The organism is Myceligenerans halotolerans (assembly GCF_054782975.1).
Genome location: NZ_BAAGRL010000026.1, coordinates 57,329 through 103,530 on the forward strand (window position 1 = coordinate 57,329; position 46,202 = coordinate 103,530).

Annotated in this window: 42 protein-coding genes (1 of these 42 cut by a window edge); 27 read left to right on the plus strand and 15 right to left on the minus strand. The window is 70.1% G+C overall.

The features are described from left to right. The 5 genes from ACYVK5_RS17690 to ACYVK5_RS17710 all read left to right on the plus strand — a co-directional run. A protein-coding gene (locus ACYVK5_RS17690) for a hypothetical protein (RefSeq protein WP_460707273.1) crosses the window boundary here: on the plus strand, positions 1-95 show its 3' portion. It extends 280 nt beyond the left edge of the window; the window shows 95 of its 375 coding nt (coding positions 281-375); the start codon falls outside the window, past its left edge; the stop codon is at positions 93-95. A 42-nt stretch (positions 96-137) separates the two neighbouring features. Beyond that, positions 138-839 (plus strand): RNA 2',3'-cyclic phosphodiesterase, encoded by a 702-nt coding sequence (gene thpR, locus ACYVK5_RS17695; protein ID WP_460707274.1) that lies wholly within the window; start codon positions 138-140, stop codon positions 837-839. Positions 840-1,139: 300 nt separating this feature from the next. Continuing rightward, the gene (gene pheS / locus ACYVK5_RS17700; protein WP_460707275.1) at positions 1,140-2,249 is read left to right on the plus strand and encodes a phenylalanine--tRNA ligase subunit alpha; all 1,110 of its coding nucleotides are present in this window, start codon (positions 1,140-1,142) and stop codon (positions 2,247-2,249) included. A 1-nt stretch (position 2,250) separates the two neighbouring features. After that, positions 2,251-4,863 (plus strand): phenylalanine--tRNA ligase subunit beta, encoded by a 2,613-nt coding sequence (gene pheT, locus ACYVK5_RS17705; RefSeq protein ID WP_460707276.1) that lies wholly within the window; start codon positions 2,251-2,253, stop codon positions 4,861-4,863. Continuing rightward, complete coding sequence (locus ACYVK5_RS17710) at positions 4,856-5,722, plus strand: SDR family NAD(P)-dependent oxidoreductase (protein ID WP_460707277.1); 867 nt, start codon at positions 4,856-4,858, stop codon at positions 5,720-5,722. Before pheT ends, ACYVK5_RS17710 begins: the two co-directional genes overlap by 8 nt. 17 nt (positions 5,723-5,739) lie before the next feature. On the opposite strand, the gene ACYVK5_RS17715 is transcribed toward ACYVK5_RS17710, so the two are convergent. From ACYVK5_RS17715 to ACYVK5_RS17745, 7 genes are all read right to left on the minus strand, one after another. Next, positions 5,740-6,174 carry an SRPBCC family protein gene (locus tag ACYVK5_RS17715; RefSeq protein WP_460707278.1) on the minus strand — a complete coding sequence of 145 codons (435 nt, stop codon included), beginning with the start codon at positions 6,172-6,174 and terminating at the stop codon, positions 5,740-5,742. Next, on the minus strand, positions 6,174-6,959 hold the full coding sequence (locus tag ACYVK5_RS17720) for an LLM class F420-dependent oxidoreductase (protein ID WP_460707279.1): 786 nt from the start codon (positions 6,957-6,959) through the stop codon (positions 6,174-6,176). Before ACYVK5_RS17720 ends, ACYVK5_RS17715 begins: the two co-directional genes overlap by 1 nt. Positions 6,960-7,090: 131 nt before the next feature. Further along, positions 7,091-7,891 carry a methyltransferase domain-containing protein gene (locus ACYVK5_RS17725; protein ID WP_460707280.1) on the minus strand — a complete coding sequence of 267 codons (801 nt, stop codon included), beginning with the start codon at positions 7,889-7,891 and terminating at the stop codon, positions 7,091-7,093. Between the two features lie 35 nt (positions 7,892-7,926). Then, positions 7,927-8,577 (minus strand): response regulator, encoded by a 651-nt coding sequence (locus ACYVK5_RS17730; RefSeq protein WP_460707281.1) that lies wholly within the window; start codon positions 8,575-8,577, stop codon positions 7,927-7,929. Further along, positions 8,574-9,794 carry a sensor histidine kinase gene (locus ACYVK5_RS17735; protein ID WP_460707282.1) on the minus strand — a complete coding sequence of 407 codons (1,221 nt, stop codon included), beginning with the start codon at positions 9,792-9,794 and terminating at the stop codon, positions 8,574-8,576. The genes ACYVK5_RS17730 and ACYVK5_RS17735 overlap by 4 nt, the downstream gene beginning before the upstream one ends. Before the next feature lie 14 nt (positions 9,795-9,808). Continuing rightward, positions 9,809-10,495, minus strand: a complete 687-nt coding sequence (locus ACYVK5_RS17740) for a DUF2306 domain-containing protein (RefSeq protein ID WP_460707283.1) — start codon at positions 10,493-10,495, stop codon at positions 9,809-9,811. 133 nt (positions 10,496-10,628) lie between these two features. Beyond that, complete coding sequence (locus ACYVK5_RS17745) at positions 10,629-11,612, minus strand: quinone oxidoreductase family protein (protein WP_460707284.1); 984 nt, start codon at positions 11,610-11,612, stop codon at positions 10,629-10,631. A gap of 116 nt (positions 11,613-11,728) precedes the next feature. Between ACYVK5_RS17745 and ACYVK5_RS17750 the strand changes: the two genes are divergently transcribed. Beyond that, positions 11,729-12,223, plus strand: a complete 495-nt coding sequence (locus ACYVK5_RS17750) for a GNAT family N-acetyltransferase (protein ID WP_460707285.1) — start codon at positions 11,729-11,731, stop codon at positions 12,221-12,223. Positions 12,224-12,246: 23 nt separating this feature from the next. On the opposite strand, the gene ACYVK5_RS17755 is transcribed toward ACYVK5_RS17750, so the two are convergent. Further along, positions 12,247-13,179 carry a cation diffusion facilitator family transporter gene (locus ACYVK5_RS17755; protein ID WP_460707286.1) on the minus strand — a complete coding sequence of 311 codons (933 nt, stop codon included), beginning with the start codon at positions 13,177-13,179 and terminating at the stop codon, positions 12,247-12,249. A gap of 100 nt (positions 13,180-13,279) precedes the next feature. Between ACYVK5_RS17755 and argC the strand changes: the two genes are divergently transcribed. The 13 genes from argC to ACYVK5_RS17820 all read left to right on the plus strand — a co-directional run bounded on the left by argC (position 13,280) and on the right by ACYVK5_RS17820 (position 27,149). Continuing rightward, the gene (gene argC, locus ACYVK5_RS17760) at positions 13,280-14,362 is read left to right on the plus strand and encodes an N-acetyl-gamma-glutamyl-phosphate reductase (RefSeq protein ID WP_460707287.1); all 1,083 of its coding nucleotides are present in this window, start codon (positions 13,280-13,282) and stop codon (positions 14,360-14,362) included. Positions 14,363-14,474: 112 nt separating this feature from the next. Beyond that, positions 14,475-15,656, plus strand: a complete 1,182-nt coding sequence (gene argJ, locus ACYVK5_RS17765; protein WP_460707288.1) for a bifunctional glutamate N-acetyltransferase/amino-acid acetyltransferase ArgJ — start codon at positions 14,475-14,477, stop codon at positions 15,654-15,656. Beyond that, the gene (argB, locus tag ACYVK5_RS17770) at positions 15,653-16,609 is read left to right on the plus strand and encodes an acetylglutamate kinase (RefSeq protein WP_460707289.1); all 957 of its coding nucleotides are present in this window, start codon (positions 15,653-15,655) and stop codon (positions 16,607-16,609) included. Before argJ ends, argB begins: the two co-directional genes overlap by 4 nt. Positions 16,610-16,665: 56 nt before the next feature. Next, positions 16,666-18,009 (plus strand): acetylornithine transaminase, encoded by a 1,344-nt coding sequence (locus ACYVK5_RS17775; protein WP_460707318.1) that lies wholly within the window; start codon positions 16,666-16,668, stop codon positions 18,007-18,009. Continuing rightward, positions 18,006-18,956, plus strand: coding sequence for an ornithine carbamoyltransferase (argF, locus tag ACYVK5_RS17780; RefSeq protein ID WP_460707290.1), 951 nt, complete (start codon positions 18,006-18,008; stop codon positions 18,954-18,956). The genes ACYVK5_RS17775 and argF overlap by 4 nt, the downstream gene beginning before the upstream one ends. Beyond that, the gene (locus ACYVK5_RS17785) at positions 18,953-19,528 is read left to right on the plus strand and encodes an arginine repressor (RefSeq protein WP_460707291.1); all 576 of its coding nucleotides are present in this window, start codon (positions 18,953-18,955) and stop codon (positions 19,526-19,528) included. The genes argF and ACYVK5_RS17785 overlap by 4 nt, the downstream gene beginning before the upstream one ends. Positions 19,529-19,589: 61 nt before the next feature. Then, positions 19,590-20,807 (plus strand): argininosuccinate synthase, encoded by a 1,218-nt coding sequence (locus ACYVK5_RS17790; RefSeq protein WP_460707292.1) that lies wholly within the window; start codon positions 19,590-19,592, stop codon positions 20,805-20,807. Beyond that, the gene (gene argH, locus ACYVK5_RS17795) at positions 20,804-22,390 is read left to right on the plus strand and encodes an argininosuccinate lyase (RefSeq protein ID WP_460707293.1); all 1,587 of its coding nucleotides are present in this window, start codon (positions 20,804-20,806) and stop codon (positions 22,388-22,390) included. The genes ACYVK5_RS17790 and argH overlap by 4 nt, the downstream gene beginning before the upstream one ends. Beyond that, positions 22,387-22,947: a uridine kinase family protein gene (locus ACYVK5_RS17800; RefSeq protein WP_460707294.1), complete on the plus strand. Its 561-nt coding sequence runs from the start codon at positions 22,387-22,389 to the stop codon at positions 22,945-22,947. The genes argH and ACYVK5_RS17800 overlap by 4 nt, the downstream gene beginning before the upstream one ends. A gap of 202 nt (positions 22,948-23,149) precedes the next feature. Beyond that, complete coding sequence (locus ACYVK5_RS17805; protein WP_460707295.1) at positions 23,150-23,536, plus strand: PadR family transcriptional regulator; 387 nt, start codon at positions 23,150-23,152, stop codon at positions 23,534-23,536. Further along, positions 23,533-24,933 carry a permease prefix domain 1-containing protein gene (locus ACYVK5_RS17810; protein WP_460707296.1) on the plus strand — a complete coding sequence of 467 codons (1,401 nt, stop codon included), beginning with the start codon at positions 23,533-23,535 and terminating at the stop codon, positions 24,931-24,933. Before ACYVK5_RS17805 ends, ACYVK5_RS17810 begins: the two co-directional genes overlap by 4 nt. A 111-nt stretch (positions 24,934-25,044) precedes the next feature. After that, entirely contained in the window at positions 25,045-26,406 is a 1,362-nt protein-coding gene (locus tag ACYVK5_RS17815; protein WP_460707297.1) for a hypothetical protein, read from the plus strand. 11 nt (positions 26,407-26,417) lie between these two features. Next, a complete protein-coding gene (locus ACYVK5_RS17820; protein ID WP_460707298.1) occupies positions 26,418-27,149 on the plus strand; it encodes a DNA-3-methyladenine glycosylase in 732 nt (243 codons plus the stop codon). 121 nt (positions 27,150-27,270) lie between these two features. On the opposite strand, the gene ACYVK5_RS17825 is transcribed toward ACYVK5_RS17820, so the two are convergent. Beyond that, entirely contained in the window at positions 27,271-28,206 is a 936-nt protein-coding gene (locus ACYVK5_RS17825; protein WP_460707299.1) for a LysR family transcriptional regulator ArgP, read from the minus strand. 92 nt (positions 28,207-28,298) lie between these two features. Between ACYVK5_RS17825 and ACYVK5_RS17830 the strand changes: the two genes are divergently transcribed. Further along, positions 28,299-29,081 carry a LysE/ArgO family amino acid transporter gene (locus ACYVK5_RS17830; RefSeq protein ID WP_460707300.1) on the plus strand — a complete coding sequence of 261 codons (783 nt, stop codon included), beginning with the start codon at positions 28,299-28,301 and terminating at the stop codon, positions 29,079-29,081. Between the two features lie 7 nt (positions 29,082-29,088). Here ACYVK5_RS17830 and ACYVK5_RS17835 read toward each other — a convergent pair whose 3' ends face one another. Continuing rightward, complete coding sequence (locus tag ACYVK5_RS17835; protein ID WP_460707301.1) at positions 29,089-30,480, minus strand: MFS transporter; 1,392 nt, start codon at positions 30,478-30,480, stop codon at positions 29,089-29,091. Between the two features lie 652 nt (positions 30,481-31,132). Between ACYVK5_RS17835 and ACYVK5_RS17840 the strand changes: the two genes are divergently transcribed. The 3 genes from ACYVK5_RS17840 to ACYVK5_RS17850 are packed head-to-tail and all read left to right on the plus strand — an operon-like array spanning position 31,133 to position 32,777. Beyond that, entirely contained in the window at positions 31,133-31,504 is a 372-nt protein-coding gene (locus tag ACYVK5_RS17840) for a TIR domain-containing protein (protein WP_460707302.1), read from the plus strand. An 11-nt stretch (positions 31,505-31,515) separates the two neighbouring features. Continuing rightward, positions 31,516-32,496 carry a caspase family protein gene (locus tag ACYVK5_RS17845; RefSeq protein ID WP_460707303.1) on the plus strand — a complete coding sequence of 327 codons (981 nt, stop codon included), beginning with the start codon at positions 31,516-31,518 and terminating at the stop codon, positions 32,494-32,496. After that, positions 32,496-32,777, plus strand: coding sequence for a hypothetical protein (locus ACYVK5_RS17850; protein ID WP_460707304.1), 282 nt, complete (start codon positions 32,496-32,498; stop codon positions 32,775-32,777). Before ACYVK5_RS17845 ends, ACYVK5_RS17850 begins: the two co-directional genes overlap by 1 nt. A 276-nt stretch (positions 32,778-33,053) precedes the next feature. On the opposite strand, the gene ACYVK5_RS17855 is transcribed toward ACYVK5_RS17850, so the two are convergent. After that, positions 33,054-35,015, minus strand: coding sequence for a hypothetical protein (locus tag ACYVK5_RS17855; protein ID WP_460707305.1), 1,962 nt, complete (start codon positions 35,013-35,015; stop codon positions 33,054-33,056). 252 nt (positions 35,016-35,267) lie between these two features. On the opposite strand from ACYVK5_RS17855, the gene ACYVK5_RS17860 reads away from it, so the two are divergent. Then, complete coding sequence (locus ACYVK5_RS17860; RefSeq protein WP_460707306.1) at positions 35,268-35,897, plus strand: DUF6338 family protein; 630 nt, start codon at positions 35,268-35,270, stop codon at positions 35,895-35,897. A 290-nt stretch (positions 35,898-36,187) separates the two neighbouring features. Here the strand turns inward: ACYVK5_RS17860 and ACYVK5_RS17865 are convergent, their stop codons facing one another. After that, positions 36,188-39,241, minus strand: coding sequence for a YncE family protein (locus ACYVK5_RS17865; protein WP_460707307.1), 3,054 nt, complete (start codon positions 39,239-39,241; stop codon positions 36,188-36,190). A gap of 264 nt (positions 39,242-39,505) precedes the next feature. On the opposite strand from ACYVK5_RS17865, the gene tyrS reads away from it, so the two are divergent. Beyond that, a complete protein-coding gene (tyrS, locus tag ACYVK5_RS17870) occupies positions 39,506-40,765 on the plus strand; it encodes a tyrosine--tRNA ligase (RefSeq protein ID WP_460707308.1) in 1,260 nt (419 codons plus the stop codon). A gap of 254 nt (positions 40,766-41,019) precedes the next feature. Here the strand turns inward: tyrS and ACYVK5_RS17875 are convergent, their stop codons facing one another. The 3 genes from ACYVK5_RS17875 to ACYVK5_RS17885 form a co-directional block, all read right to left on the minus strand. After that, positions 41,020-41,427, minus strand: a complete 408-nt coding sequence (locus ACYVK5_RS17875; protein ID WP_460707309.1) for a PIN domain-containing protein — start codon at positions 41,425-41,427, stop codon at positions 41,020-41,022. Continuing rightward, positions 41,424-41,684, minus strand: coding sequence for a type II toxin-antitoxin system Phd/YefM family antitoxin (locus ACYVK5_RS17880; RefSeq protein WP_460707310.1), 261 nt, complete (start codon positions 41,682-41,684; stop codon positions 41,424-41,426). The genes ACYVK5_RS17875 and ACYVK5_RS17880 overlap by 4 nt, the downstream gene beginning before the upstream one ends. 82 nt (positions 41,685-41,766) lie before the next feature. Then, entirely contained in the window at positions 41,767-43,200 is a 1,434-nt protein-coding gene (locus ACYVK5_RS17885) for an ATP-binding protein (protein WP_460707311.1), read from the minus strand. Positions 43,201-43,491: 291 nt separating this feature from the next. Between ACYVK5_RS17885 and ACYVK5_RS17890 the strand changes: the two genes are divergently transcribed. Beyond that, positions 43,492-43,755, plus strand: a complete 264-nt coding sequence (locus ACYVK5_RS17890) for a hypothetical protein (RefSeq protein ID WP_460707312.1) — start codon at positions 43,492-43,494, stop codon at positions 43,753-43,755. A gap of 75 nt (positions 43,756-43,830) precedes the next feature. Continuing rightward, positions 43,831-45,654, plus strand: coding sequence for a glutamine--fructose-6-phosphate transaminase (isomerizing) (gene glmS, locus ACYVK5_RS17895; protein ID WP_460707313.1), 1,824 nt, complete (start codon positions 43,831-43,833; stop codon positions 45,652-45,654). Positions 45,655-46,202 lie beyond the last annotated feature (548 nt).

Below are 46,202 nucleotides of genomic sequence, written 5' to 3' on the forward strand. Positions count from 1 at the left end.
TGGGCCGGATCGTCCTGGGCGGCCAGATCGCCGCGGTCGCGATCGCCGCCGCGGTCTGCTGGGCCGTGTCACGGCGCAGGTCTCGCGAGCGGTGAAACCGTTACCGCTTCCGGTCCGCGCCCGCCTAGGATCGATGGGTGCGCTTGTTCACGGCGGTCTTCCCGCCCGAGAGTGTCCTTGACCATCTCGATCTCGCCATCCATGGCGTGACCAGCACCGGCGCGTCTCTACGGTGGGTGCCGCGCGAGAACCGGCACATCACGCTGTCGTTCTACGCGGACGTGCCGGAGGGCGCCGTGGACGACGTCGCGGAGGAACTCGCCGTCGTGGCCGGCAAGCACGGACCCCTCGACCTCCGCCTGCGCGGCGCCGGATCGTTCGGCAGCCGGGTGCTGTGGATCGGGGTCGACGGCGACGTGGGCCCGCTGCGGGTCCTCGCGGCCGACTGCCTCACCGCGTCCCCGCGCGAGGTGCCCGACGAGGTCAAGCCGCATCGCCCGCACCTGACGATCGCGCGGGCGCGGGCCGGGCAGGTGCGGCCGCCGCGAGGCCGCGACCGCTGGGGCAAACGACGGGGTGCGTACGACGCCGGCCGTGGCGGCGGGCGGGGGAGCGCCGGCCGGGCGGGCGCCGGTCGGGTCACCGTGCCTCGTGACGTCGTGCGGGATCCTTTTGCCGATGCCCGGTCGGAACTGGAGCCCGCCGCGCACGCCCTGTCGGTGTACGGAGGACCGTCGTGGCCGGTCGAGTCGTTCGCGCTCGTGGAGTCGCGGCCCGGTGAGGGCGCGCAGGGCGGGCCCCGGTACACGATCCTGGAGACGTTCGAGCTGCGGGGCTGACATCGTCGCGGCATCGCGGGCGCCCACCGTCAGTAATAGTGTGCCAAGCGCGGAGCGCCGGACCGCGGCGTGACGAGGGCGGGCGGATTGTGCCAGGATGAGCGGCATGCAGGCGCGTGATCACCGATTTACCAGGCCCGTCACGGGCCCGGTGGTGCGCGCGTGCTGATCGTCGCGCGATTTCTCCCTGTGGATGGAGCGACCGGGGCCCTGGCGGGCATCTAGACTGCACATGCCGCGTGCGGCGCCGCCCGATCCGGGTCGGTGCCCCCGGCTCCCGACCCCGCCAGGAAGGCAAGCATGTCCACGCCCGACGTTCAGGCCGCTGTCGATCCGCTCGACGAGGCGGCGCTCGACGCCGCCGTCGAGGAGGCCCTCGCCGAGATCGCGAAGGCCGCCGATCTCGACGAGCTCAAGACCGTCCGTACCACCCACACCGGAGACCGCAGCACCCTCGCGCTCGCGAACCGCGCGATCGGTGCGTTGCCCGGACCCGACAAGGCGCGGGCCGGCAAGCTGATCGGCCCGCGCCGCGGCCGCGTCAACAAGGCCATCGCCGCACGCCAGGCCGAACTCCAGGCCGAGCGGGACGAGCGCGTGCTCGTGGAGGAGGCCGTCGACGTCACCCTCCCGACCGCCCGCACCGCGACCGGTGCCCGCCATCCGATCGAGCTGATCCAGGAGCGCATCGCCGACTTCTTCACCGGCCTGGGCTGGGAGATCGCCGACGGCCCCGAGCTCGAGTCCGAGTGGTTCAACTTCGACGCGCTGAACTTCGGTCCGGACCACCCCGCGCGCCAGATGCAGGACACGTTCTACGTCGGCGGGACCGAGACGGCCGGTGCCGCGTCCGGTCGGGGCGGTGCGGCGGACGCCGGGACGTCGTCGAACCTCGTGCTGCGTACCCACACCTCGCCGGTGCAGGCCCACAGCCTGCTCGAGCGCGGCGTGCCGCTGTACGTCGCCTGTCCCGGCAAGGTCTTCCGCACCGACGCGCTCGACCAGACGCACACGCCCGTGTTCCACCAGGTCGAGGGGATCGCGGTGGACAGGGGCCTGACGATGGCCCATCTCGTGGGCACGCTCGACGCCTTCGCGCGGGCGATGTTCGGCCCCGAGGCCAGGACGCGGCTGCGCCCGAGCTTCTTCCCGTTCACCGAGCCCAGCGCCGAGATGGACCTGTGGTTCCCGCAGAAGAAGGGCGGCGCGGGCTGGATCGAGTGGGGCGGCTGCGGCATGGTCAACCCCAACGTGCTCCGGTCGACGGGCATCGATCCGGAGGAGTACTCCGGGTTCGCCTTCGGCATGGGCATCGAGCGGACGCTCATGCTGCGCCACGGCATCGCTGACATGCACGACATCGTGGAGGGCGACGTCCGCTTCTCCACCCAGTTCGGGACGGAGATCTGACGTGCCCCGCATCGTGAAGGACTGGCTCGCCGACCACGTGGAGCTGCCGGCCGGCCTGACGGCCGAGCGGCTCGCCGAGGCCCTGGTGAAGGTAGGCCTGGAGGAAGAGGAGATCCATCCCGCGGCCGTGACCGGGCCGCTGGTGGTGGGCCGCGTGCTGGAGCAGCACCCGGAGCCGCAGAAGAACGGCAAGACGATCAACTGGTGCCAGGTCGACGTCGGCCCGCACAACGAGGACGGGAAGCCCGTCGCCGACGGTGGTACGCCGCGCGGCATCGTCTGCGGCGCGCACAACTTCGGCGTGGGCGACCTCGTGGTCGTCTCGCTGCCCGGCACCACGCTGCCCGGCGGCTTCGAGATCGCCGCGCGCAAGACGTACGGCCACGTGTCCGACGGCATGATCTGCTCCCCGGCCGAACTCGGCCTGGACGGGGACGCCGGCGGGATCATCGTGCTGCCGCGCGACATGGGCTTCGCCGAGGCGGACCTGACCCCGGGCCAGGACGCGATCGCGCTGCTCGGCCTCGGCGAGGAGGTCCTGGAGATCAACGTGACGCCGGACCGCGGGTATGCGTTCAGCTATCGCGGTGTGGCGCGCGAGTACGCGCACTCCACGGGCGCGACGTTCACCGACCGCGGCGCGCTGACCGGCAAGGAGCCGGCCGCGACGCCCGACGGGTTCGAGGTGCGCCTCGAGGACGCGTCCCCGATCGGCGGGCGGGTCGGCTGCGACAGGTTCGTCACGCGCATCGTGCGCGGCATCGATCCGGCCGCGCCGTCGCCGGAGTGGATGCGCAGCCGCCTGGAGAACTCCGGGATGCGCTCGATCTCACTCGCCGTGGACGTCACCAACTACGTGATGCTCGACCTCGGCCAGCCGCTGCACGCCTACGATCTCACCCAGGTCGCGGCGCCCCTCGTGGTGCGCCGGGCGACGGCGGGAGAGAAGCTCACCACGCTGGACGACGTCGAGCGCACGCTGCACACCGAGGACCTGCTCATCACCGACTCGCCGGGCGGCGCCGCGGGATCCCGCGTCCTGAGCCTGGCGGGCGTGATGGGCGGTGCGTCGTCGGAGATCTCCGGGACCACCACGGACGTGCTGGTCGAGGCCGCGCACTTCGAACCGATCACGGTGGCGCGGATGGCACGGCGGCACAAGCTCCCGACGGAGGGCGCCAAGCGCTGGGAGCGCGGCGTCGACCCGCTGCTCCCGGCGGTGGCGGCTCAGCGCGTCGTCGACCTGCTGGTCGAGCATGGCGGCGGCACGGCGGACCCGGCGGTGGGCGACGTCTCCGCCACCGGCGGAGCCGCCGCGCGGACCCCGATCACGCTGAAGGCCACCGAGCCGACACGGCTGTCGGGCGTGGAGTACACGCCCGAGCAGGTGCGGTCGACGCTCGAGGAGGTCGGGTGCGAGGTGGTGCCGACCGCCGCATCGGGGGCCGAGCCCGTCCGGACCTACGCCGTCACGCCGCCGTCCTGGCGCCCTGACCTGACGAACCCGGCCGACCTGGTCGAGGAGGTCGTGCGCATCCGGGGATACGACCAGATCCCGTCGGTGCTGCCGCAGGCGCCGGGCGGGCGCGGCCTGACCGCCGAGCAGCGCACCCGCCGCTCCGTCGCGCGGGCACTGGCCGAGTCCGGGTTCGTGGAGGTGCTCAGCTACCCCTTCGTCGGCAGCGCCGACTACGACGCCCTCGGCCTGCCTGACGACGACGCCCGCCGTACCTCGGTCCGGCTCGCGAACCCGCTGGCCGAGGACCGCCCGTACATGCGCACGAACCTGCTGGTCACGCTGCTGGAGACGGCGCGTCGCAACGTGTCGCGCGGTCTGCCGGACCTCGCGGTGTTCGAGACCGGCCTCGTGACACGCCCGGCGACGGATGCACCGGCGGCTCTCACCCTTCCGGGCGGCGCGCGTCCGTCCGACGCCGACCTGGAAGCACTCGCCGCAGCGACGCCGGACCAGCCGCGCCGGGTCGCCGGCGTGCTCACGGGCAACCGCGAGGCCGCGGGCTGGTGGGGCAAGGGCCGCGCCGCCGACTGGGCCGACGCGCTCGACGCGGCGCGCCTCGTCGCCGCACGCGCGGGCGTCGAGGTCACCGCCACGGCCGATGCCGGGCACATGCCGTGGCACCCCGGCCGCTGCGCGAAGCTGGAGGCCATCGACGCCGCGGGCCGGACCCACCTCGTCGGCCACGCCGGCGAACTGCACCCCAAGGTGGTCGAGGCGTTCGGGCTGCCCGCCCGGGCCGCGGCCTTCGAGGTCAGTCTGTCGACGCTCGTCGCCGTGGCGCCGGGCGAGCCGGTGACCGCTGCACCGGTCTCCGCGTTCCCGGCGGCCAAGGAGGACTTCGCGTTCGTGGTCGACGCCGGACTGCCGGCCGCCGCGCTGCGGGACGCGATCATGTCCGGCGGCGGCGAGCTGCTGGAGGACGTGAGCCTGTTCGACATCTTCACCGGCGAGCAGATCGGCGAGGGCCGCAAGTCCCTCGCCTACGCGGTACGGCTGCGCGCGGCCGACCGCACGCTGTCCGCCGACGAGGTGCGCGGCGCCCGCGAGGCGATCGTCGCCGCCGCCGAGGAGGTCGGAGCGGTGCTGCGTGCCTGACACCGTCCCTCCCGCCCGGACCGCGCTCGTCACCGGCGCGTCACGGGGAATCGGGCGCGAGATCGCCCTCGGCCTAGCGCGCGCGGGGCTCGACGTGGCCCTGCTCGCGCGGGACGAGCAGCGCCTGGCCGAGGTCACGGAGCAGATCCGGGGCCTCGGCCGGGCGGCCGTCGTCCTCGCCGCCGACGTCACGTCGGAGGTCGAGGTACGCGCCGCCGTCGCGCGGGCGGAGGCTCCGGCGGCCGACGGCGGCCTCGGGTCCATCGACCTGCTGGTGAACAACGCCGGCCGGCTCGAGTCCGAGGCGCCGCTCTGGGAGGCCGACCCCGACGACTGGTGGGCCACCTTCGAGGCCAACGTACGCGGCGTCTTCCTGCTGAACCGTCACGTGGTGCCCGGCATGCTCGCGCGCGGCGGCGGCCGGATCGTCGATCTCGCCTCCGGGGCGAGCACGCACGAGAGCCCGCTCAGGCACTCCGCCTACAACGCCAGCAAGACCGCCCTCGTCCGGATGGGCGCCGCCCTGCACGCCGAGGGGCACGAACGCGGGCTGCGTGTCTTCGAACTCGCCCCCGGCACGGTGAAGACCGAGATGTCGACCGCTCTGGCCATTCATGCCAATCGCACCGAGTGGACGCCGCCCGCGCGCGTGACCGACCTGGTGAACGCCATCGCGGCCGGACAGCTGGACGCCTGCTCGGGCTGGCTCGTCCGCGCCACGCACGACACGCCGGAATCGCTCCGGTCGCTCGCCGCAGCGGCCGAGGACGGACCCGCGCCCGCGACGGCCCGTCGGCGGCTCCGCGTCCTGCCTGCCGGGCCGGGGGATCCCCTGGAGGAACTCTTCACGGGACGCTGACCGGCCGCCCGCACCCCTCAGGGTGCCTCCGACTCGGCGCGGCTCTTCAGCCCCGCGAGTTCGGTGTCGACCAGCCGGCGCGTGCGCTTCCTGGTCACCAGGCCGAGCAGACCCGCGAACGAACCGATCTGGGTGATCGTGAGCGTCACGCGCGCCCGGCCCTGGCCGGCCTGCTCGACGACGTGCTCCGCCTGGGTCCGCATGCCCGGCACGGCACTGGTCCAGCCGAACTTGCGGGGCGGGTCCCACTCGTCGATCGTCCAGATCGCGAGCGGCAGGCCGGGCTGCTCGATGCGTACGGCCGTGCCGACACCCGGTGGCCGCGGGCCGTCGACGATCCGGACGGACGTCATCGAGGGCGTCCAGCCGGGCATGCCCTCGACGTCGGACAGGACCTGCCAGACGGCCTCGGGCGGAGCGGCGACCTCGGCGGACACCGAGTAGGAGGACATCAGCCGGCGGCGCTCGCGTCGCGCCAGTCGATCCAGGCCTTGACCTTCGACAGGTCGTAGTCCGGGCCGTTCACCCCGATCGTGAGCAGGGTGACGCCGGCATCCAGCATGGCGGGACCCTGCTCCGCCGGGTCGCCGTCGACGCCCGCGGACCGCTCCACCAGGGCGGCGGTGTCACGCCCGATGGCGGCCCCGTGCTCGTCGAGGATCGCCGACTTGGCGGTGATCGTCGCGGCGTCGCCGAAGCCGTGCCAGATGTTCGCGTGCTCGGCGACGATCCGGAGCGTCTTCTTCGGCCCGCTGCCGCCGATCATGATCGGGATGTCGCGCGTCGGCGCCGGGTTGCCGGCGGCCAGGCGGCTCGTGATGCGCGGCAGGTCCTCGCCGAGCTTCTTGATGCGGGAACCGGCGGTGCCGAACTCGTAGCCGAACTGGTCGTAGTCCTTCTCGAACCAGCCGGCGCCGATACCGAGGATCAGGCGACCGCCCGACATGTGGTCGACGGTGCGGGCCATGTCGGCCAGCAGGTCCGGGTTGCGATACGAGTTGCAGGTGACCAGCGCGCCGATCTCCACGCGTTCGGTCTGCTCGGCCCAGGCGCCGAGCATGGTCCAGCACTCGAAGTGCTTGCCCTCCGGGTCGCCGTAGAGCGGATAGAAGTGATCCCAGTTGAAGATGACGTCGACACCCATGTCCTCGGCGCGCAGGACGGCGTCGCGGATCTGGGAGTAGTCGGCGTGCTGCGGCTGGATCTGGACTGCGATGCGAACAGGGCGATCGGTCATGGCGTCAGGCTACGCCGGAGGGCCGTGGAAGTTCGCGGGATCGGCTTTCGGCGAACGCGGGAATACAGGCCGTGCGGGCAGGTCAGGAGTGTGCCCTCGCCGACGCGGTCCTGCCGGCGGGGGCGGGGGCGTCAGGTGCGCGACGCGACGACGAACACCCTGCGGAACTCCAGCGGGGTCTCGTAGGGCCGCTCGGGGTAGGCCTCGCGCAACGCGGCGCCGTAGTCCTTCTCGAACCGCTCGCGGAGTGCGGGGTCCGCGTCCTGGAGCGCGTGGAGCGTCGGCTGGGCGCCGGTCGCGCTGATCCAGCGCAGCACCGGATCCGGCCCCTGGAGGACGTGGGTGTACGTGGTCTCCCACGCGTCGACGGTCCAGCCCGGGACCGCGAGCAGGCCGAGATATCCCACGGGGTCCTCCGTGGCCCGGCGGGGCACCGGCGCGCCGAGCGCGGAGGCGTACGGCTCGCGCGCGGCGACCTCGCGCAGCAGCAGGTGCGACGGCGCGTCGTGGTTGCCGGGAACCTGGAACGCGAACACCTGCCGCGCCGTGTCGCGCAGGGCGGGCAGGAGGGCCCGGTGCTCCGGCACCCACTGCAGCGCCGCGTTGCTCACCACGACATCCGCGCCCGTCACCGCCACGCGCCCGGCCGCGTAGTCGCCGATGTCGCCCTCGAGGTAGGCGGTCCCGGGGTCGAGCTCCCGTGCCCGCTCGATCATCGCGGGCGAGGAGTCGATGCCCGTCACGGTGGCATCCGGCCAGCGCGACCGCAGCACGCCGGCCAGGTGTCCTGGTCCGCACCCCAGGTCAACGATGTCGGACGGCGTCGCGTCACGGGCGGCCAGCAGCTCCGCGACGCGGGCGACCAGGTCACGGAACGAGCGCGACCGCTCGTCGGTGAACTGCAGGTACCGGGTGGGGGACCAGTCGGCCATGAGAACCCTCTCGCTCGATGTCAACTATCTTGACATCAAGATATACCGTGCTCGTACGCCCAGCGGGCCACCTCGACGCGGTTGCGTGTGCCGGTCTTCGTCATGATCGCCGCCAGGTGCGTCTTGATCGTGCTGAGCCCGAGATGCAGCTCGCCACAGATCTCGCCGTTGGTCCGGCCCGCGGCGACAAGGCGTAGCACCGACGTCTCGCGGCCGGTGAGCGGCGCCGCCGGCGGGCGCGGGGGCTCGCCGGGCGCGGACCCGGCGAAGTGCGCGAGCAGCCGCACCGTGACCGCCGGGTCGATGAGCGCGTCACCGTCGGCGGCGGCATGCACCGCTTGCGAGAGCAGGGCGGGCCCGCCGTCCTTGAGCAGGAACCCGCGGGCCCCCGCGCGCAGGGCGGCGTGCACGTTCTCGTCCAGGTCGAACGTCGTGATGACGACGACCGCCATGGGGTCGGCCACGTCCGGTCCCGCGAGCAGTCGTGTGGCCGAGACCCCGTCGAGCACCGGCATGCGGATGTCGAGGAGGCAGACGTCGGGGAGCAGCCGGCGTGCCTCGCTCACGGCCCGCGCCCCGTCCGCCACGTCCGCGACGACCTCGATGTCCGGCTGCGCGTTCAGGATCGTGCACAGGCCGGTACGCACGATCTCCTGATCGTCGGCCACCAGGACGCGGATCGTCATCGGGCCTCCTCGCCTCGCTGCCGGTGCTGGTTCTGCCCGGCCGGGACCGGCAGCACCGCGTGCACGGTCCAGCCGCGATCGTCGCCCGGCCCGGCCGTGAGCGTGCCGCCGAGCGCGCGAGCCCGCTCGTTCATCCCGGTCAGCCCGAATCCCGTGTCCGACGACGACTCGTGGCCGGGTGCGTGCCGGGCGTGCGGCGCGCCCATGCCGTCGTCGTGCACGGTCAGGTCCAGCAGGCCGTCGCGCCGCGACAGCGTGACGGTGATGCGCGTGGCCCCGCGCGCGTGGCGGCGGGCGTTGGCGACGGCCTCCTGGGCGATGCGGACGACGGCCGTGCTGGTGGCCGCGGGGAGTGGTTCGACATCGTCGGCGAGGCTCAGGCGTACGGGTGGCGGGCCCGGATCGGCCAGGTCCTGGAGGCGGTCCAGCCCGCGTGTCAGCTCCCGCGGCGTCTCGCTGCGCAGCACTCCGACCAGGGATCGCATCTCCGCCAGGGCGCGGCGTGCCTCGGCCTCGACCAGGCGGAGGGCGTCGACGGCCGCGGCCTGGCCTCCGGACCCCGCCGCCGCGCTGACCTGGCCCGCCTGCGCCCGGACGGCGACGGCGGACAGATGGTGGGCGACGGTGTCGTGCAGGTCGCGGGCGACGGCCTCACGCTCGCGCGCCCGGACGCGGTCCAGCTCGCGGGCCCGCGCCGTCGATCGCTGACGTGCCACCTCGCCGACGAGCGCGACGAGGACGACGAAGGTGGCGCCGCCGATCGCGTCGTCGACCCCGCCCACACCCGCGACGACGGACAGCGCGACGCCGGCGGCGATCAGGGGCGCGCCCGCCAGGATCGCGCGGCCGGAGCCCCAGCGGAAGAGCGCGTACGGCGCGAGGATCATGACCACCGCGGAGTACATCGTGGTGGATCCGTGTCCCGCGACGATGTCGGCGAGGTCGTGCGCCCCGCCGATCCCGAACGTCCAGGCGACGACCGCGAACGGGCGCACACGCCGCCACGGGAGCGCGGCGAGGGCCGCGAGCGTGGCCAGCGCGGACGCCACCGGCCACGCGAGGTCCGGGCGGACCACCGCCTCGACGACGGCACCGGCCGCCGCGACGCCCACGACGATCCAGTCGGGCCGTCCCGGTGGTGCGGCACCCGGTGCGGCGGGTCGACGGCGGGCGGCGCCGAGCGGGCGCCGGAGCGCCTGCCCGTCCGCGGTCCGCATACCGGTGATGGTAGTCATCGGACGATGCGCTCAGGGTGCCGGCGGCGGATGACCCGTTCCGCCACCAGGGCGTTGATCGCCCAGGCGAGGACCATGAGGAAGGTGAAGACGACCGGCATCTCCGGGTCGTCGGGCTGCGGTCGCGCGATGGCGAGCCACGGCCCGAGCAGCACCGCCTGCGTTCCGGCGCCCGTCGCCAGCGCGTAGGCGCGGGTCATCCAGGCGCCGTGCGTCACGTAGTCGTGCCGCAGCAGTGCGCGGACGGCCAGGACGATGCCGGCCACCATGACCGTCCCGACCACGTAGCGGGCGCCGTTCACCACCACGGTGTCCTTGTCGGGCAGGTCGTAGAACGCCGTCATCCACAGGCCGGTCAGCGCGGTCACCAGTCCCGCCGGGATCAGGACGGTACCGGCGGCCCGGTGCCAGCCGTTGTGCCGCCGCCGGAAGCCGGGGGAGAACTGCAGGGCCCCCAGCAGGGAGTAGATCGTGACGGCCACGATGTGCATGAGGACGGGCACCGGGGCCTCGACGAACCGGGCGTTCTCCTCGGTGACCGCCGGGTCGCCGGCGAGCTCGGCCATGCGGGAGGCGCCGCCGAGGGCCGGGACGAGGGACAGCAGTACCAGACCGGACGGGATGAGCCAGTCGGCGGGACGCGATCGGGGACGGGCGGCCGGGCGGGTGGTCGTGGGGGACATGCCCCGAGTCTTCGCCGGTGACGCCCGGCCCGGTATCGGCCATCCGGCCGGACCTGGCCGACCGGATGGCCGGTCCGAGAGGCGGCCGGCGCCGGGCCGCGGGAGCCCTGCCCCAGGGCGCCCGGCCGTCTCGTCACGGCAGCAGCAGGACCTTGCCCGTCGTCGCGCGGCCCTCGAGCGCCCGGTGTGCCTCGGCGGCGTCCGCGAGCGGGAACCGCGCCCCGATCCGGACATCGAGGCGGCCCGCGGCGGCCGCGCCCAGCACCTCCGCCGCCCGCCATTCGAGCTCGCCGCGCGTCGCGAGGTAGTGCTGGAGCTTCGGCCGGGTCAGGTAGAGCGAGCCCTTGCGGTTCAGGAGCTGGGCGTCGAACGGCGGGACAGGTCCGGAAGCGCCGCCGAACAGCACGAGCATGCCGCGCCGCCGGAGCGAGTCCAGCGAGGCGTCGAAGGTCGCCCGGCCGACGCCGTCGTACACGACGTGCACGCCCGCGCCGTCCGTCAGGTCGCGGACGACCGCGGGCAGCTCGGTCGTGAGGTCGGACATCGCGGCGTAGTCGATCGTGTGCGCGGCGCCCGCCCCCGCCGACAGGGCCGCCTTCTCGGGCGTCGAGACCGTCGTGATGACGCGCCCGCCCCGTGCCGTGGCGAGCTGCGTCGCCAGGAGCCCGACGCCGCCCGCGCCGGCGTGCAGCAGCACGTCGTGCCCCGGGCCGACCTCGAACGTCGAGGCGACCAGGTAGTGCGCCGTCATGCCCTGCAGGGGCAGCGCCGCCGCGGTCTCGAGGTCGAGGCCGGCGGGCACCCCGATCGCCTGTGCGGCGTCGACGACGGCGAGCTCCGCGTAGGATCCCGGGCCCTCCGCCCACGCGACCCGGTCGCCGACGGCGAACCCGTCGACGTCGTCCCCGACCGCCTCGACCGTACCGGCTCCCTCCGAGCCGACGACGTGCGGGAACTCCATGGGATACAGGCCGGACCTGCGGTAGGTGTCGATGAAGTTCACGCCGGCCGCCGCGACGCGGACCAGGATCTGCCGCGGACCGGGTACGGGGTCGGCAACCTCGTCGTAGGACAGGACCTCTGGCTCGCCCGCCGCGCGGGCCACGACTGCATGCATGCTGCGACCCTACGACGCCGGCCGCCGCGCGCTCGACGGCGCCACTCGACGTACCCGCCGGCGGACGGCGGTGGACGACGGCGGTCCGGGCGCCGCCGGCGGGTACCGTGTGGTCCGTGACCCGCACCATACGACCGCTGACGGACGCCGACTGGCCACTGGTCTGGCCGATCGTCGAGGCCGTGTGCCGCGAGGGCGAGACGTACGTCTACCCGACGGACATCACGGAGGAGCAGGCTCGCGGCTACTGGCTGGAGCCGCCACCCGGCGCGGTCGTCGTGCTCGAGGACGACGGCGAGATCCTCGGCACCGCCAAGATGGGCCCGAACCGCCCCGGCCACGGCGACCACATCGGGACCGCCTCGTTCATGGTCGCCGAGGCGGCCCGCGGTCGCGGAGTGGCACGCGCGCTGGGCGAGCACGTCATCGCGTGGCACCGCGAGCACGGTTTCCGCGGCATCCAGTTCAACGCGGTGGTCGAGTCCAACGCGGCGGCGGTGCACCTGTGGCGGAAGCTCGGGTTCGAGATCGTGGGGACCGTGCCCGGCGCGTTCCGCTCACCTGCGCACGGCGAGGTCGGCCTGCACGTGATGTTCCTGCCGCTGGCCTGATCCGGGGCGGCCGCGACCTGCGGCTACGCGTGCCGGGAGTTCTCGTGCCCGAGGTGCCCGGCGGGCTCGAGCTGGAACGTCGAGTGCTCGACGCTCACCGCGAACTCGGTGGCGACGCACTGCTGCAGCGCGTCCAGCACCTGGGGCGCGCAGCCGTCCCGGAAACAGGCGTCGTGCACGACCACGTGGGCCGACAAGGTCGGCAGGCCCGTGGCGACGAGCGAGGCGTGCAGGTCGTGCACCTCGGCGACGTGGTCCTGCGCGAGCAGGCGGGTCCGCACCGCCTCCAGGTCGAGCCCGGGCGGCGCGGACTCCAGGAGCACCGAGGCGGTCTCGAGGAGGAGCTTCACGGCGCGCGGCACGATGAGCGTGGCGATCGCCAGAGCCGCCACGGCATCGGCCCGCTGCCAGCCGGTGGTCGCGATCACCACGGCCGCGACGATGACGCCGACGGAGCCCAGCGCGTCGTTCAGCACCTCCAGGAACGCGGCGCGCAGGTTGAACGACGCCGAACGCGCGCCGGCCAGCACCGCCAGCCCCGCGAGGTTCCCGGTGAGCCCGACGACGCCGAAGACCAGCAGCTCGACGCCGGGTACCTCGGCGGGCTCGAACAGCCGCAGCACGCCTTCGACCAGCGCGTAGACGCCGACCGCGAGCAGCACGGCGGCCTGGGCGAGGGCGGCGAGCACCTCGGCGCGGCGGAAGCCCCAGGTGCGTTGCGGGGTGGGCGGGCGGAGCGCGAGCGTGGCGGCGACGAGCGCGATGCCGAGACCCGCGACATCGGTCAGCACGTGCGCCGTGTCGACCAGCAGCGCGAGGCTGCCGGTGAGCCAGGCGCCGACGGCCTGGGCGACGAGAACGGCGGCGCCGATGCCGAAGGCGACGGCGAGGCGCCGCCGGTGGCCCGGAGTGGCGGGATCGCCGGCGTGCGCGTGATCGTGTGCGTGCTCAGTCATCGTGGTCATCCTCGGACAGCGCGCCCTCCCCTGGCTACCGGGAGGCACGTTGTCCACAGGAGGGTTGAGCCCTGCCGAATAACTATGTAGACTCCCGAATATGTCTTCCACGATCCGTGTCGCCGTCGCGGGTGCCTCCGGGTACGCGGGCGGCGAGATGCTGCGGCTGCTCGCCGCCCACCCCCGGGTGGAGGTGGGCGCGGTGACCGCGCACACGTCGGCCGGCTCGGCCCTCGGCGAGCACCAGCCGCACCTGCGCTCGCTCGCGCACCGCGTCATCGAGCCCACCACGCCCGAGGCGCTCGCCGGGCACGACGTCGTGGTGCTCGCCCTGCCGCACGGCGCGTCGGGCGAGATCGCGGCCCAGCTGCCCGGCGACACGCTCGTCCTGGACCTCGGCGCGGACCACCGCCTCACCGACGCCGATGCGTGGCGGACGTTCTACGGCAGCGAGCACGCCGGCGCGTGGCCGTACGGCCTGCCCGAACTCATCCTCGCGCCGGGGACGGGCGGGGACCCGGCCGCCAGGCAGCGCGACCGTCTCGCGGGCGCGACCCGTATCGCCGTCCCCGGCTGCAACGTCACGGCCGTCACGCTCGGCCTGCAGCCCGGTGTCGCGGCCGGGCTGATCGACCCGTCGGACGTCGTCGCCGTCCTGGCCAACGGGTACTCCGGCGCCGGCCGGAGCCTCAAGCCGCATCTCCTGGCGAGCGAGGGGCTCGGCTCGGCCCAGCCGTACGCCGTCGGCGGCACGCACCGGCACATCCCGGAGATCGTGCAGAACCTGCGCGCCGCGGGCGCGCCCGGCGTGCGCCTCAGCTTCACTCCCGTCCTCGTCCCGATGGCGCGCGGCATCCTCGCCACGGCCACCGCCCCGCTGGCCGGCGACGTCGGCCCCGCCACCGCGGCGCACGCGGTCCGCCAGGCGTGGGCCGAGGCGTACGACGACGAGCCCTTCGTCCACCTCCTGCCCGAGGGCCAGTGGCCCGGCACCGGCATGGCGCAGGGGGCCAACACGGCCCTGATCCAGGTCGCCGTCGACGAGGCCGCGGGCCGCGTGGTCACCGTCACCGCCATCGACAACCTGGTCAAGGGCACCGCCGGGCAGGCGGTCCAGGCCATGAACATCGCGCTCGGCCTGCCGGAGACCAGCGGCCTCGACACCGAGGGCGTCGCGCCGTGAACGCCCGGCGCGGGCCCGCTGCCCGCCCGAGCGCCGTCGCCGGCCCGATCGCCACCCCCAGTACCGCCACCCCGAGCACCACCCCCAGTACCGCCACGACAGGAGGAGCACAGTGAGCGTCACCGCCGCCCAGGGGTTCCGGGCTGCCGGCATCACGGCCGGGCTCAAGGCGTCCGGCAGGCCGGACCTCGCGCTGGTCGTCAACGACGGCCCGCAGTTCGCCGCCGCCGCAGTCTTCACGTCCAACCGCGTGGTCGGCGCCCCGGTCACGTGGTCACGCCAGGCGGTCAAGGACGGGGCGGCGCGCGCCGTCGTGCTCAACTCGGGCTCGGCCAACGTCTGCACCGGGCCTGGCGGCTTCCAGGACGCGCACGCGACCGCCGAGGCGGTCGCCGACGGCCTCGGCATCGGCGCGATCGACGTGCTCGTCGCCTCGACCGGCGTCATCGGCGTGCGCCTGGCCCGCGAGAAGCTGCTCGCCGGCATCCCCGTCGCGACGGACGCCCTGTCGGACGACTCGGCCGCGGGCCAGGCCGCCGCCGCCGCGATCATGACCACCGACACGGTGTCCAAGACCGCGACCCGCACCGTCGTGACGCCGGACGGCGTGGTCACGGTGGGCGGCATGGCCAAGGGTGCCGGCATGCTCGCGCCAGCGCTGGCCACGATGCTGTGCGTGATCACCACGGACGCCGTCGTCCCGCACGAGGAGGCCGACGCGGCGCTCCGGGCGGCCACCCGCGTCACCTTCGACCGCGTGGACTCCGACGGCTGCCAGTCGACGTCGGACACCGTGGTGCTCATGGCCTCCGGGGCCTCCGGCATCGCGCCGGACCGTGACGCGTTCGCGGCCGCCGTCCGGGAGGTCTGCGCGGACCTCGCCCGGCAGCTCCTGTCCGACGCCGAGGGCGCCGCCCACGACATCGCCATCACGGTGCGGAACGCGACCACCGAGGACGCGGCGCTCGCAGTCGCGCGGGCGGTGTCGCGGTCCAACCTGGTCAAGACGGCGATCTTCGGCAACGACCCCAACTGGGGCCGCATCCTGGCGCAGGTCGGCACGGTGCCCGAGGAGGTCGCGCCCTTCGACCCCGAGGCGCTCGACATCTCCGTCAACTCCGTCAAGGTGTGCCAGGCGGGTGGCGCTCACGAGTCGCCGGACAAGGTCGACCTGGCCTCGTCCCGCGAGGCGGCGATCGACATCGACCTGCACGCGGGCGACGCCGAGGTCACCCTGTGGACCAACGACCTCACGCACGCCTACGTCGAAGAGAACAGCGCGTACACCTCATGACCAGTGACATCGTCGCCGCGCTCACGCCCGACCAGAAGGCCGAGGTCCTGGTAGAGGCGTTGCCGTGGCTGCAGGAGTTCGCGGGCGCGCTCGTCGTGATCAAGTACGGCGGCAACGCCATGGTGCGCGACGACCTCAAGGTGGCGTTCGCGCAGGACATGGTGTTCCTGCGGCAGGTGGGGCTGAAGCCCGTCGTCGTGCACGGCGGTGGCCCGCAGATCAACGCGATGCTCGAACGTCTCGGCATCGAGTCCGAGTTCCAGGGCGGGCTGCGCGTCACCACCCCGGAGACCATGGAGGTGGTGCGCATGGTGCTCACCGGCCAGGTCTCGCGCGAGCTCGTCGGCCTCATCAACGCCCACGGCCCGAACGCCGTCGGCCTGAGCGGCGAGGACGGCGGCCTGCTCGGCGCCGCGCGGCGGCACGCCACCGTCGACGGCGAGCCGGTCGACGTCGGCCTCGTGGGCGACGTCGTGCAGGTGGACCCGCGGGCCGTGCAGGACCTGCTGGATGCGGGCCGCATCCCCGTGGTGTCCACCATCGCGCCCGATGTCACCGACCCGACCCAGGTGCTCAACGTCAACGCCGACACCGCCGCGAGCGCCCTCGCGGTGGCGCTGGGTGCGAAGAAGCTGATCGTGCTGACGGACGTGGAGGGCTTGTACACGGCGTGGCCGGACAGGAGCTCGCTGGTGGAGCAGATCACGGCTCTGGAGCTGCGGGCGCTGCTGCCGAGTCTGGCGTCGGGGATGATCCCGAAGATGGAGGCGTGCCTGCGGGCGGTCGACGGTGGTGTGCCGCGTGCGACGGTGATCGACGGCAGGCAGCCGCACAGCGTGCTGCTGGAGGTCTTCACGGCGCGCGGGAACGGGACGATGGTGGTGCCGGTGCCGTCCGGCGGGGCCGGGTGGGGGACGGATCGCGAGGAGATGCCGAAGGTGGTGCCGGAATGAATGATCTGACGACGGCGGGTGTTGCCGCGGGGCCGGTGCGTGGCTCGCGGGGAGCGATGGAGCCGGGCGAGGCCACGGGTGCTGCCTGGACGGAGCGTTACGCGGGCGCGGTGATGGACACGTTCGGTCCGCCGCAGCGTGTGCTGGTGCGTGGTGAGGGCGCGTACGTGTGGGACGCGGACGGGAAGCGGTACCTGGACCTGCTGGCGGGGATCGCGGTGAACGCGCTGGGGCATGCGCATCCGACGCTGACCGCGGCGATCAGCGCGCAGCTGGGCACGCTGGGGCACACGTCGAACTTCTTCGGGACGCCGACGCAGATCGCGCTGGCCGAGCGGTTGCTGGCGCTGGCCGGTGCGCCCGCGGGGTCGCGGGTGTTCTTCACGAACTCGGGGACGGAGGCGCTGGAGGCGGCGTTCAAGATGACGCGGCGGGTGCCGGTGTCGTCGGACGACGCATCGTCGGGCAAGGCGTCGTCGGGGGCGGGCCCGGCCGGCCGCTGCCGCACGCGGGTTCTCGCGCTGGAGGGCGCGTTCCACGGCCGGTCGATGGGCGCTCTGGCGCTCACGTACAAGCCCGCCTACCGGGAGCCCTTCGAGCCGCTTCCCGGTGGTGTCGAGCATCTGCCGTTCGGGGACGCGGCGGCGCTGGAGGAGGCATTCTCCCCGGAGGTCGTCGCGCAGCGCGGTGAGGTGGCGGCGTTCGTCGCCGAGCCGGTGCAGGGTGAGGCCGGTGTGCGTCCGCTGCCGCCGGGGTACCTGGCGCTGGCGCGCCGGCTCACGCGGGAGCACGGGGCGCTGCTGGTGCTGGACGAGGTGCAGACGGGGATCGGCCGGACCGGTGAGTGGTTCGCGTTCCAGCACCCGGACGTCCTGGGCCCGGCGGGCACCGCCGGATCCGCCGGCGCGGACGTCCTGCCCGATGTCGTGACGCTCGCGAAGGGACTGGGCGGCGGTTTCCCCGTGGGCGCGGTGATCGCGTTCGGCGAGGGACCCGCCCGGCTGCTCGGCCGGGGACAGCACGGCTCGACATTCGGCGGGAACCCGGTCGCCTCGGCGGCGGGGCTGGCGACGCTCGGCGTGATCGAGCGGGACGGACTGCTCGCGCAGGTGCGGGCGACCGGTGAGCTGCTGCGCCGTGAGATCGAGGGCAGCGGCAACCCCCTGATCTCGGGGGTGCGGGGGCGGGGGCTGCTCCTCGCGGTGCGGCTCGCCGAGCCCGTGGCCCCGCAGGTCGTCGCACTGGCGCTGGAGGCGGGGTTCATCGTGAACGCCGTCGCGCCCGACGCCGTCCGTCTCGCCCCGCCGCTCATCCTGACCGCCGACCAGGCCCGCGAGGCCGCCGCGTTCTTCGCCGGCCTGCCCGCCGCACTCGCCGAGCACACCGAGGAGACCTCATGACCGCCCGTCACTTCCTGGCCGACGACGACCTCACGCCCGCGGAGCAGCGCGAGGTCCTCGATCTCGCCATGGCACTGCGCGCCGACCGGCTCGCCCGTCGTCCCCTGGAGGGACGTCGTGACGCGCCCGGCGCGATCGCGTTCATCACGGACAAGCCCACGCTGCGCACGCAGCTCTCGTTCGCGGGCGCGATCGCGGACCTCGGCGGGCAGCCGATCGTGGTGGACGGCAACCTGGCGCAGATCGGCAAGCGGGAGTCGGTGGAGGACACGGCGCGCGTGCTGGGCCGGCAGGTCGCCGCGATCGTGTGGCGCACCTACGCGCAGGACCGCCTCGAGACGATGGCGGCGCACGCGGGCGTCCCCGTCGTCAACGCCCTCACCGACGCCTACCACCCCTGCCAGATCCTGGCAGACCTGGTCACGATCGCGCAGCACTGCGGGGGAGTGGCCGCGCTCCCGGGCACCACGCTCGCGTACGTGGGCGATGCCGGGAACAACATGGCCGCCTCCTACCTGCTCGGTGGCGCCACGGCCGGCCTCCACGTGCGCGTCGGCGGACCCGAGGGCTTCCAGCCCGATCCCGAGGTGCTCGCCCGCGCCTCCCGCATCGCGGGGACCACGGGCGGCTCGGTCACGTCCGTCACGCACGCCGAGGCGGCGGTGGCCGGGGCGGACGTCGTCGCCACGGACACCTGGGTGTCCATGGGCGACGACGGCGCCGGGCGCGAGACCGTCTTCGAGCCCTACCAGGTGAACGCCGACCTGCTCGCCGGGGCCGCCCCGGACGCGATCGTGCTCCACTGCCTTCCCGCCTACCGCGGCAAGGAGATCACCGAGGAGGTCCTGGAGGGCCCCCGGAGCGTCGTCTGGGACGAGGCCGAGAACCGGCTGCACGCCCAGAAGGCGCTGCTCGCCTGGCTCCTGGAGGAAGGCGCGCGCTCATGACCGGCGCACCACGACCGCCGTCGGACGTCCGGCCGGTCGCCGACCAGACGTGGGGCGGTGACACGCCCACCGGCACGGTCACCGTCCCGACCACGAAGGCCGCGCGGCACGCGCGCATCCTGGACATCATCACGCACACCGCGATCCGCTCCCAGGCCGACCTGGCCAGGGCGCTCGCGGCCCACGGCGTGAAGGTCACCCAGGGCACGCTGTCCCGCGACCTCATCGAGCTGCGGGCCGAGAAGGTGCGCGGCGCCGACGGCTCCCTCGTCTACGCCGTGCCCGGCGAGGGCGGGGACCGCAGCGTGCAGGCCGACCAGGACGCCGAGTACCTGGCGGCCCGGCTCGCGCGGCTGGCCATCGAGCTCCTGGTCTCGGCGGAGGCGTCGGGCAACCAGGTGGTGCTGCGCACCCCGCCCGGGGCCGCGCAGTACCTGGCCTCCGCGATCGACCACTCCCTGTTCCCGGGAGTGCTCGGCACCATCGCCGGGGACGACACCATCCTCGTGATCGCCCGCGACGCCGACGGCGGCACCGAGCTGGCCCAGCGCCTGCTCGCCCTGTCCGCCTGAACGCGCCGGCTGACACACCCTGCTTGAATCGAAACCAACGAACCACGGAAGAGAAGAACCAATGACCGAACGCGTCGTGCTCGCCTACTCGGGAGGCCTGGACACCTCCGTCGCCATCGGCTGGATCGGTGAGGCCACCGGGGCCGAGGTCGTCGCCATGGCCGTCGACGTCGGCCAGGGTGGCGAGGACCTCAACGTCATCCGCAAGCGCGCGCTGGACTGCGGCGCCGTGGAGGCCTACGTCGCCGACGCGCGCGACGAGTTCGCGGACGAGTACTGCATGCCGTCCCTGCAGGCCAACGGCCTGTACCTGGACAAGTACCCGCTCGTGTCCGCGATCTCGCGCCCGCTGATCGTCAAGCACCTCGCCCGCGCCGCCCGCAAGTTCGGCGCCACCACCGTGGCGCACGGCTGCACCGGCAAGGGCAACGACCAGGTGCGCTTCGAGGTCGCCACGACCTCCCTCGCCCCGGACCTGAAGACGATCGCACCCGTGCGCGACCTCGCCCTCACCCGCGAGAAGGCCATCGAGTACGCCGAGAAGAACGACCTGCCGATCGCGACCACGAAGAACAACCCGTTCTCCATCGACCAGAACGTGTGGGGCCGCGCCGTCGAGACCGGCTTCCTCGAGGACATCTGGAACGAGCCCACCAAGGACGTGTACTCCTACACGGACGACCCGACCTTCCCGCCCGTCGCCGACGAGGTCGTCATCACGTTCGAGCAGGGCATCCCGGTGGCGATCGACGGCATCGCCGTCACCCCGCTGCAGGCGATCCAGGAGATGAACCGCCGCGCCGGCGCGCACGGCATCGGCCGCATCGACATCGTCGAGGACCGCCTCGTGGGCATCAAGTCCCGCGAGATCTACGAGGCCCCCGGCGCCATGGCGCTCATCGCCGCCCACCAGGAGCTGGAGAACGTCACCGTCGAGCGCGAGCAGATGCGCTTCAAGCGGCAGGTCGAGCAGCGCTGGACCGAGCTCGTGTACGACGGCATGTGGTTCAGCCCCCTGAAGAAGTCCCTCGACGCGTTCATCCTCGACACGCAGAAGTACGTGTCCGGCGACATCCGCATGCTGCTGCACGGCGGCCGCGCCACCGTCACCGGGCGCCGGTCCGACTCGTCCCTGTACGACTTCGGCCTGGCCACCTACGACGAGGGCGACACGTTCGACCAGTCGCACGCCAAGGGCTTCATCGAGATCTACGGCCTCGCCGCCAAGCAGGCCGCCGCCCGCGACGCGAAGTTCGGCCACGCGGAGGACCTCGGATGAGCGACGCCGTCCCGCCGCCCGGCGGTGGTTCCGGGCCTGGCGGCCCCGGCCCGGCGCGCGACGTCGTGCCGGGCGCCGGGCCGGGTGCCGCGGCCGCCGCGGGCGGCCCGGCACGCGGCACCCAGGTCGCCTCCGGCAAACCGGTCGCCCTGTGGGGCGGCCGGTTCTCCGGCGGCCCCGCGCCGGAGCTCGCCGCCCTGTCGCAGTCGACCCACTTCGACTGGAAGCTCGCCGGCTACGACATCGCCGGCTCCCGCGCGCACGCGCGCGTCCTGCACGTGGCCGGGCTGCTGACCGACGACGAGCTCGCCGGCATGAACGACGCGCTCGACGTCCTGCTCGCAGACGTCGAGTCCGGCGCCTTCCTCCCCGTCCTCGGTGACGAGGACGTGCACACCGCGCTCGAACGCGGCCTCATCGAACGCGCCGGCGACGACCTCGGCGGCAAGCTCCGCGCCGGACGGTCCCGCAACGACCAGATCGCCACCCAGGTACGCATGTACCTGCGCGACCACGCCCGCGTGATCGCCGCCCAGGTGCTCGACCTCGTCGACGCGCTCATCGAGCAGGCCGACGCGGCCGGCGACGCGCCCATGCCCGGCCGCACCCACCTGCAGCACGCCCAGCCCGTGCTGCTCGCCCACCACCTTCTCGCGCATGCCTGGCCGCTGCTGCGCGACGTCGACCGGATCATCGACTGGGACGTGCGCGCCGCCCGCTCCCCGTACGGGTCCGGGGCGCTCGCGGGCTCCTCGCTCGGGCTCGACCCGGCCGCGGTGGCCGGGGACCTCGGCTTCGACGGCCCGGTGGAGAACTCGATCGACGGGACCGCCGCGCGCGACGTCGTCGCCGAGTTCGCTTTCGTGGCCGCGATGATCGCCGTCGACCTGTCCCGGCTGTCGGAGGAGATCATCCTCTGGAACACGAAGGAGTTCGGGTTCGTCACCCTTGACGACGCGTGGTCCACCGGGTCGAGCATCATGCCGCAGAAGAAGAACCCGGACATCGCCGAGCTCGCCCGCGGCAAGGCGGGCCGCGTCATCGGCGACCTGACCGGCCTGCTGGCCACGCTCAAGGGCCTCCCGCTCGCGTACAACCGCGACCTGCAGGAGGACAAGGAGCCGGTCTTCGACCAGGTGGAGGCCCTCACCGTCCTGCTGCCCGCCTTCACCGGCATGGTCTCCACGCTCACCTTCCACACCGGCCGGATGGCCGAGCTCGCCCCGCAGGGATTCGCGCTGGCCACCGACATCGCCGAGTGGCTCGTGCGGCAGGGCGTGCCCTTCCGCGTCGCGCACGAGGTCGCCGGCACGTGCGTGCGCGAGTGCGAGCAGCGCGGCATCGAGCTGTGGGACCTGACCGACGGCGACCTGGCCCGGATCTCGGAGCACCTCACCCCCGAGGTGCGGGCCGTGCTCACCGTCGAGGGCTCCCTCGCCTCGCGCGACGCCGTCGGCGGCACCGCGCCGGCCCGTGTCACGGAACAGATCGAGCAGGCCAAGGAACGCTCCACCGAGTACCGCCTCTGGGCCCAGCCCCTGGACGACTTCCCTGCCCCGGAGCAGCTCCCGGACGACGAATGACCGTCACGCCCGAGGTCCTGGGCGGCCTCCTGGACCGGGTCCGGTCCGTCGACGCACGTCTGATCTGCGTCGACGGACCGGCCGGCTCCGGCAAGACGACGCTCGCCGCCCAGCTCGCCGACGCGCTCGAAGCACCCGTGGTGCACATGGACGACCTCTACGAGGGCTGGGAGCCGGGACCTGGGGGCGGTGCCACGAACCTCCGCGTCTGGGTGCTCGACCCCCTCGCCGCGGGGGAGCAGGCCCGGTACCGGCGCTACGACTGGGTCGATCGGCGCTGGGCCGAGTGGCACGAGCTCCCGCCGTCGGCCCACGTGATCGTCGAGGGCTGCGGCTCCGCCGCCCGCCAGGTCGACACCTTCCCCGGTGGTGTCCTGCGGATCTGGGTCGAGGCCGACGACGAGGAACGCCTCCGCCGAGGCATCGCTCGCGACGGCGAGGAAGCCCGCGACCACTGGATCCGCTGGATGCAGGACGAGACGGAGCACTTCGCGAGCGAGAACACCCGCGCTCGCGCCGACGTGCGCCTGGACGGTTTCGGCAGCCTCGCGCCGTAGTCGGCGCCTGACATCTTCCGCGGCTAGGGCCTTGGGGAGCGACGGCAACGGGCGACCCGCGCAGCCGGTGACGATCACGAGCATCGAACTGCGGTAGCCCGATCGGCAGAACCGGACCCGCGGTCAGCCCACACCTAGATCAACAATGCCTTGCTCTGCTAGGGTTCCAATCCCTAGCAGACCTAGGCATTGGAGAACCTGAGTGCACATCGACAAGGACCTGGTCGCGGCGTCGGCCACCCCGCTCGTCCTCGGCATCCTCGCCGACGGCGAGTCCTACGGGTACGCCATCCTCAAACGCGTCACCGAACTGTCCGGCGGCCGCATGCAGTGGACCGACGGCATGCTCTACCCCCTGCTCCACCGCCTGGAACGACAGGAACTCATCGCAGCCTCCTGGGGCACCGCCGACAACGGCCGCCGCCGCAAGCACTACGCCATCACCCCGGCCGGGCGCGAGGCCCTCGCCGAGCGCCAGGAGCAGTGGAGCGTCGTGGCCGACGCGCTCAAGCAGGTCTGGCGGGACCTGTCCGACGGCCTCCCCGCCCCCGGGTTCCCCGGCCCCCGGACCGCGGAGGGCTGGGCATGAGGAACGACACCGGCGGCCGGCCCGGCCTCGAAGCCCAGATCGACCAGTGGCGCGGCTTCGTGCGTCGCCGCCGCGCCATCGCATCACCGGACGTCGAGGAAATGGAGGACCACCTGCGCGAACAGGTCGCGGACCTGAACGCGGGCGGCCTCGACGACGACGAGGCGTTCCTCGTCGCCGTCAAGCGCATGGGCAACCTCGACGACGTCTCCCGCGAGTTCGCCCGCGAGCACTCCGACAGGCTCTGGAAGCAGCTCGTGCTCTTCCCGCCCGAAGGAGCCGACGCCGGCCCCCCGCGCGGCCTCCGCAGGTTCCGCGACCTCGGCGTACTCCTGGCGCTGGCGATCGGCGCCGGCATCGCCCTCAAGATCCTCCTCGCGACCGTCACCGACGAGACGACCCTGCTGCTCAACGGACCGTTCCTCGTCCTGCCCTTCCTCGCCGGGTACTTCGCCTGGAAGCGCACGCTGCCACTCCGCACAGCAGTGGTGCTCGTCGCCGCAGCCGCCGCACTCGCCCTGATCGTCAACCTCTACCCGTTCGACCTCGGCGATCCGGCCGACCCCTACCCGGAACCCGGCATGACCGTCATCCTCGCCGGCCTGCACGCCCCCATCGTGCTGTGGCTGCTCGTCGGCGTCGTCTACGCCGCCGGATCCTGGCGCTCCGACGCCCGCCGCATGGACTACGTCCGCTTCACCGGGGAACTCCTCGTCTACCTCGCCCTCATCCAGCTCGGCGGGATGGTCCTCGTCGGCCTCACCTTCGGCGTGCTGGGCCTGGTCGGCGTCGACTTCGAACCCTTCGTCGAGGACTGGCTCCTGCCGTTCGCCCTCCCCGGCGCCCTTCTGGTGGCCGCCTGGCTCGTCGAGGCCAAGAAGAGCACGATCGAGAACATCGCCCCGGTCCTGGCGCGCGTGTTCACCCCGCTCGCGGCCTTGATGCTGCTCGCCATGTTCGTCGCGATGCTCGCCGGCGAACCCCTGAGCGCCGTCGACCGCGAGCTCCTCATCCTCATGGACGCGGTGCTGCTGCTCGTCCTGTTCCTCCTGCTGTACTCGATCTCCGCCCGCGACCCGCTCGCCCCGCCCGGGATCTTCGACTGGCTCCAGCTCGTGCTCGTCGGCACGGCGCTCGCGGTCGACGCCGTCGGCCTCACGGCGATGCTGATCCGCATCGCGGAGTTCGGCTTCACGGCCAACAAGGTCGCCGCGCTCGGCCTGAACCTCATCCTGCTCGTCCACCTCGCCTGGGCGGGCCGCCTCACCCTCGGACTCGTCCGCGGCACCCGCACCTTCGCGGCCACGGAACGCTGGCAGACCCGCTATCTCCCGGTCTACGGCGCCTGGGCGGCGATCGTCGTGCTCGCCTTCCCGCCGGTCTTCGGCTTCGCGTAGAGGTCGCGACGGCGCCGTCCGCCACGTGGCCGTATTCACGCCCGGGGACCGTCCTGACCAGCGATGTCGCATGTTACGGTCAACCAAATCCGACAAGTCGTAGGGGGAACGATGAGTAAACGTCTGCGTGTGACGGTCGCGGCGGGGGCCGTCGCCGCCTGCCTGGCCATGACGGCCGCGGCCACGGCGGGCGCCGCCCCGGCCGCCGAGGTGCAGGCGGTTCGGGCGGCGGACACACAGGCCGCGCTCGACATGGCGAACTTCGAGCTCCGGCCCAACTCCAACGGAGACCTCCTGCAGGAGCGGGTGAACCGGCTCGATGCGGAACTGCCGAACGTCGGCGTCGGTGCCGTCATCGCGGAGGCGAACCGCACCGGGCGGCTGGAGCCGGGCATCGCCTGCAATTCCAAGGCGTCCGACGAGGTCCAGCGGGTCGCGCAGAGCTTCTGCTTCAACGGCCCCGACAACGCGACCGAGAAGTGGTACCCGCAGGGGGTCACGACGATCGCCGATGCCCAGGACGACAAGTTCTGGGGCGAGACGAACCAGCCGATCCTGGTGAGCTGGTACGACAAGGAGAAGAACGGTACGCCGGAGAAGGGCGTCCGCGTGACGTTCATCGACGGGACCACCGGGAAGTACCGTCACGTCCTGCTGGTGTACCCGCGGCGCGACACGAGCTTCGGCAACCCCACGTACGAGAGCGTGAAGACGGAGCAGACCGCCGACGGGACATCGCTGCACGCCGGGGGCATCGTCTGGTACGGCAACTTCCTGTACGTCGCCGACACGGGCCGCGGCTTCCGCGTGTTCGACATGCGCCACATCTACGATCTCAAGGCCGCGGACAACGGGTCCGTCGAGGACTCCGACCGGGTCGGCCGGCACTCCAACGTCTACTACGGGCACGGGTACCGCTACGTGATGCCGCAGGTGGCGTCCTGGACCGGCACGGCGCCCAAGGACGACACGCGTTGCCCGGCGAACCCGGACCGGATGCGGTTCTCCTACGTGGGTCTCGACCGCAGCGGGCTGGACCACATCGTCGCCGGTGAATACTGCAAGAGCAGCGACGCGCACGACGGACGGGTCGCCGCGTGGCCCATCGCGGAGTCGATCACGGCGGACGGCAAACACCAGATCACCGACACGGGGTACCGGTGGCAGGCCGACGCCGCGCACCAGCTCCCACATCCTCACATCCAGGGTGCGGTTCGCTTCGACTCCCGCTGGTATCTCAGCCGGAGCCGCGGCGACGACGAGAGCGGAACGCTGTACCAGACCACCCCGACCAGTACCGGCGCGACGACGCTGACGGTGGACAAGGAGCAGCACACCGGCGTCGGTCCGGAGGACCTGTCGCACTGGGAGGTCGGAACCGGCGGCACCCAGCGCGGGACGATCTGGACGGTCACGGAGCACCCGGACATGCGGATGGTCTACGCGGCGTATCCCCCGGAGATCGACGGCTGACAATGGGCGGCATGCGCGCCTTCTTCGACCGCCCCGTTCTCGACGTCGCCCGGGACCTGCTCGGTGCCCGCCTCACGGTTCGTTCCGTGGCGGGCGCCGTCACGGTCCGGCTCACCGAGGTCGAGGCGTACGACGGCGAGACCGACCCCGGCTCGCACGCCTACCGCGGCCGCACCGCCCGCAACGCCACGATGTTCGGCGCGGGCGGCCACCTGTACGTGTACCGGCACCTGGGCCTGCACCACTGCGCCAACATCGTGTGCGGGCCCGAGGGGAAGGCCTCGGGCATCCTGCTGCGCGCGGCCGAGGTGACCGACGGCGTCGAGCTCGCCCGCGAGCGCCGCGTCGCCGCCGGCGTGGTCCGCGCCGACCGGGACCTGGCGCGCGGCCCCGCCCGCCTGACGGTCGCCCTGGGGATCGACGCGTCCGACGACGGCGCGGACGTCACGGCCCTGGAGGGCCGCATCACGCTGGAGCCGCGTCCTGGGCCGCCGTTCTCACCGGCGGCCTCGCCGGTCCTGGCGACCGAGCCTGCCGAGCCTGCCACGGCGAGCGGCCGGGGACCGGGCGATATCCGGACCGGTCCTCGCGTGGGCGTGTCGGGCGACGGCGGCCGTGCGGACCTGTTCCCCTGGCGCTTCTGGCTCGCCGGGGAGCCCACGGTCAGCGACTACCGCGCGGCGGCTCTGCGACGTCGTCGCGCGGCGGACGGCATGGCTGCGGACGCGTCCACGACCGCCTGACGCCCGGCCTGCAAGCCGAGCTCGCCCCCGGCCCCGGCGGCGTGCGCGCAGCGCGGCGTCGGGCGAGCCCTGGCGTCCGGGTCCGGTCCGGCGCGACGAGAATTCACGCCGCCGCCGAGGCCTACTGCACGAGCTGCCGCCGGGCCTCGGTCAGCAGCGCGTCCGCGACGGCGTCCAGCGTGGTCGAGCGCAGCCGCCACTGCTGCAGGTACAGGCGCACGTCCACCGACGGCGCGGCGGGATCCAGCGGCACGACGTCGTCGGCGGACAGGACGGGGCCGGTGCGCAGGTCCTGCACCATGCCCCAGCCCAGGCCGAGCCGGATCGCCTCCAGGTACTCGGGCGTGCTGGGCACGTAGGTGCGCGGGGGAGCCGGCAGCGGGGAGCCGGTCCGCGCGGAGTACTCGCGCAGCCACTGGTCCTGCAGGTCGTCGTACCGGTTGAACACGAGCATCGGGGCGTGGGACAGCGCCTCGGCCGTGACACCGGCGGGGAACCAGCGTTCGAGTACCTCCGGCGCGGCCATCGCCCGGTACGGCATCACACCGAGCGGCCGCGACGTGCAGCCCTGCACGGGTTCCGGCTGGGCGGTGATCGCGGCCATGACGATGCCCTGCGGCAGCAGGTCGACCGTCCGCTCCTGGTCCTCGCGGTGGATGTCGAGCACCACCCCCGGCACACGGGCCAGCGCGGGCAGCACCCAGGTGGCGAGCGAGTCGGCGTTGATCGCGATGGGGACGCTGACGGGCCGCGGCGCCGCCGGGCCGTCGCCGGTGTCGTCCAGGCCCGGCCCGAGCCCGGCCGCATGCAGTTCGGCCGCCGCCTCCGCGGCGAGCAGGTCCGACTGCCGGGCCAGGCGCAGGAGCGTCCGCCCCGGCACGGTCGGCGTGACGGGCCGGGTGCGCCGCACGAGGACCCCGCCGGCGACGTTCTCCAGCGCGCGGATGCGCTGGCTCACCGCCGACGGCGTCACGTGCAGCACTCGCGCGGCCCCCTCGAACGAGCCCTCGCCGACGACGGCGGCCAGCGCCTCGAGCTGTGCGGAATCCCAGCGCATGACACCGATCCTAGCCCTGAATGAAGCGCTGCTTCACCAGGTACAGAAACATTCGCTGGACTTCATCGTGCGCGCGGGCTTTCCTGGACGGCATGACCGCTGCACTGCTCGCCGGACTCGGATTCGGCCTCTCGCTCATCGTCGCCGTCGGCCCGCAGAACGCGTACGTGCTGCGCCAGGGTGCGCTGCGCGACCACGTCGGACTGGTGGTGCTGCTGTGCGCGGCGTCCGACACGGTGCTGATCACGGCCGGGGTGGGAGGCATGGGCAGCGCGATCCAGGCCGTCCCGTGGCTGGTCGAGCTGATGCGGTGGCTGGGTTTCGCCGTCGTGCTCGGCTACGGCGTGCTGGCGGCGACCCGCGCGGTGCGCGGGTCGGGGGCGCTGCCCGTGCCGGACGACGGCGGAGCCGCCGCGGCGCGGTCCCGGACCCGTGCGCCCGAGAATCCCGCCGTGGCCGAGGGCACCGCCACGTCCGGCGACGGAACCGGCGTACCCCACACCTCTGCCACGCGGACAGGCGCTACGCGGACGGCGACCGCTCCGGCCGGTGGCTCGGCCGGCCTCGCCGTGCGCGTACCGGCCGGGCGCCGGCTGGCGGTGGCCGGTACGGCGCTCGCCCTGACCTGGCTGAACCCCCATGTGTACCTCGACACGCTCGTGCTCATGGGCGGGATCGGCTCCACCTACGGGGAGTCGCGCTGGTGGTTCGCCGCCGGTGCGGTGTGCGCGAGCTGGGCATGGTTCGCCGGGATCGGGTTCGGCGCGGCCCGCCTGTCCGGTGTGCTCGCGCGGCCCGCCGCCTGGCGAGTACTCGACGGCGTGATCGCCGTCATCATGGTGACGGTCGCGGCCGGTCTGATCCTGGGCGGGTGAGGAGCGGTCAGCCCGCGGCGGGCCGCACCTTCTCGGGGTGGTCCGCGGCCGGACCGGGCACCGGGTGCCCGTCACCACCGTCACCACCGTCAGCCGCGGCTTCCGCGTCGTGCCCCGCACCGTCCGGCGCCACGTCGATCCGGGCGAGCGACCGCCGCGCGGCGGGGACCGCGAGGATCGCCCCGACCACCGCGAACAGCAGCAGCCCGGCCACGACCAGCAGCGACTCCACGGAGAACCGGTCGGCCAACGGCCCGAACACCACCATCGACAGCGGCATCGCGACGGTCATGACGATCCCGACGAACCCGAACACGCGGCCCTGCATCTCGGGCTCCACGCGCTCCTGGATGATCGTCATCGACGGCGTGCTCTGTGCGGCGAACATGATGCCGATCGCCAGGCCGATCACGAAGAACACCCACATGTTCGTGGAGATCCCGAGGCAGAAGACCAGCACGCCCGTGGCGAGCACCGATCCGACGAGGAGCCGCACCCGGCGCTTGATCCGCGGCCCGACCACGGCCATCACCAGGCCGCCCAGCAGCATGCCGGACCCCCAGAACAGCTCGTTGGCGGTCAGCTTCCACACCTCGTCGCCGAAGGTGCGGGTCACCATCAGCGGCGTGAGGTAGCTCGGAGCCCCGACCAGGAACATGGTGAGCGCGAACAGGATCATGAGCCAGCGGATCGGCGAGTGTGCCCGGATGTACCTCACGCCGGCGGTCAGGTCGCCGAAGTAGCTGACGGGCGCGTCGCCGGAGTCCCGCCGCACCAGCCGCGGCACGGCGACCAGCGCCAGCATCCCCACGCCGAGCAGTGCCGTGACGACGTCGAGGAAGAACACCGTGACGATGTCGAAGTTCGCGTAGACGGCGGCCGCCGCGGCGGGCGCCACGAGCATCATCCCGGACTGGACCGACTGGAACATGCCGTTCACCCGCATGAGCTGGTCGGGCGGTGTGATCTGCGGGATCATCGCGCTGACCGCCGGCGTCTGGATGCCCGCGAAGACCGACCGCACGGCCAGCGCCGTGTAGATCACCCACAGCGAGTCGACGCCGGACACCATGAGCAGCGCCAGCCCGAGCGTCGCCAGGGCGATCACCGTGTCCGAGCCCATGATGAGGAACTTGCGGTGATGCCGATCGGCCCACACGCCACCGAAGATCGACACGAACGCCTGCGGCAGCATGCCGAACACGATGCTCAGCATGAGTACCGATCCGGATCGTGTCTCGATCGTCAGGTGCCACATGACCGCGAACATCACGATCATGGATCCCAGCAGGGAGATGGTCTGCCCGACCAGGAACAGGGCGACCTTCTTCTTCCAGCCGGGCAACGCCGCCCCGGCCTGCGGCTCGGCGACAGGCTCCGGCGCCGGGGTCTCGCTCACGTTCACGCTCATGTCCTGTCCGACGCCGCCCGACGCCGAAACTCATCGGCGCGCCATCCTTTCGTGTCCTTCGACCATCGCCCGTCACCGCTCCCACCGCCGCGGGACGAGATCAGAGCGAGGCCAGCCCCGACGTCGGGCAGACTAGGGCCTGTATTCCGGAGGGACGCCCCTGTCGTCCGCTCGAACACCTCTGTGGTCCGCACGGACCACGACGACCCGAACCCGAGGAGCAGAAGTGACCGACGTTCTCGACGAGCTGCACTGGCGAGGCCTGGTGGCGCAGACCACGGTGTGGTGCTCCAAGATGTGCGTGGGGCTGTCGCAAGTCAGTGGAGCGTCGTGACCGCCCGGGATCGCATGGTCCTGGACGCGCGATCGAGCATACAAGTGCAGATGCTCACTCGCTACACTCGGTGGCGTCGAAGTGGTGACTGCTGACGGCGACGATCCGCATGGTGGTGAAGACCTGCCCACGGCGTAGCAGAAGGCCGTCGATCCCTGTACTTCTCGGGCGGCCACATCCAGCCGATGGCGACACTGACACATGATCACAGCGGATCGATCGGAATGTCGGTGGTGTCCGATAGCCTGATCGCGAGCTTCATGCGGCAGCTACGGTCGCGGCTCGAACACGTGAGGAGGGCCGCACATGGCCGAGGAAAAGGTTGTCTTCGTGGCGTTCGCCATGAAGGACGAACGCCAGAGGGACTTCCTGAAGGGCCAGTCACTCAGCCCGCGCGCCCCGTACAAGTTCATCGACATGTCGGTGAAGGAGCGGTACGAGTCCGGCTGGAAGGAGAAGGTCCGCACGCGCATCCGCCGCTCGGATGGCGTGATCGCTCTCGTGAGTGAGAACTCGCTCACCTCAGAGGGTCAGGCGTGGGAGATCCACTGCGCTAAGGACGAGGGCAAGCCGCTCCTCGGAGTCTGGGTGTACTCCAATGATCGCACGAGGCTCGCAGGGGTCCGCACCGTCGCCTGGAGCGACACGAACATCGCCGGCTTCATTGACTCGCTCTGAGGCGCGCCGAGATGCGTAAGGCACTCATCGTCGGGGTAGACCACTACGATCACATCGGCTCACTGAGAGGCGCGGTGAACGATGCTCACAGCGTAAAGAGCGTGCTCGAGCGTAACGGGGACGGGACCCTCAACTTCGCGCAGCCGAGGCTGATGACCGGCACCGGTCCCGGTGCTCCTGTCACGCGCACGGACCTGCGCGCTGCCGTCGAGGAGCTCTTCCAGGACGATGCCGAGATCTCGCTCTTCTACTTCTCTGGGCACGGCTACATCGACGGGGCAGGCGGCTACCTGTGTGCGAGCGATTGCACCACAGGGCACGACGGGCTCTCGCTTGCCGAAATCATGACGTTCGCCAACAGTTCGCCGGCGAAGAACAAGGTCATCATCCTCGACAGCTGCCACAGCGGTGTCGCGGGCGACAACCCGGTTACAACGCAGGTCGCCGAGATCAGGGAAGGCGTCACGATCCTCACCGCGTCGACTGCGGATCAGTACGCCATCGAAACCGGCGGATCGGGCGTATTCACGAGTCTCCTCGTGGACGCGTTGAACGGCGCGGCCGCCAACCTCGTTGGAGAGGTGACGCCTGGCAGCGTGTACGCGCACATCGACCAGTCGCTCGGGAGCTGGGCGCAACGGCCGGTGTTCAAGACGAACGTGAAGAAGTTCGTCTCACTCAGGGAGACAGACGCGCCGATCGAGCTGGCCGACCTCCAGAAGCTCGCCGTTCTGTTCGAGAAGCCCACCACCCAGGTCCGGCTCGACCCCGCCTACGAGCCCGAGCGCTCGGGCAGCGAACCCGAGTCGACGCCGGCCCCAGACGCAGCTAAGAACGCTGACTTCGCTGTGCTGCAAGCGCTCGTAAGAGTCAACCTGGTCCGGCCGGTCGGCGCGCCTCATATGTGGCATGCGGCAATGGAATCGAAGGCGTGTGAGTTGACAGTGCTCGGACAGCACTACTGGACTCTCGTGAAAGAGGGCCTGATCTGATGGAGCGGCATGACCGGATCCGCGAGGTCCTGGAGAACGAGCAGACCATCGAGCGGCTCGCGGAGATCGAGCACGAACGATGGGCGCACTGGCAACAGTACGTCCACGACCAGTGTGAGCGCCAGGAGGATGGGTCCCTGGTCGTGCCTGCCGAGCTCGTGATGCGTTGGGAGGCCCAGATTAGGGCCACATATGGTGAATTGTCCGAGCGAGAGAAGGAAAGCGACCAGGAGCAGGTGCACAGGTATCTGCCCATTATCATTGACGCGCTCACTCGATGAGACTTGCTTGACCACCCTCGGACCGCATAGGCATCCTGGACAAAATTTGAGCGGATGATGGGAGAGCTGCCGAGTCTTTAGCGCTCGCTATCCCTATGAGGGACGCGGCGCCGGACGTGGTGTTGCGCGTTAACAACCAGCTGAATGTGGCTATGAACAGCGAACACTTCAGGCAACACCTCGTCCGTCTCGGCCTCTCGCGAGAGTTGGCACACCGTGGAGGTGCGGCGTCAATAGGTAGTGGTCGTCCGCTGGATTGGCAATGCGGGATTGAGGTCAGACCGAAACTAGGCGGGTCGCGAGATCCGATAGACGTGAGACGAGCGTCTTCCTTGGTCGCACCTGTGTGGGATCAAAGGCTGCAATGTCATCAATGGGCTCGGCGTGATCCACTCGGGCCCACTCAGCTGGATTACTGACACTGCTTGACTGCGGCAGAGCGCCGAGTGCTCCTGCCACTGCGATGACATACGCGTCAGCCGTGCGCCCTTTGGCGATGAAGATTGTGGGCTCTCCCGCATCGTCAAAACTCAACACTAGGGCGTGGCGCCCCGGGCCTGCATCGAGAATCGACGGATCTAGGTCAAGCGCGCGACAAACGACTGAAACTCTCCTACTAGCCTCATTCCGATCAACCGGAGGGAACACAAAAATCGTACTTGCCAGGCGACGTCGCGAGCGCACCTCTCCAATCTCCCAGATCAGACTGGGTGAACGTCCTACGATCAGAACCTGCGCCTGCGCTTCCTGTGAAACTTGACGGATAGCTTCCTGCCAATTCGCGTCGTCGTGATAGTCACGGGCCGCGCCCAAAGGTTGGAGCCGCGTACCCGGCTGGCCGAAAGTACGGAGAGGGCCGCGCTCCCAGGCGGACCAAGCAATCACTTCCTCAAAGCGCACGTGGGACTCACCCGAAAAGGCGTCGACCGCACCTGTGAGCGCGAAGGGTGGGTGTACTTCTAGATTATCATCTTGGAAGGAGCGCAATAAAAGGACTGGGGGGCGGTCGTCCGAGTCGATCTGCTTTCGCACTGCTGGTTGGAGCACACGCTTAGCCAGTCTGCCCGGCTGCCGGCTCCAGTTCAGGACCTCCAGGCCGAGGAGAGCAAGCGCGAGGGCGATGAGCGGATTGCCGAATCCCTCCTGCACGAATTCCTCCGGCGCGATTACACGGACGATAGCCACTGATAGCATCGCGATTCCACAGACCGCAATCACTGCCCCGGCCGCTCTGCTTGCAGTCGTGAGAATTGCCGCCCGGATCCCGCGAGCCAAGTCGGAGCCCGCCCTGCGGTTTCGGATTCGAGTTTCTACACCGAACCACACGAGAATGACTATTGCAATGACAGTGAAAGATTGCCAGACGCGAATTCCGGGCCACGCCGTCGCCACTGCAACAATAGTCGCGAGTGCTAGCCATCTTCCAATCGTAGCTGCGGCTCCAATGAACAGTACGGATTGAGTCGCCAGAGTTAGATCGCGCTGATACCTTCTCGCAAGAGTCGACGCGTTCCGGTTTCGCCACCACTCCTTGAGGCCGGTATCTGTGAGGAAGCTCAATGTGGAGCCCACAAGGAGGCCGAGCAGAATTATGGCGCCCGAAGCTGTGCCCCAGATGATGCCAAAGCGATATCCAACGGCCTGTGCATCACTATTTGTAGTGTCTTTCAACAAGGGTAGCTGTCTGAGCTGAGCGAGAAATAGGTCCTGGGCAAGCGCGTCAGCGCTCGCTCGCGACTCAGCCGACAGGTCTCTTGAGAAGACACCAACATAGGCAACGAGTCTTCCTACTGATCCCGCGTAGCTCAAGTCTATCCCGGCATCGAACTTGCGCACGCCATGAAAAGCATTCGGTGCCACGTCTGAGTGCTCGGTTCCTTGCCCCCCAGCAAATGTCACAGCGGCCTGGTGTGTTGTCGCTTCAAGTATAATTACGCTCACCTGCCACTGGTCCACCTGATAGAGCCAACCGTGACCGTCCACGTAATTGGATCTGTTTATCTCGGCGGCGAAGCTATCTCCGGGAGAAATGTCGACCGCGTCGATGGCTAGGTCCCGTATCAGGGTCGCACCGGGAACCAGGTCGGGAACAGCAATACGCCACGCCTCGAACGGTTGGGCCGGCGTCTCACCTCCACCAGAAGCGACCGCGGTAGGGCTGGCCAAGATGATCGTGAATAGAACGGCGAGAGTCAGTGCCGTGGCTTTTGGCAGGATTGATGCAAGTAGTAGCTTCACCGGCCATGCCCTCCCTTCACTGCGAGGTGGCTGAAGCAACGCATGGTTCACCACGATCGGGCTGGCCCTGTTTGAGCGGCTGAACTGAGGCTCCCAGGGTTACGACTCGCCCAGCGGTCAGGCCCCCGAACGGGCACAAGATCTACGCAGGGTCTACCTACAACGGGCTGGCCACGCAGTTCGTTGCGGATCGCGTATATGTATCCTCCTCTCGGAGGGGGTGCCCGAATGATCGCTGATACACCGAACTCCGTGACCCAGGTCGCGCTGCTCCTCAGCCTGGTGTTACCAGGTGCCGTCTTCCAGTTTGTCAGCGAGACGCAGCTGGGACCGGCCAGACACCACGTCACGTGGAGCGAACGTATCCTGCGTGCGATCGTTGCATCCCTCGTGTTCGACAGCACTTACGTCATGGTTGCCGGCCCGCGGCTCGTCACTGTGTTCGAGGGCTGGGATCACATGGTTCGTCACCACCCGCGCGAGGTCGCCCTGGTCTTCGCGGCGACGGTCATCCTATTCCCGACCGTTGCCGCACTCGCTCTTGCCTGGTGGCGGAATCGGGGCTGGGCGGGGAGGTACTCGGACACTCCGACGGCGTGGGACCACATGTTCCGTCTTGAGTCGCACGTCTACGTGCGAGCGCGCCTCAAGGATGGAACGTGGGCGGGTGGCTGGTTCGGGCGGCGCTCGTTCGTGTCAACGTTCCCCGAGCCGGAGTCGCTCTATCTTGAGCACGCGTACATGATGAGCGGGAGCGGGGAGTTCGTGGGGCCTCTGCCCGGCTCGGCGGGCATGCACCTCCTCCGAGCCGACATCGACTTCGTCGAACTCATCCAACCCGCGCCTCAATCTGACGCAGAGGAGTCCAAGAGTGACAAGTGAGAGCCGCAGGTCGAATGACGCCCCCACACGGCGCACAATCGACCCTCGCGACGATCAGTTCGGCCGGAACCCCCGTGACCCTGATGAAAAGCGAGGGCTGTTGCCCAAGCTCATCCGACCGAACACGCCACCGAGCAACGACCCAGGCCGCCCACCTAAAGGCCCTGCCAGCGTGTCGAATCCGTCCACCGACACCGGCTCGGATGCGAACAAGGACTGATGTCGGATCGAAACCCGTGCCGCATTCAGAACGCGTGAACAGCACCAGTACGGATCGGAAGGCCTCGCGGTCAGGGTGCGAGCTTGTCAACGGTCCCCAACTCTGTTGCGACAGCCACCTCACCTGCCTCGTTGACGACCAGCCCAGGGGTGGACAAGCCAGCCGTCAGGCGCCGCTCGACATCGGCTGCTAGAAAGCGCCTGCCATCCTCCATCAGGCGCTGCTCCTCCTTTCTGGCTGCGAGTATGGTCACCCGCTCATGCCCCTCGACTACGAGGAAGCCACCGGCGCTGGCGAGCTCCGCAGTAGTCGACGGAACATAGACAACAGGACTTCCGTCGGCAATGACTACCCGATGCTCGACAGCACTGAGAACGACCAGTTCTCCCTGCCAAGCTGCGATCTGCGTCGGAGATCTCAGCACTGATGCTCGCTCTCGCACCTTCAGAGACTCGTCGATAGTGACAAGTTCGTTCGTGTCTGCGAGTACTGCCGCAGGACCGTTCGGGCCCGGCGCGAGATCCCATGCTGCGCCGTCGACAGCTATCCGCTTCACTGTCTCACCACGCTTCTTATCCATGGCAATGACGCGAGCATCAGCCGGCGACGCGACGTAGAGCCGGTCTCCCATGACAAGAACGCTTCGGACGCCCTTGCTGAGCGTCCTTGACCAGATCTGCTGACCTTCGGCAAGGTTAAACGCACCGACCTCGCCCTTGCCGGGAGATGCGTAGTAGAGAATTCCCCCGTCGACGGTCACATCGATTGCCGGGACGGGGAGTGTCCCGATGGTGCTGACTTCCCCCTTCTCGAAGTCGGCCCTCGCAACCTGCGTCGCACCCAAAAGCACGATTGCGTGGTTTTCCCTCAGGTTAGCGATATTGGTGACGGGCGGACCTTCGATAACTGGAACTATAGAGCGACGCTCTGCCTCTCCTGGCATGTCGCCACTCAAGTAGGGGATCAATGAGAGGGTGATAGTACTGTTCAAAAAGATCGGGAGAAGCCAGATAGCCGCTGCCCACGAGCGGCGCTTCGGTGCCATCCCGACGGGGATGATCTCAGTGTGCTCCACATGCACCGGGTCGCTGGAAGTGTGCACCGCTCTACGCTCGTTTTGCATTTCTTCTTTATCAACTCTGGTGAGCTCATTGATGCAGTACTCCAGTGCGAAGTCGTAGCTCAGATCGTCGGATGAGCGTCCGACAACCACGATCGGGTGCGACGACGCGAGTGGCAGGCACACCACGAGGGCCGGAGCCCCCTTCCGTGGCCTCAAGAGATCCCACGGGATGCCGAGCGTTGCCGATAGGACACGCAACCGCTTGACACGTTCGCCTAGCGAAACGGGGGGGACCACAAAGAGTGTCTTGTGCAGATGGCCCAGGTCACGAAGCCGCTCGATCTCCCAAACAAGACTGGCCGTCCGGCCCAGCGTCATGACAACAAACGGGGCGCGTTCTGTGAGTTCCTGCACCCGGTCCTTCCACTCGGCATGACTGAGCTGGATACGCGCCGCCCCAAGGTCTGGGGGGAACGCCTCATCCGGAGTCGCAACGGCCAGTACCGGGGCGTACTTCGAAAGGGCCGCAGCCTCAATCTCCTCGAACCGCTCCCACGCTCGCATCGCGAGCTGGTCGATCACCGATGCGCGATCTAGCCGCCGTGAGCGCATCCGGATCCGGTCGTCCACGAATGACCGCAGAAGCAGCACATGCGGCTGATCCTGCCGACCGTCGCCCTGAGCCATCCGAAGGCGGATCCGGGCGACCATGCTGCGCGCGATGGCCAGAGGATAGGGCGCGGTGAGGAGTAGCACTCCCGAAAATATGCCGATTGCGGTCGCCAAGCGATCAACTTGCCATTCTGCCAAACCTGGCAAGATTGATACCCCATCGAACGTGACGCGAAGGTACCAGAAAAAGACAACACCACCGAGAACGAGAGCGGTTCCGAGTGCACCGAGAATCGTGACCGTCACCGCAGCGCCACGAGTGGCACGCGTTTTATGTCGCCGCACCGTCGATGCCACGAAACGCCGCTCCAGAATCACAGACAGCGCCAACGCGGCGAGGACAATTGCAAGTGTTTGATAGCCGTTCCAGCGCAATTCTTCGGTTAGACGCAGGCACCACACCACGAGTGCGAGCCGAGCAATACCAACCGCCCAGATACGCACGGCAGCACCCCGGACCTGCGGTTCGATGTCAACCTGATACTCCGGAACCTTCCGCCGCACGAACAGCGATCCGAACCGCTGCCAAGCGCCCCGGTCGCCCACCAGCGGCGCCAAGGTGACGGGCAGAGCAAAAATGAACACACCTATCATCCACGACCGAAGGAGGACGGCCCGGGTCTGTGGTAATTGAACCGTCTCAGAAGCTGTGAGCGCTACAGATGGTTCGATCGCCTCTTCAACAGCAGTGACTGCCGAGGCGACGCGGTCGACGATCTGATCGACAGATGTGACGCCGACGAAGACGAGCTCAAGCTCGAGCCGGGTTGCCCCTTTGAATATCTCGATACAGGCTGCACCCACCCCATTGGAAACGTGCCGAACCCCTGCAGTGGTCCCTGGGCCTGTCTCGAGTTTCTTTGCCTCAGGTCGACAACTCGGCGTTTCACGATCCATTGACGCCGCATATCGATACTGCGTGACCTGAACCGCCACCTGAGTTGCCTGGTCCGGAGACGTCCACGACCGTGCCCAAGCGCCGACGTGCAGGCTCTGACGGAATTCAGTCGCCAAGATGCTGGTCGACCGATAGAGTCCATTCTCCGGAGGCCCCTCGGCGATCAGAATGAAAGGCGTGTCGAACACCTGCTCAAGATCCTCGGTTGTAATGATCGATTGCGCGACTGAAGGAGCAATGTAAGGCGGTCCAAGAGCCTCAAGATCGTGTGACCGCCAGCCCTGAGAGGTCGCGACTCCGAGCACAAGCAGGCCCAAGCCCAGCAGTCCAACTGACCTCCACACGGTCATGGAACCCTGCAGTGTCACTGACCACACCTCCACGATCGATGCCAACGTAGGGCTGGCAAAGGATGCCGATCTGCTGGCAACCGTCGCAACCATGACGCCGGGCACGCAGCACTCTGGCTTGGGGTCGAAGTAGACCTGCATCGGAATATAGCGGTCAAAGAGCCCACGAGGAACAGCTGCTTGGTCAATTCACCCACGGCGACGAGCGTTGTGACAGCCCATTGAGCCGTGGCAAGGCCAACATTCACCCGCAAACGACACATCAGCGAGTCGACTACAGGTGCGGGTCTGCCAGGGCTCCACCGGACGGGTGGCGGATTGGAGAACAGTGCACAGGAGTCGTCGGGCAGACTATGTACGCGTGGTCCGTCCGGGCCGCGCGGACGCGATCCCAAGGAGCAAGAAGTGACCGACGTGCTCGACGAGCTGCACTGGCGCGGCCTGGTCTCCCATGTGACCGATGAGACCGCGCTGAGGACTGCGTTGTCGCGGGGCCCGGTTGCGTATTACGTGGGCTTCGATCCCACGGCGCCGAGCTTGCACATCGGGAACCTGGTGCAGATCCTGACCGCGCGTCGCCTGCAGGATGCCGGGCACAAGGCGCACCTGCTCGTGGGGGGTGCCACGGGTCTGATCGGTGACCCACGTGACTCGGGTGAGCGGACGTTGAACTCGCCTGAGGTGGTGGCGGGCTGGGTGGAGAAGATCCGCTCGCAGATCGAGCCGTTCCTGGAGTTCGAGGGTGGGAACCCGGCCAGGATGGTGAACAACCTGGACTGGACGCAGTCGATGGGTGCGATCGAGTTCCTGCGGGACGTGGGCAAGTACTTCCGGATGGGCACGATGTTGTCCAAGGAGATCGTTGCGCGGCGCCTGAACTCCGAGGAGGGCATCAGCTACACAGAGTTCTCCTATCAGGTGTTGCAGGGCATGGACTTCCGGGAGCTGTTCGAGCGGCACGGGATCACGTTGCAGCTGGGCGGGAACGACCAGTGGGGCAACCTGCTGGCCGGGGTGGAGCTCATCCGCAAGTCCGAGGGCGTCACCGCGCACGCCCTGACCACCCCGCTCATCACGAAGGCCGACGGCACGAAGTTCGGCAAGTCCGAGGGCGGGTCCGTCTGGCTGGACCCGGAGATGACCAGCCCGTACGCGTTCTACCAGTTCTGGCTCAACCAGGCCGATGCCGACGTCGTGAACTACCTCAAGGTCTTTACCTTCCGCTCCCGGGAGGAGATCGCGGCGCTGGAGGCGGAGGTCGCCGAACGGCCGTTCGCTCGCGAGGCGCAGAAGGCCATCGCCGGCGATGTCACGACGCTGGTGCACGGTCAGGCTGCGACCAGTGCGGTGATCGAGGCCAGTCAGGCGCTGTTCGGGCGTGGGGAACTGGCCGGGCTGGACGAGCGGACACTCGCGGGCGCCGTGGCGGAGCTGCCGCGTGTCACCGCGAAGGCCGGAGACCTGATCACCGACCTGCTCGCGGGTTCGGGGATCGTCGCCTCCAAGGGCGAGGCGCGTCGCGCCATCAAGGAGGGCGGTGCCTACGTGAACAACGTCAAGGTCACCGCCGAGGACGCCGTACTGGCTGCCGAGGACCTGCTGCACGGCAGGTTCGCGGTGCTGCGGCGCGGGAAGAAGACGCTGGCCGTCGCCGCCGCCGAATAGGTCTGGTCGCGGACCCACTCGCCTCACTGCCGTCTCTGGTCTCACTCTTGGGCATGAACGATGGGTTCTGTCTGGCCGGTTGACCCCAAGGGGTCGGGTGGGGTCCGGGCAGTGAGGGGCGTTTGCGCAGGTGGGTGAGACCGACCAGCGGTCTCGGCGTCGCTGCTCGGTGGGGATGTTGTGCACGGTCCCGAGCGGCACCGGCCGTCCGACCGTGCCGGACGGCTGGCCACCCGTCCGGCACGGATCGCGCTCTACACGGAGATGACGCTCAGCGCGTCCAGCTCGGCGAGCGGTTCGAAGTCGGCATCCTGGGTCACGACGGGGAGGTCGTTGGACAGCGCGATCGAGGCGATCCACAGGTCGTTGACATTCATGCGGCGCTTGTTCTCCGCCAGTTTGACGCGGAGTCGTGCCCAGTGCGATGCCGTGGTCGCGTCGACCGGAAGTAGTTCGAGCGATCCGATCGCGTCGAGGGTGGCGAGGCGTCTGGCGCGCGTCTCGGAGTCCTTGGCGGCGAGCACGCCTGCCTGAAGTTCGGCGCGGGTGATGACCGAGACGAACGACTCTTCCGGTAGCGCGGAGCCGTCGAGGCGTCGGCCGGACTCCATGCCGATGAAGACGCTGGTGTCGAGCAGGCCTCGAGGTGCAGGGGTGTTCACAGGATTGGCCCGAGGTCGTCGGTGGTCTCGCCGGCGAGCTCCGCCAGGTCGTCGCGCAGACCGGGGTCGGCCTGGACCGTCCCGAGGATCTTCAGGAGCTCGGCACGACGGAGCGACCGGGGCCGCATCGAGGTCACCGGGCCGATCTCCGCGACGGGAGTGCCGTGTTGGGTCACGGTGACGTGGTCGCCGTCGGCCACGCGGCGCAGGACCTCGGCGGTGTGGTTGCGAAGCTCGCGAGCGGCGATCGTAGTCATGTGCGCAAGCGTAGCACTTTGTGCACAGTTGAAGGGGCAGCCTCGAGCCATGAACGTCCGGGTCACTCGGCTCGTGGTGGTGTCATCGCCATGCGGTCAGCAGGTCGTCGGCGGTCCAGATGAGGTCGAAGTTGGCGTCGTCGTCTGCGCCGGCTGGGCACACTCCCACGGCGGCAGTGTTCTCCGTTGCGCCCGGGACGGACCTGGTGTCGGCAAGCAGTTGCCCGGCATCTCGCGAGGTGAGCGGCTTGTCCGCTCGCCACTTGATGGTGCCTGTGAAGCTGATGCTGTGCGCCGGACGGTCGTCGGCGCCGACAAGGTCGATCTCCGGGCGGTTGGTGCGTGGCCACCAGTTGCCGACGACCTTGACGTCCGGCCAGGGGGTGCTTGGTGCCAGCCGCCAGACTGCCTCCCGAACGATGGGCTCGACAGCGCGTCCTCTCCAGGCCGGGTAGCCGCTGAGTACTCGTGCGTGTGCGATGTCACCGCGGCCGGCGTCGATCTCGTTGAGGTGCGGTTCGACGAAGGCGAGCCAGAACCGCAGGGCAGGGTCGTCGATGCGGTAGCGGCGGTCCTTGGGTGCCTTCTTCATGGAGAGCGGTTCGTCGAAGGCGACGACCCGCTTGGCTCTGAGCATGTGCAGTGTGCGGGACAGGGACGTGGTGGGAATCGGATCGAGGCTTGTGGCTGCCTGCTGCACTGCTGAAAACGTCCTCTCGCCCCGGCCTCCGATGGCGGTGAGTACTCGTCTGGCCAGGGACGTCTCGCTGAATTCTGATTCGAGGATGCGTAGGCCATTGACCACCAGCGCGGTGGACGAGTCGTCGGTCTCGGCACGCAGGAACTCATCGAGGGTCATCCCGTGTTCCCATGCTTCCGCGACGAGGGGCTGACCGCCGGTGATCAGGTGTGCGTCGAAGGCGTCCATCCCCGAGGTTCCGGTGAGTTCTGCGACGTCACGTGGGTCGAGGGTGCGCAGCACCATCTCGGTGGCGCGGCCGTGAAATGGCTGATCGTGTCGCGTGAGGCTCTCCATCATCGACAGGTCGCTGCCGAGCAGCAGGAGGAGGACCGGCTTGCGTGACAGTGTGAGGTCCCATGCGCGCTGCAGTTCCCCGGCGCCGCCCGCGAAGCCTTCGAGCAGCCAGGGGAGTTCGTCGATCACGACGATCGACGGTGAGTCGTCCGGAAGGGCGAGTGCGAGTACCTGGAGTGCTGCCGAGAGGGTCGTGGGTTGGATGCCGTGTGCACTGGCTGAGCCCGGGAGGGAGGACTCGACGACGGCGTCGCGGAGATGCTGAAGGTCCTCGAGCGGCGGAGTGTTGCGCGATGCCTGGAAATGGACGTACGGGAGTGCGGCTCGTCGCACGAACTCGCCGGCAAGGCGGGACTTGCCGACGCGCCTCCGGCCGCGAATCGTCACTGCGGTGCCACGGTCCAGGCGCGCACCGCGCAGGACCTTGTCCAGGTGCTTCTGCAGCACTGCGAGCTCTCGGGTGCGACCGACGAACGCCATGGTGCTCTCTAGGCCTTTCTCTCTTGGAACTTCCAGATCTGGAAGTTCCAAGACTGAAAGTACCAATGTTGGTGAGATCGCGCGAGCCGACTTGGGCCGAGCTGCCGCGGGTCACCGCCAAGGCAGGGGACCTGGTCGCGGCCGCGGAGTGACCGGCGTGGTGCACCGGGTGCCGCCGTCCGCCACGTGCGGACGGTGGCATCGTGCGTTCCACCGGACCGAGCGCCGGTTCTTGCCCGAATTCGGGCAGAAACTGGCACTCGGCGTGTGTCGGGTGCGAGAGTCTCCGCCATGGAGCCGTCATCCGAACTCGTCGACCACCTGGTGGCGACCACCGGGCTGACGCCGGGCGAGGCCCGGCGCCTGATCGGCGACGTCGTCGCGTACTACGCGGAGCCGGTGGAGGACGTCGTGCGACGCCGGCACGCCGAGCTGAAGACGTACGGGGCGAGGAACCCGGAGATCTTCGCGCGGGTCGCCGACGAGCTGTCACGGCGCGTCGTGGCGGCGCCGGAGCTGAGCGAGCGCCAGCTGCGCCGGATGATCTACGGCTGATCCGGAGGCGGCCGGTCCGTCCGTCCCCAAGACTGAGGAAGGACGGTCCTTCCCAGGGAACCGAGGAGCAGAACCATGTGTGGAATCGTCGGATACGTCGGCGGGCAGCAGGCGGCGCCGCTGCTCACCGAAGGGCTCGCGCGCCTCGAGCACCGTGGCTACGACTCGGCGGGGATTGCCGTCGTCGGCTCCGCCGTGCGCGTCGTCAAGCGGGCGGGCCGGGTCAAGGAGCTGGTCGCCGCGATGCCGAAGCGCATCGCCGGTCGTACCGGGATCGGGCACACGCGATGGGCCACCCACGGACCGGCGTCGGACAGGAACGCCCACCCGCACACCGACGCGACCGGAACGGTCGCGGTGGTGCACAACGGGATCCTCGACAACGCCGCCGCCCTGCGCCGGCGCCTCGAGGACAGCGGGGCGGAGCTGACCAGCGACACCGACACGGAGGTGATCGCGCATCTGGTGGGGCGGTCCGAGGCCGGGACGCTCGAGGGCAAGGTGATCGACGCGTTGTCGGCGATCGAGGGGACGTACGGCCTCGCCGTCGTGCACGCGGACTTCCCGGACCGTGTCGTGGTGGCCCGCAACGGCAGCCCGCTGCTGGTCGGCGTGGGGGAGAGGGAGATGTTCGTCGCCTCGGACCTGGCGGCGCTGGTCCGGCACACGACGACGGTCGCGCACCTGGACGACGGCGAGCTGGCGACGATCACGGCATCCGGCTTCACGACGTTCCGGGCGGACCTCACGCGCACGGAGACGGCCGCGCACCAGGTCGACGTCGACCCCAGCGCGTACGAGCACGGGGCGACGGGTGCGGAGCCGCGGATGTACACGGAGATGCTGGAGCAGCCGGCGAGCGTGGAGCGGACCCTGCGCGGGCGGCTCGACGAGCGCTTCGGGACCGCGCACCTCGGCGGGCTCGGGATGGACGCCCGCGAGCTGCGCGCGGTGCAGCGGGTCAAGATCCTGGGCTGCGGGTCGGCCTACTACGCGGGCCAGATGGGCGCGCAGCTGATCGAGGAACTGGCGCGCGTGCCCGCGGACGCCGAGGCGGCCAGCGAGTTCCGGTACCGCGACGCGGTGATCGACCCCGACACGCTGTACGTGGCGGTGAGCCAGTCCGGGGAGACCGTCGACACGCTGCTCGCCGTGGAGGAGATCCGCCGCAAGGGCGGCCGCGTGGTGGGCCTGGTGAACGTGGTGGGCTCTGCGATCGCGCGGGCGTGCGACGGCGGGATCTACCTGCACGCCGGTCCCGAGACCGCGGTGGCGTCCACGAAGGCCGTGACGACGATGTTCGTGGGATTCGCGCTGCTGGCTCTCCAGCTCGGACGCGTGCGGGACCTGTCCGTGGCCGACGGCAAGCGGCTCGTCGCAGGACTGCTGCGGCTACCGGGACAGATCGAGGAGGTGCTGGCCGGCGAGGACCGGCTGGCGGGAATCGCGAAGACGCTGGCGCAGGCGGAGAGCATGTTCTTCGTCGGCCGGGTGCGGGGGTACCCGGTGGCGCGGGAAGGGGCGCAGAAGCTCAAGGAGATCAGCTACCGGCACGCGGAGGCGTACCAGATGTCGGAGCTGAAGCACGGCCCGCTCGCGCTGATCTCCCCGGACGTGCCGACGGTCGCCATCGTGCCCGACGACGAGCTCGCCGACCGCAACATCGGCGCGCTCCACGAGATCGCCGCCCGCGGCGGCCCGCTCGTCGTGGTGACGCACGACGGCGTGGACCTGGGGGGCCTCGCGGCCGAGCGCATCGACGTGCCGCGCAACGAGAAGGAACTGGACCCGCTGCTGCTCACCATTCCCCTCCAGCTCGTGGCATATCACGCCGCCGTGACGCTCGGGCACGACGTCGACCGTCCGCGGAACCTCGCCAAGTCCGTGACGGTCGAGTGACCCAGCGCGGTGTGAGCCGGAACATGACACGCCAAGTTGTGCGCGGGGCGTCGTGTGTGTAATGTTCACGTCGTTCGCCCGGCAGGGAGGCACGGACAGGAACCGCGGAGCACGCGGGCTGGCCGGTCCCGGGGCGGGAACTCACTCAAGATCTACCGAGTGCCTTGTGCGCCTGGAAGTCTGATGGGGGCCCATCGATCTGTGAGTCGTGAGAGCTGCCTGAACAGGGAGCTTGCGCACGACGCAGCGGACTGGTAGGTTACGGAAGTTGTCTCGGGAGGAACGGACGGCGGCGCGGAGATCGCGTAGCCGGCTGAGTCCGAGGACAACACCATCCCACTCCAGAAATCTCAGGACCTAGTGTCCTGCGCTCTCTGGAATTGGGTGCCGGAATGCACGGCGACTTGAACAGATTCTTCCGGATCCAGATGGATCGGAATGATTTGGAAAGGACGCCGGGAATCTGGTAAGTTATTCGAGTCGCCCTGAGCGGGTCAAGCCGAGTGGTTTGGTTCGGATGTGTGCGTCGGTTGTTTGAGAACTCAACA

Coding starts and splice junctions, on each gene's coding strand:
- pheS (WP_460707275.1), top strand. CDS start 1,140: ATGTCCACGCCCGACGTTCAGGCCGCTGTCGATCCGCTCGACGAGGCG.
- ACYVK5_RS17715 (WP_460707278.1), bottom strand. CDS start 6,174: ATGTCCTCCTACTCGGTGTCCGCCGAGGTCGCCGCTCCGCCCGAGGCC.
- ACYVK5_RS17720 (WP_460707279.1), bottom strand. CDS start 6,959: ATGACCGATCGCCCTGTTCGCATCGCAGTCCAGATCCAGCCGCAGCAC.
- ACYVK5_RS17725 (WP_460707280.1), bottom strand. CDS start 7,891: ATGGCCGACTGGTCCCCCACCCGGTACCTGCAGTTCACCGACGAGCGG.
- ACYVK5_RS17730 (WP_460707281.1), bottom strand. CDS start 8,577: ATGACGATCCGCGTCCTGGTGGCCGACGATCAGGAGATCGTGCGTACC.
- ACYVK5_RS17735 (WP_460707282.1), bottom strand. CDS start 9,794: ATGCGGACCGCGGACGGGCAGGCGCTCCGGCGCCCGCTCGGCGCCGCC.
- ACYVK5_RS17740 (WP_460707283.1), bottom strand. CDS start 10,495: ATGTCCCCCACGACCACCCGCCCGGCCGCCCGTCCCCGATCGCGTCCC.
- ACYVK5_RS17745 (WP_460707284.1), bottom strand. CDS start 11,612: ATGCATGCAGTCGTGGCCCGCGCGGCGGGCGAGCCAGAGGTCCTGTCC.
- ACYVK5_RS17755 (WP_460707286.1), bottom strand. CDS start 13,179: ATGACTGAGCACGCACACGATCACGCGCACGCCGGCGATCCCGCCACT.
- argC (WP_460707287.1), top strand. CDS start 13,280: ATGTCTTCCACGATCCGTGTCGCCGTCGCGGGTGCCTCCGGGTACGCG.
- argB (WP_460707289.1), top strand. CDS start 15,653: ATGACCAGTGACATCGTCGCCGCGCTCACGCCCGACCAGAAGGCCGAG.
- ACYVK5_RS17775 (WP_460707318.1), top strand. CDS start 16,666: ATGGAGCCGGGCGAGGCCACGGGTGCTGCCTGGACGGAGCGTTACGCG.
- argF (WP_460707290.1), top strand. CDS start 18,006: ATGACCGCCCGTCACTTCCTGGCCGACGACGACCTCACGCCCGCGGAG.
- ACYVK5_RS17785 (WP_460707291.1), top strand. CDS start 18,953: ATGACCGGCGCACCACGACCGCCGTCGGACGTCCGGCCGGTCGCCGAC.
- ACYVK5_RS17790 (WP_460707292.1), top strand. CDS start 19,590: ATGACCGAACGCGTCGTGCTCGCCTACTCGGGAGGCCTGGACACCTCC.
- argH (WP_460707293.1), top strand. CDS start 20,804: ATGAGCGACGCCGTCCCGCCGCCCGGCGGTGGTTCCGGGCCTGGCGGC.
- ACYVK5_RS17800 (WP_460707294.1), top strand. CDS start 22,387: ATGACCGTCACGCCCGAGGTCCTGGGCGGCCTCCTGGACCGGGTCCGG.
- ACYVK5_RS17810 (WP_460707296.1), top strand. CDS start 23,533: ATGAGGAACGACACCGGCGGCCGGCCCGGCCTCGAAGCCCAGATCGAC.
- ACYVK5_RS17815 (WP_460707297.1), top strand. CDS start 25,045: ATGAGTAAACGTCTGCGTGTGACGGTCGCGGCGGGGGCCGTCGCCGCC.
- ACYVK5_RS17820 (WP_460707298.1), top strand. CDS start 26,418: ATGCGCGCCTTCTTCGACCGCCCCGTTCTCGACGTCGCCCGGGACCTG.
- ACYVK5_RS17825 (WP_460707299.1), bottom strand. CDS start 28,206: ATGCGCTGGGATTCCGCACAGCTCGAGGCGCTGGCCGCCGTCGTCGGC.
- ACYVK5_RS17830 (WP_460707300.1), top strand. CDS start 28,299: ATGACCGCTGCACTGCTCGCCGGACTCGGATTCGGCCTCTCGCTCATC.
- ACYVK5_RS17840 (WP_460707302.1), top strand. CDS start 31,133: ATGGCCGAGGAAAAGGTTGTCTTCGTGGCGTTCGCCATGAAGGACGAA.
- ACYVK5_RS17845 (WP_460707303.1), top strand. CDS start 31,516: ATGCGTAAGGCACTCATCGTCGGGGTAGACCACTACGATCACATCGGC.
- ACYVK5_RS17850 (WP_460707304.1), top strand. CDS start 32,496: ATGGAGCGGCATGACCGGATCCGCGAGGTCCTGGAGAACGAGCAGACC.
- ACYVK5_RS17865 (WP_460707307.1), bottom strand. CDS start 39,241: ATGCAGGTCTACTTCGACCCCAAGCCAGAGTGCTGCGTGCCCGGCGTC.
- ACYVK5_RS17880 (WP_460707310.1), bottom strand. CDS start 41,684: ATGACTACGATCGCCGCTCGCGAGCTTCGCAACCACACCGCCGAGGTC.
- ACYVK5_RS17885 (WP_460707311.1), bottom strand. CDS start 43,200: ATGGCGTTCGTCGGTCGCACCCGAGAGCTCGCAGTGCTGCAGAAGCAC.
- ACYVK5_RS17890 (WP_460707312.1), top strand. CDS start 43,492: ATGGAGCCGTCATCCGAACTCGTCGACCACCTGGTGGCGACCACCGGG.
- glmS (WP_460707313.1), top strand. CDS start 43,831: ATGTGTGGAATCGTCGGATACGTCGGCGGGCAGCAGGCGGCGCCGCTG.